This is a genomic window from Micromonospora sp. NPDC049048 (genome assembly GCF_043197615.1).
Taxonomy (GTDB): domain Bacteria; phylum Actinomycetota; class Actinomycetes; order Mycobacteriales; family Micromonosporaceae; genus Micromonospora.
Genome location: NZ_JBICTM010000009.1, coordinates 225957 through 283627, shown reverse-complemented (window position 1 = coordinate 283627; position 57671 = coordinate 225957). Strand labels below are relative to the sequence as shown.

The following is a 57671-nucleotide window of genomic DNA, read 5'->3' as shown; positions in this document are numbered from 1 at the left end:
CGATGACGTCGTCGACGAGGCGGCCGAGCACCCAGGGTGCGACGAGCCCGGTCGCGGCGGCGGCGACCAGCAACGTGCTCGCGGCGACGCTGAGCCCGGGCAGCCGGGCGAACTCGGCCCGCAGGGCGGCCCAGGTCTGGCAGGCGGTGGCCGTGGGCAGCAGGTGCCTGGTTCCGTCGCCGCGCGTGGTCGACCCGTCGGTCATCGCAGGACCTCCTCCCGGTAGCGGGCGTCGCCGGCGAGCAGCTGCTCGTGCGGGCCCTCGGCGACGACCCGCCCGCCGTCGATGACGGCCACGCGGTGCGTGACCCGCAGCAGGGCCGGGCTGTTGGTGATCAGCACGGTGCCGCGGGCCGCCGCCGCGCGGGCGCCGGCCAGCCCCTCGGCGAGCAGCGCCTCGGTCACCGCGTCGACCGCCGTGGTGGGGTTGTGCAGCACCAGTACGGGCGGGTCGGCGACGAGCGCCCTGGCCAGCCCGACCCGCTGCCGCTGACCGCCGGAGAGGTTCGCCCCCCGCTCGATGAGCAGCCGGTCGATGCCGTGCGGGTGCGCGGCGAGCACGTCCTCGGCAGCCGCGGCCCGTACGGCGGCACGCAGGACCGCCTCGTCGGCGGCGGTGCCGGCGGCGATGTTGGCGCGCAGCGTCCCCTCGAACAACGCCACGTCGTGTGGTTCGACCAGCAGGATGCTCCGTGCGGCGTCGACGTGCAGCTCCTCGACGGGCACGCCGTCGAGGTACAGCGTGCCCCGGTAGTCCTCGCGGGGCACGCGCCCGGACAGCAGCGCCACCAGCGCCTCGGCGTCGCTCGGGTCGTGGGCGAGCACGCCGAGGACCTCCCCGGCGTCGACCCGCAGGCACAGCCCGTCGAGCCCGGCGTGCCCGATCGTGTCGAGGACGAGCCGCGCCGGGGCCGGGGCCGGCGGCCCGGCGGTGCCCGGGCGGGTGAGCGGCTCGGCGCCGAGCACCCGGGCGACCCGCCCGGCGGAGGCGCGGGCCATGGCGAGAATCTGCACGCAGTACCCGAGGGTCTGCACGGGCTCGGCGACGAACTGGGCCAGCCCGACGACGGCGACGAGTTCGCCGATCGTGAGCCGGCCCTGGATCGCGAGCCAGCCGGCGACGCCGGCGACCGCTGCGAGGAAGAGGCCGTTCACGGCGGTGGTGAGCCCGAGGTGCAGGCCCTTGGTGTTGGCGGCGCGCAGGGTGACGTCGAGGGCGTGGCGGCTGGCGCGGGCGTACCGGCGTGCGGCGTGGTCCTGGGCGCCGATGCCGCGCAGCACGCGCAGGCCGGTGACGAGGTCGACGGCGAGCGCGGTCGTGGCGGCGAGGGTCTCCTGTTGCGAGGCGCTGCGCCGGCTGAGCAGCGGGGCCATCCGTTGCAGGGCGACCACCACCAGCGGTACGCCGACGAGCACCCCGAGCCCGAGCGGAACGTCGACGACGAGCAGCGCGGCGGCCGCGACCACGACGGCGGTGAGCGCGGCGGCGCCGAGCCCCGCGACCCGCACGACGAGCGCGGCCAACTCGGCGTCGGAGGCGGTGACGGAGAGCAGTTCGCCGTCGCGCAGGCCCGAGCGGTTCCCGCGCGGGTCGAGGGCGCTCCTGGCGATCTCGACCCGCAGGAGGTGGGCCTCCTGCTCCAGGGCGCCGTACGCGAGGCGGGCGCCGGTGCGGTAGGCGAAGGCGAGGACGGTGAACAGGACGGCGAGGCCGGCGAGGGAGAGCAGCAGCGCCCGTACGTCCCCGGTGGCGACCGCGCGGTCGATGATCACGCCGATCGCGACCGGGACGAGGGCCTCGGTGGCCTGGTGGGTGCAGAGCAGCACGGTGCCGGCCACCACGCGACCGCGCTGGCGGCGCAGGGCGCGGCGCAGGATGGTCCCACCGCTGATCTTGTCGGCTGCCACGGGCGTCAGGACCGGGCGGGCGCGGCGGGGGCGCCGCACCGCCGGCCGGTGGACGGGACGCCGGGGCCGGTGCCGTCGGCCCCGATGTGGGTCAGGATCCGCACTCCGGGGCCGACGGCGACCCGGAGGCACGAGGATGTGTACACGAGCTGCGCCCTCCCAGCGATCGAGGGCCAGGTTAGCCTCACCTAATGGCCCTGGTGAACGCAGGCTCGGCAACCGGCGGTGACGCCCGCCCGGGCCGGGGCCCGGGCGGGCGTCACCGGGGGCGCTGGCCGAGGCCGTCGACCCGACGCGCCGACGGTGGCGCCGGGCCCACCGGCCGGCCGACCCGGGCCACGTGCAGCAGGCGCTGCGGCGCCACGCCCAGCAACGAGCCCAGGGCGGCGCGGGTGGCGGGCGCGTCGATGAGCTGGCTCAGCGGGTGCGCGGCCAGCCCGGCCGCGTGCAGGGTCAGCCACGTGCGCGCGAGCACCCGGCCGAACTCGACCTGGCTCGCGTCGTCCATGCCGGGCGGCCCGACGAGGACGAGCGCGGCGCCGCCGAGGGCGAGCGGGCTGCCGGACGCCGCCGCGAGCAGCCGGGGCAGCCCGAGCCGGCGCAGCACCGGGTACGCGGCCAGCGCCGCCCGCAACGCCGTCGCCTCGCGCCCGGACAGGCCGAGGCACCGGTCGGTGAGCCCGTCGGTGTGGTAGTCCGGGTGCGCCGGGGTGAGCCGCAGCCACGACCGCAACTCGCCGACCACAGCCGCATCGGCGTACGTCCACCGGTCGGCGTCCCGCAGCAGGCGGGCCAGCAGGGTGGCGTCCGGTACGGCCCGCACCGTCCCGCCCGCGATCCGCGCGACGGCGTCGACGGCCGCCAGCGCCTCGGCGTCCGGGCCGGCCGAGAACCGGCCCCGGTGGGTACGACGGGTGAGCACCTGCGCGGCGCTGAACGGGGTGTCGTAGCGGTGCGGGGCGGCACGCAGCCAGCCCACCCGACGGTCCGCGCGGCAGTGGTCCCCGACGAACGTCATCCGCAGGCCCGCGTCGGCGGCGACGATCAGGCAGGTCTCGACGAAGGCACCCAGGGACAGCCGCAGGTCGCGGCCGGAGGGGTCGGCCGCCGGCAGCTCGTACGCCCGGTCCCAGCCCACCAGGATCGCCTCGGGCCGGTGGTCGAGCCGCCACGGCTGGGTGTTGTGCGCGCTCGGCGCCCGCCAGCAGAGCGGCTCCAGCTCGCGGAACGTCGCCAGCCGCATCACAGCGCCTTCTCGTAGAAGGTGTACCCGTGCAGCGGCCGGCCGCCCAGCGCCCGGTACTGCGCGGCCGACGCCGGATTGTCCCGGCCGACGTAGGTGCTGCGCAGCGTCGTGTACCCGCCGGCGTGCAGGTTGCGCCGCAGCGCGGCGGAGAGCAGGCGCTGGTAGCCGCGCCCCTGGTACCCGGGCAGCACACCCTTGACGATCAGCACCGCCTCCCGCCGGTAGCGGCGGCGCATCGCCAGCAGCCGGACCTGGTTGAGCAGGTGCAGGTCGCCGCGGACCCGTACCACGAACTCGCTGATGTCCGGCACGCACAGCACGAACGCCACGGGCTGCCCGGCCCTGGTCAGGTAGAGCAGCAGCGACTCGTCCAGCAGGTACGCCAGCCCGTCGGTCTGCCGGCTCAGCTGCGCGGCCGAGATCTCGGTGTAGTAGCCGAGCTGGGCGAAGGACGCGTTCAGCAGCCCCCGCAGCAGGTCGAGCTGCTCGGCGAGGCGCCGGACGTCGCCCCGGTGCACCGTCAGCTCCGCGCCGTCGTCGTCGGTGCCCGGTGGGGCGTCGTCGCCGGCGGAGACGGGGCAGATCCAGGTGTCCGACTCGAACCGCCGGTGGAACCCGTACGACTCGTACGCGCTCACGTACCGGGGTGGGTTCCAGGCGCTGTCGATGAAGCCGCGATCGGCGTACCCGGAGGTGATGACGCCGCCCGACTGGTTGGGCAGCAACGCGACCGGCCCGAAGAGCGCGTCACGGTCGCTGGCGGCGCGGGCGGCGGCGGTGACCGCCTCGAACAGCGGTCGCGCCGCCGCCTCGGTGAACTCGGTGAGCCCGAAGAGCTGACACCGGCGGCCGAGCTTCGCGTCGAGGGCGGCGTCGGTGTGCAGGGTGGTCCGGCCGACGACCGCACCGGTGGCGCCGTCACGCAGCACGTACATCGGCACGCCCTCGCGCCACCAGCGCCGCACCTGCTGGCGCGTCGGCGGCACGAAGCGCGGCTCGCCGGCGTACACCCGGTCGGTGAGCGCCAGGAACTCGCGCAGGCCGCGCCGGTCGACGACGCGTTCCAGGGCGTGCGGGGCGGTCATCGCCGCACCGCCGGTCCGACCGTCTCGGAGCCCAGCGGCGTGAAGGTCGGGATGTGCCCCATCTCGGTGGACTCGGCCCGCCACACCCCGTTGGAGTAGCCGTCGGGTTCGGCGGTGAAGATCCGGATGTAGCCGGCGGTCGCGTGGCGGTCGCCGTCGGTCAGCCAGATCATCAGCTTGCGGTGGTGCCGGGACCGGGCGAAGCGCAGCAGGGCCTCGCGGTCGCTGAAGAACGCGATCGTGCCGAGGGTGAACGGGAACTCCCAGTAGATCCGGTGCCAGCGGTAGCCGGACATGCGGCGCATGTCGCGGACCATCCGCCGCCAGGCCGGCAGGAGCCGCAGGATCGCCAGCGGGCTCCGGTAGCGGGTGGCGCCGAAGAACATGGCGCCGGCCTGGGCGCGCGCCGGGGCGCGGGAGAAGTCACGGGTACGCATCACTCAGCCCACCAGGTAGACGTTCTTGATCTTCTGTTGTCCGGCGAACGGGCCGGCTCCCGGTTCGTGCAGCTCGACGCGGATGTCACCGGCGGCCGGGTCCTCGGTCAGCGACTGTGCGAAGTCGCGGGAGACGGCCGCCAGGTGGGCGCGTACGCCGCTGCGGCAGGCGGCGGCGAGGGCCTCGCGCTCCGCCGCGCGCAGCGGTCGCCGCAGTTCGAGGTGGACCACCGGCCGGGTCTCCAGCGTCTCGTCCTCGGCCAGCGCCAGGCAGAACCGGCTGATCTCGGCGGCGTACGGGTTGTCGGCGTAGAGGCCGTACTCCACGTCCTGCGGGTAGAGGTTGGCGCCCAGGTAGGACACCGTCGAGTCGCGCCGGCCGAACAGCAGCAGCACCGGCAGGGTCATCCGCTCGCTGGCCGTGGCCTCGCGGCACTCGGCCCAGCGCTGCGCGTCGCCCCGCACCAGGTCGAGGATCCGCCGGAAGTCGACGAGCAGCGCCTCGTCGCCGACGTTGTACCGCAGCCGTGGTTGCAGGACGTCGGGACCGGTCATCGTGCAGAGCAGTTCGCGGCGCTCGTTGGTCTCCAGGTAGGTGGCCAGCGGGTTGTACTGGAACACCATCGGCAGGCGCTGCTCGTCGGCGCCCAGCAGCGCCGCCCGCAGCTCGGGATCGTCGCGCAGGCGCCGCCGCAACCACACGGTGAACCGCGTCTCCGCACCGATGCCGATGGTCAGGTCCGAGGCGCCGTACGCGGACCTGACCCGCAGGAACCGCTCCTCCAGGTAGCCGCGCAACGCCTCCGTCATCCCCTCTCCCCCGCAGCTGGCGAAGACGCGGTGGCGCGACCAGTCGAACCCCTCGGCGTCGAGCCGGTCCCGCAGGTGCTTCAGGAAGGGCGGGTACGCGGTCACCAGGTAGTCGAAGTCCGGGCCGAACTCGCGGAGCGTGTCGACGATCTTGCCGAGGTCCGGGCCGGTGTTCTTGACCACCGCGATCCGGGCCATCGCGGCGCCGGTCGTCGTGCCGGTCGCCCAGGCGCCCATCGAGTAGGCGTTGATGACGAACGGGCGGCGCATCGGGAAGACCAGGCTGGTGTAGCCGACGATGTCGCGGTGCACCGCGCGCAGTTCCCGCTCGCCCCGGGGCCAGTTGAAGGGCCGGCCGGACGAGCCGGCGGACTCGTCGACCACCACGCCCCGATCGGGCAGTCGCCCACCCCGGCAGCGTCGGGCGGAGTCGAAAGGCACGACGTAGCTCACCTTGTCGGTCTCCGGGAAGTCCCGCAGCCGTCGGCGGGCCCCGGCCGGTCGGGCGCGCAGGAAGGCGCGGTACGCCGGGACCTCCAGCGCGGCGAGCGCGCACCCCGCACGCGCGTTCGCCGCCGCGAGCCGCTCCAGTACCGGGTGGTGCCGCCTGGCCGACCACCGCCACGACGCGGGATGGCGGGCGGCCAGGCGCACCGTCGCCCCGAGCACCTGACCGAAGACCGTCAGGCGTGCCCGCCGCCAGCGTTCGCCGGCCGTCAGACGGGTCGACGCGAGGGGTGTCGGATCGGAATATCGACGCAGCGTCTCGGTCATGGGTGAATCCTCGGCGGATCCGGTCGGGGACGCCTGAGCTGTCGCACCGGTCCGGCGCTGAGTATCCGCACCTACCCCCGGCCGGCCCGCCGTACCGTGGGCCGGCCGACCTTCTCACCCGGCCAGTCGCTGCGCGACCCAGTCGGCCGCCCGCTCGACCGCCCGCCGGGACTCGTCGGTGTGGTCCAGCATGTCGAACCCGTGCTGCCCGCCCGGTACGTCGACCACCTCCACCCGTACGCCGGCGGTGTCCGCCGCGTCGAGGAACGCCGCGACGGTCTCGGCCAGCTCCTTCCGTTCGCGGCCGACCCGGGTCAGCAGCAGCGGGGGTACGGGCCCACCCGGCTCGCCGAGCGCCGCGCCCGGCTCGAAGCGCGGGTCGACGCCCCAGTCCGGCAGCGGCGCGAGGAGCGGATACGTCAGCGCCACCGCGCGCAGCCAGGACGGCCGCTCCCGCAGCCAGTCCGTGCTCAGCAGTCCCCCGCCGGAGAAGAACCAGAGCGCGATCCGTCCGCTGTCGACGCGCGGGTCGGCGCGTACCCGGTCCACGGCCGAGGCGACGTCGAGGGCGGCCGTCGCGCAGTCGGTGGCGGGACCCTGCGGACCGGCGACGACGCGCATCCGGTGCTCCACGGTGACGGCCAGGAGACCGAGGTCGGCGAGGAGGCAGCCGTAGCCGCGGTAGACCGGCCAGTCACGAGGACCCGGGTGCAGGTCGGGCGGTAGCGGTCCCCCGTGGACGAGGACCACGGCGGGATGCGGGGCGGCGCCCTCCGGCACGTACCAGTCGAGGTTCGCCTCCCGCTCGTGCTGGCGGGCGGTCGGCGTCAGTACGAACGGGCGAAGGAAGTTCGGCGTCTCGTCCATGATCACAGTCTGGCACGGTCCGGCCACTCTGTGGAGCCACGGTCGGGCGTCGCCCGTCTGCCGTCGGGGTGCGCGTGCCCACCAGGGACCGTCCGGTGCTGGTCGCCCGGGGCGATTGCCGCCGACCATGCGGCCGGTCGTTCGCGTGGGGCTCAGGTCCCCGTGGCGGGCGGCTCGGACGACGGCAGCGGCAGCTCGACGGCGGCCGTCTCCGCGACCCGCGCGGCCGAATGCGCCGGGGGCGGCATGTCGGCTCGCGGCGAGCGGCTGTGCACCCGGCCCCGGCCGGTCGGGTCCATCCGCCTGCTGACCTCGCAGGCCACCATCGCGATCGGCGCGGGCGGCGGGGTCAGCCGTCCGGCACCCCAGCGCACCCAGAGCGGGATCCGCCCCGCCTCGGCCTCGGCGAGCAGCTTCTCCCAGGTGCGCCGACGCGTACCGTGATCGATCTCGACGACGACCGGCGGCCCGGCCGGGCGGGCACAGGCCACGTCGAGCACCGACTGCTGCGCGGACATCGGTGGCGGCAGCGGCAGCACGCTCGCCGCCCGCCGATAGACCCGCCAGCCCCGCGCCGCCGCCCAGTCGACCACCGCGTCGATCAGCCGGGCCGTGACCTCGTCGGTGGTCAGGTCGGTGAACGTGACCGTGTCGAGCCGGTCGGCCAGCGACGCCGCCAGCCGCTCCCCGTCCGTTTCGGCCATCACCGCGGCAGGGTAGCCCGGCCGACCGACCGGCCCGGTGCGCGGGTGCGTCTGCTCCGTCGGGGTGGGCCGCTAGCGCGGGTCGACGGACGCCGGCGAGCTGAGCGGGCCCTCGTTGCCGGAGCGGTCCACACCGGACACGCAGTAGGTCAGCGGACGGTCGGCCGGGGCGGCGCGGTCCACCCAGCCGGTGCCGCGGGTCGTGCCGACGAGCCGGGCCGCGTCGCCGTCGACGCGGTAGACGGCGAAGCTCGTGGCGCCGTCCCCGCGCCAGGTCAGCGTCACGCCGTCGGCGTTCCCGCGCCGCGCGCCGGTGACCGTGGGGGCGGCCGGCGACGCCGACGGAAGGTGCGCCATCGTGGGCACCAGCGCCGGACCGGAGTAGTGGGTCCGGCTGTACCGGTCGACCGCCCCGAGCCGGTCGGCGCGCACCTGCCGGGCGCTGAAGTGCACGCTGCCGTCGACGCCGTGTCGGCGGTTGAGGGCGAGCTGGCGGTCCAGCTCCGCCGGGTCGCGCCAGGCGCCGCGTTCGCCCACCCGGTAGTCTGCCTGACCGATGTAGAGCTGCACCCTCGTGCCCCGCACCGTGGCCGCCCACCACGGCAGCAGCTTGGCGTAGTCGGCCTTGCCGAACCCGATGTGCCAGTAGAGCTGCGGTACGACGTAGTCCAGCCACTGCCGCCGTACCCAGAGTCGGGTGTCGGCGTAGATGTCGTCGTAGCTCTGCAACCCGGCGGTCGCCGAACCGGCCGGGTCGCTGCGCGCGTTGCGCCAGATGCCGAACGGGCTGATGCCGAACTTCACCCACGGCTTGATCGCCTTGATCCGCTCGCTCATCTCGCGGACCAGGGTGTTCACGTTGTCGCGGCGCCAGGCGTGCTTGTCCGCGAATCCCCGGCCGTACCGGGCGAACGTCGCGTCGTCCGGGAAGTCCTGCCCGGCCTCCGGGTACGGGTAGAAGAAGTCGTCGAAGTGCACGCCGTCGACGTCGTAGCGCTGGACCGCCTCCAGCATCGCGTCCTCGACGAACCTGCGGGCCTCGGGGATGCCCGGGTTGAAGTAGAGGCGGCTGCCGGGCCGGTCGGCGCTGGGATAGGTCACCACCCAGTCGCGGTGCCGCCGCAGCGGGTGCGTCGGCGCGAGCTGGTCCAGTTTCGGCCCGGGCCCGCCGACGGTGGCCGGCTGCCCGCCCCGGTAGGGGTTGAACCAGGCGTGGAACTCCAGGTTGCGGGCGTGCGCCTCGGCGACCATGAACTCCATCGGGTCCCAGCCCGGGTCGCGGCCGTCGCGTCGCCCGGTCAGCCACTCCGACCACGGCGCGTACGCCGACGGCCAGAGCGCGTCCCCGCTCGGGCGCACGTGCACGAAGACCGCGTTGTGGTTGCGCCGCACCGCCAGGTCCAGCCAGCCCCGGAACTCGGCCCGGGCCTTCTCGGCCGGCAGCCCTCGCCGGCTCGGCCAGTCGATGTTGTTCACCGTCGTGATCCACATGCCCCGCAGCTCGCGGGGCGCCCGGGTCGACCGGCCGGCGCAGACGACGGTGCCGTCCGCCGCGACGGCGCCGGACGGCGCAGCGGAGACGGTGGCCTGCTGCGGTGGGGTGTCCGCGCTGCCGAACCGGCCCCGCAGCGCCCACGCGCCGAGCGCGAGAGTCATGGCGAGCGCGACGACCGCCGCGACGAGCGTGTGGGTGCGACGGCGGAGGGCGGGCGAGTCGGTGGTGGGCACCGTCCCAGTCTGCACCGCCCGGCGTGTCACCGGGCGGCGGACGGTCCGTCCGCCGCGACCGGCACGGGGATCGTCCGGAGATCAGGTGACGCGGGACGCCCGTGGCTGGTCCCGGCCAGTCTCGTCGGCAGACGCGAAGGGGCTCCGCATCCGGGTCATGGCGCCCGCGCTGACGTCCACTGCCCGAGCGCCGTCGCGGTCGGGGTGCCCGTCCCCCGGCAAGCCGAAGGGATTCAGGGCGGGTGGCGTCAGGTCTGCCAAGACGTGCTCCAAGGTGTCACAGGGCAGCGCGCGACGAAACTGACTGGCGGCTGCTAGCCAAGAAGAGCGGGTGGACGGGCGTACCGGGCCGTCGCGTACCCGCCCCGACAGCCTACCGCTCCCAAGCCCGCGCCGCAGACACCGAGCCCCGCTCCGGTCGTTCCGTGGACGGGTCGCCTGTCCGCCGCCGGATGGTCCACCCGGGGTCCCGGGCGTTGTTCATCGACGCCAGGTGCAGACCCTTTTCGGCGTGTAGTTCGGCGATGGTGATCTGCTGGAACCTCTCCATCGCCTTGCGCACGCCGGCCTTGACCGACTTTTCGATGACGTCGAAGCGCTGCCAGAAGGTGTTGGCGAAGGCGAACTGCGGCACGAAGTATCTCCAACGGGTGGCGCACGGTGACAGCGGCGGAGGCGAAGGACAGTGCGAGCGTCAGACCTCCGTTCTTGCGACCGACAACCAGGCTCCCGTTGCTCCCTCGGACAGATCCAGACAGCCAACCAGACCTGCGAGGCGCACCCCGCATGAGTCGGAAAGGCGACCCCGATCACGAGCGTCGCGGCCGGTAGTATCAGCGATCCATTCACGTTCTTCGCGCGGGAGGCGACCGGTGTCCCTGCGACGTACGTTCAGCGGGACCGCCACGGTCACCACGTTCGTCGTCGGCACCGCGCTCGGCCTCGCTACCTTCGCCTTTCAGACGACTCAGGAATGGGTCGATGAGGGTGGGCACGAGGGTGTGTACCGCTGGCTTCTTCCCGCCGCCGTGGCGGTGGTGGTGCTCGCGATCGGCGTCGTTCTCGACGTCGCCTACCTGCTGACGCGACGGCCCGCCGGCCGCGATGTGCGCGATGCCTACCAGCAGTACGCCGCAGGTGTCATCGCCTACGGCAAGGTCCTGCACGAGCAACAGCGGGACCCGGCGGTGCTGCGGCTCCGGGAGAACTCCTCGCTCACCCTGCACGTCCTCGGCTTTCACGAACAACGCGTCCAACTCGGCGAGTGGGCTCTGGAGTCCGCGCAGTTCGTCGATGACAAGCTGGCAATCATCTCGATCCTCATCGACGACCTCGGCTGGGCCAACTACCTCCTCGGCCGCAATACCGCCGTGGTCAACATCGAGCGTGCGATCCGGTACGGCGAACAACTGCCCACCGGCTTCGGTGAACCTCGACGAAGCCTCCTACTGGCCAAGGCGCACCGGCATCTCGGCGTGATCAGGACGACGCGGGACGGCGAGCCACCCGAGCAGAACTTCGACCGGGCCGGGCAACTGCTCACCGACGTCGCCGCACTGGCTCCCCACGAGGTGCGGGTGGACCTCGCCCATGTCGACTACGCGCGGTCGTTAGCCATCGCTACGAGGCTGGGAGTAAACACCGGTGGTGCCATTGAGCCGAGCGACGCTCGTGGAACCGCCTCACTCCGTGAGGCGCTTGCTCTCGTCCGACAGGCCAAGGCAGGGTTCCAGGCCGAATCGGATCAGGGACGGTACGCGAAATCCCTTGTGCTGGAGATACGGATTCTCCAGGCGATGCACGAAGATGTGGAGGCGGAACAGTTGGCGCCGCTACGCGATCGGGCGGTGGCAGCTTCGGTCTGGGCCCGGCCAGCGGGCGCCGCATTCATCACGGGAAGGTGAGCACATGGGATCAGAGCAGATCGACATCTACAACGCCAACCTCGAGCCTCTCGGGAGCATGGAGCGCATCCAGGCTCACCGTCAGGGTGAATGGCATCGGACGTTCCACTGCTGGATCGTCTCGAACGAGGACGACGGCGCGCTGTTGCTTCAAAAGCGAGCGGACACCATGCGCAACTTTCCAGGGCTGCTGGATGTGAGCGCCGCTGGCCACCTGGAAGCCGGCGAGCCGATCATGGCCGGGCTGCGCGAGGTCGCCGAGGAACTCGGCCTGACCGTCGAACCGGAGAACCTGCACCACCTCGGCGAACGGGTCGAGGTCGCCGACCAGTCGAACGGTCAACGAAACCGGGAATACCAATCGGTCTTCCTCTACCGCTGCGACCGCGACCTGGCGGACTACCGGCCGGCCGTCGATGAGGTCGCCGCGCTCGTCTGGCTACCCGTCACGGCGGGAATGGACCTTTTCACGGAAAAGACCGACCACCTCGTCCTACATGGTCACACCTTTGAGAGGTCAGGCGGAGCACGGTGGGAGGAGTTCAGCCTGCCCGTCACTCGTGACTCCTTCCTGCCGCGGATCCAGCGCTACTACCTGACGACGTTGATCATGGCTGAACGGCTCCTGTCGAACGCCGGCCCACTGGCCATCTCGTAACGGAAGGCAACGGATGGCAGCCGTCATCGTCCTTGCCCGGCACGTGGAGACCGAAAAGAACCTCCGGGACATCCACGGCACCTCCGACCTGGCGACGCCCACCGCTCAGGGACAGCAGCAGGCAGTCCGCCTTGCCCGCGCGATCCGCGCGGACGCGGGCGGCGTGACGGCCGTCGTCGCCACCCCCACCGCGCAGGCGGTCGCATCGGCTCACCTGATCGCGGCCGAACTCGGAGTTCCGTACGAGGGGGAGATCAGTCTGCCGGCGATCGATCTCGGCGTGGCCGCCGGCCTGTCGACGGCGCAGCTGCGCAACACGCACCCAGAGGCGCACCGGTCGCTCGACCGATTCCGAGCCCGGGCGATCAGCGCCGCCGACCTGGTCATCCCCGGTGGCGAAACTGCCTGCGATCTTGAGCGACGACTGGTCGCGTGGTGGCAGCAGGGGGGCCTGGACCGGTGCCGCAACCGCTTGGTAGTGGGCAGCAACTCGACGGTGCTGATGCTCGCCCACCTGCTCAACGGCATCCTGCCCACCGATTCTCGATACCGCTACCTGGCCACCCCCAACGGGACAGCTCGGATGTGGCACGGTGACGGCGACGCGTGGTCAGCCGTCCCCGCCTTTCCGCGCGACTCCTGGCCCGACGTCGACCAGCTCCGGATCACGTCGCCGGACGGTGCCGTCGCGGTGACCAGGCACGCGCCGAGCTGGGCGCCGAGCCGCCGGAGCATCATCGTCGTTCCCGGCTACTTCGGCAGTTCCCGACACGGTCCTTACGGGCTCTACAACCGACTGGCCCGCCACTGGGCGTGGCAGGGCTTCGAGACCTTGACGATCGACCCGCTCGGCTCAGGCGATTCGACGCCGGTCTACCGCGACTTCACCTCCGAGGTGCGCTCGGTCGAGATCGTCGCGGAATGGGCCAGTCCACACTCGTCGTCGCTGCTGCTGGTGGGGCACTCCATGGGTGGGGCGACCGCATTGCGGGCCCGGGAACGGGCCGGCGGCCAGAACTGGCTGGTCTGGTGCCTCGCGCCGTTGTGCCGGCTGGTCGACTTGGCTCGGGTGTTCCTGCCGGAATGGCAGCTCGACGAGTTAGCGCGCACCGGGCGAACGTTCCGGCACGGGCTCGAACTACGCCGCGAGATGATCGATGAATCAGGTGCTGCCTGGGAGGCCCTCAGTACAGGTGTCGACCGGGTATGGCTCGCCGGGGACGACCAGTACACCGCGGGCATGGACCTGACGCCGATCCCGCCCGAGAGGAGACAGGTCATCGAGGGCGCCGACCACAACTTCTCGACGAACGGCTGCCTACCCCGACTGTTGGAGTCGACCGGCGCGGCTCTCAGCGACCTGGTCGGATCAATGCCGACGGCAGAAGGCTGACCGCCGATGGATGAACGCCTGCATGCCGTGTGGACCGGGCGGTTCCAGCCCCCGCACGTCGGGCATCTCGCGGTGCTGCGACACAGCCTGGCTGCCCTGCCGCTCCCCCACGTCGTGGTGCTGACGACCCACTTCGGTTGGCGATCGACCGACGAGTACGGCGGCCTCGCCGCTGAGGCGTACGACCCGGCCCGCAATCCGCTGACGATCTGGGAACGCTTCGCTCTGATGCGCCTGCTGTTGGCCGGCGAGGGTCTTTCCGAACAGGTGGCACTGCTGCTCGCGCCCCGCCACGACCTCGACTGGCCGTCCGTGGCCCAGATCTACCCGCCCCGGCGGCTGATCTGCCTGACCGCGAAGGACCAGTTCGAGGCCGCGAAGAAGGCCCTGTGGCGTTCCCGGGGCGAGCGGGTGCGTGTCTTCGACGACCTGGCGACCGACGTGCTCACCACGACCGCCATCAGGGCGAAGGTGGCGGCGGGTACGGACTGGAGGAGGTTCATCCCGCTTCCGTGTCACTCCTTCTTCGCTGAGATCAACGGACCACGCCGGGTATTTGCGGTGAGGTCGTGAGCTGAGCGCAGGGTCTCGATCACGGACTGTTGCTCTGGGTCGACGAGCGCCCGTTGTTCTCAGACTCGTAGTCGTGGTGGAGTGGCCGTACGCGTCGTTGGCGTAGCACCGGACGTTGGTGTGGTCGGCGTCGACGCGGTTGCTGCTGGAGTTGGCGAACCGGGAGTACGCGCTGACCTTGACGCCGCCGGTCCGGTACGGCAGGAGCCCTCGTGGCCGTACTGCTCCAGGTCGATGACTCCCTGCAGCATGTAGGCCGAAGGGGACGGGGTGCCGCCACCGGGCGGGGGCGGCAGCGGCTCTCCGCAGTCGGGCGTGGCGTCGGCGCTGGCTTCGACGATGATCGGGTACTCGGGCAGGATCGCCTGGGCGGGAGTGATCGCCATCGTGCTGGCGCCAAGGCCCAGGGCCAACGCGACGTCGGAGGGGTCGGAAGCCCGCGAGATCGTCGACCATCTCGCGAAGGCGTGGGCTTCGAGCGGAGGGGCACCGCGGCTCCCGCGCGGGCGCGCGGCCGGGTCGGCGGCACCCTTCCGGGGGCGGGAGGCAGGATGGGCGGGTGACTGCCCCCACCCGCCCGCCGTCGGCCGTGTTGGACGCGGTGCTCGAACGGTTGACGTACGTCAACGAGGAGACCGGCTACACCGTCGCCCGGGTGGCCACCGACCGGGGCAGCGACCTGCTCACCGTGGTCGGCGCGCTGCTGGGCGCCCAGCCCGGCGAGAGCCTGCGCCTGTCCGGACGCTGGTCGTCGCACCCGCAGTACGGCCGGCAGTTCGAGGTGCACTCGTACACCACCGTGCTGCCGGCCACGATTCAGGGCATCCGCCGCTACCTCGGTTCCGGGCTGGTCAAGGGCATCGGTCCGGTGTTCGCCGAGCGGATCGTCGCCCACTTCGGTCTCGACACCCTGCGCGTCATCGAGGAGGAGCCCGCCCGCCTGGTCGAGGTGCCCGGCCTGGGGCCGAAGCGCACCGCGAAGATCACCGCCGCGTGGGAGGAGCAGAAGGCCATCAAGGAGGTGATGGTCTTCCTCCAGGGCGTCGGCGTGTCCACCTCCCTGGCCGTACGGATCTTCAAGCAGTACGGCGACGCCGCCATCACCGTGGTCCGCGAGGAGCCGTACCGGCTGGCGGCCGACGTGTGGGGCATCGGGTTCAAGACCGCCGACACGATCGCCCAGGCGGTCGGGATCCCGCACGACAGCCCGCAACGGGTCAAGGCCGGCCTGCAACACACCCTGTCCGAGGCCACCGACGACGGGCACTGCTACCTGCCCCGCCCGCGGCTCGTCGACGACGCGATCAAGATCCTCAACGTACCCGCCGACCTCGTCAGCGACTGCCTCGACGAACTCGTCGCCGAGGAGGGCGTGGTCCGCGAGACGCTGCCCGGGCCGGACGGCGAGCCCACCGCAGCGGTGTACCTGGTGCCGTTCCACCGCGCCGAGCAGTCCCTCGCCGGATCCCTGCTGCGGCTGCTGCGCGACCGCGCCGACCGGCTGCCCCACTTCACGGGCGTCGACTGGGGCAGGGCGCTGGCCTGGCTGAAGGCCCGCACCGGCACCGAACTGGCCCCCGAGCAGGAACAGGCCGTACGCCTCGCCCTCACCTCCCGGGTCGCCGTGCTGACCGGCGGGCCCGGCTGCGGCAAGAGCTTCACGGTCCGCTCGATCGTCGAACTCGCCGCCGCGAAGAAGGCCAAGGTCACCCTCGTCGCGCCGACGGGCCGCGCCGCGAAGCGCCTGTCGGAGCTGACCGGGCATCCGGCGGCCACCGTGCACCGGCTGCTGCAGCTACGCCCCGGCGGGGAGGCCAGCCACGACCGGGACAATCCCCTCGACGTCGACCTCCTCGTCGTCGACGAGGCGTCCATGCTCGACCTCATCCTGGCCAACAAGCTCGTCAAGGCCGTACCGCCCGGCGCGCACCTGCTGCTCGTCGGCGACGTCGACCAGCTTCCCTCCGTCGGCGCCGGCGAGGTGCTGCGGGACCTGCTCGCCGCCGAGGCCATCCCCCGGGTCCGCCTGACCCAGGTCTTCCGCCAGGCCGCGCAGTCCGGCGTCGTCACCAACGCCCACCGCATCAACGCCGGCAAGCCACCCCTGGTGCAGGGCCTCAGCGACTTCTTCCTGTTCGTCAACGAGGACACCGAGGCCACCGCCGCCCTGACCGTCGACGTCGCCTGCACCCGGATCCCCGCCCGCTTCGGCCTCGACCCGCGCCGCGACGTCCAGGTCCTCACCCCGATGCACCGCGGCCCCGCCGGCGCGGCGGCCCTGAACACGCTGCTCCAGCAGCGCCTCACCCCGGCGCGCGAGGGACAGCCCGAACGCCGCCTGGGCGGCCGGGTGTTCCGCGTCGGCGACAAGGTCACCCAGATCCGCAACAACTACGACAAGGGCCAGGCCGGCGTCTTCAACGGCACCCTCGGCATCGTCACCGCCCTGAGCACCGAGGAACAGACCCTGACGGTACGCACCGACGAGGACGAGAGCATCGACTACGACTTCGACGAGCTGGACGAACTCGTCCACGCGTACGCCATGACCATCCACCGCTCGCAGGGCTCCGAGTACCCCGCCGTGGTCATCCCGCTGACCACCAGCGCCTGGATGATGCTGCAACGCAACCTGCTCTACACCGCCGTCACCCGGGCCAGGAAGCTCGTCGTCCTCGTCGGCTCCCGTCGCGCGCTCGCCGCCGCCGTACGCACCGTCGGCGCCGGGCGCCGGCACACCGCCCTCGACCACCGCCTCGCCTGAGCGGCCCGTCCCCGCGCCGCCGTCCCCCGCTCCCCGCCCGCCGACTCGGGGCCCGCCCGTCCCGCCCGCCGGCTCGGGGCCCGCCCGTCCCGTCCGGCGGCGGTCACCGGACGGGACGGGGACGCCGCGCGGCGTCACGCCGGACGGGACGCGGCCGTCACGCCGGGCCGGGCGCGGACGCCGCGCGGTTCAGCGCCGCGAGCTGGATCTGCAACGCCAGCCGCGTACGCGGCGACTCGAGATCGACGGCGGCGACCTCGGTGAGGCGGCGCATCCGGTACCGCAGCGTGTTGGGATGCACGTGCAGCTGCCGGGCGGCCCGCTTCGGGTCGCCCTGCTGGTCGAGCCAGGCGGCGACCGTGGCGACGTAGTCGGTGCCGTGCTCCCGGTCGTGGGCGACGAGGTCGGGCAGCGGCCCGCCCACCAGCAGGTCGACGCCCGGCACCGCGCCGACCACCCGGTGCACGACCACCTCGGCCCAGTGCTCCTCGAACCGCAGCACCGGGTCCCGTCGTCCCGCCGGGCCGCGCAACGCGAGCAGCTCGGCCGCCTCGGCGCGCGATCGCGGCAGGTCCGTCAGGCCTGCGGCGACACCGCCGGACGCCGCGTACAGCCCCGGGTCGTGCACGGCGACGTCGTGGATCAGCTTCTCCATCCACCGCCGCGAGCCGGGCGAGGCGCCCCCGTCGACCAGGACGGCGAACAGGACGTCTCCGACGTCCGCCAGCAGCGGCTGACGCCAGCCGTGCCGGCGGGTGATGGACTCCCACAGGGCGAGGCTGTCGACCATCTCGCCCGTCCCGCCGTGCGCGCCGAGCGCGAAGACCCGCCACGGTCCCTCGGGCAGGGCCAGTTCCTCGCGCCCCATCCGACCGGGGGCCCGCAGGACGGCCCGCAGCCGGTCGGCCGACACCCGACGCGCGACGTCGGCCTGCACACGCAGGCGCAACAGGTGCAGGGCCAGCACGGACGCCGTGCCCTGGAGGTCGCGCAGCCGCCCCTGCGGCACCGGACCCTCGACGACGGCCCAGATCGAGCCGAGCAGCTCGCCTCCGGCGCGGATCGGGATGATGAGGCGGGGCAGCGTCCCGTCCGGACCCTGCGGTACGAAGATCAGCTCACTGCCCGTCATGAGTTTGCGGAACACGCCCCGGGAGCGGAAGTGGGCGATCACGTCCCCGGGTGCCCGGCGGCCGACGATCGTCGACACCCGGGCGGGGTCGGTGCGGTCCTGGCGCGACGAGTAGGCGAGCACCCGGGACTGGGCGTCCTCGATCGTCACCGGCGCGTCGACGACGGCGGCGGTGGCGTCGGCGAGGGCGAACAGCTCGTCGTAGACGCCGGGCTCCCCGGTCTCCGGCGAGCCGGGCGCCACGGCCCGGTCGATCACCCCGCGAAGCAGCCAGACGAGCTGGGCCCAGGAGCCGTGGCGCTGCAACTCGACCAGGGTCAGGCGCCGCCCGGCGGCCGCCGACGTCACGTCGGGGTGCGCGGCCAGCGGAGGCTTGAGGACGAGGCCGGCCGCCCCGGCGTCGGCGCAGCGGGCGACGAGGGCGAGCGCCTGCTCCGGGCTCGCGATGCCGGCGCCGAGGACGATGTCCCCGCTCTGGCCGGTCGTGGCGTCGTCGAGTTCGGCGAGGGTCACGTCGCGTACCTCCGTCTCGTCCGCGGGGACGACGATCTTGAGCAGTGCCGCGCCCGCCGCGTCCACCACGCCAGCCACCGTGAGCATGCCGCGATTGTGCCCCGCTCTTGTGCGAAAGGGCCAACGACCTGGGCAATCCTTGGCCGGTACGGACAATGATCTCTCGGCCCGGCAGGGACAGGATTGGCCGCGATCCCGGTAGCGCCTGAAGGAGAGAAACGACATGTCCCCCGTCGAGTCAGTGCCCGCGCCCCAACACGTCGCCGTCGTCGGCGCGGGGATGGTCGGGCTGGCCACCGCCTGGTTCCTGCAGGAGCGGGGGGTCCGGGTCACCGTGCTGGACCGTACGGGTGTGGCGGCGGGCGCGTCGTGGGGCAACGCGGGCTGGCTCACGCCCGGCATCACCACTCCCCTGCCGGAGCCGGCCGTGCTGCGCTACGGGCTACGCGCCGTGCTGAGCCCGTCCTCGCCGGTCTACGTGCCGCCGCGCGCGGACGTCCGGCTGCTGCGCTTCCTCGCCGGCTTCGCGCGGCACAGCACGCCGTCGAAATGGCGCAGCGCGATGCGCGCCTTCATCCCGATGAACCGGCGGGCGCTGGCGGCGTTCGACGCGCTGACGGCCGGCGGCGTCACCGCGCCGACGCACGAGGCGAAGTCGTTCCTCGCGGCGTACCGGACCGAGGCCGAGCGCTCGGTCCTGCTCGACGAGCTGGCGCACATCCACTCCGCGGGGCAGGGGATCGAGTTCGACGTGCTGACCGGAGCCGAGGCGCGGGAGGTGGAGCCCGCCCTGTCGGACGCGGTCGGCGCCGCCATCCGCCTGCACGACCAGCGCTACGTCAACCCGGGCCAGTACGTGCACGCGCTGGCCGACTCCGTCCGCGCCCGGGGCGGGACGATCGAGGACGGGGTGGACGTCGTGGACGTCCGCGACGAGGCGGGCGGGGTCCGGGTGGTGACCTCCGCCGGCACCGACGAGCGCTACGACGCGGTGGTGCTGGCGACCGGCACCTGGCTCGGCCAGCTCGCCCGCCGCTTCGGCGTACGCACCGTCGTGCAGGCCGGCCGCGGCTACAGCTTCAGCGTCGCGATCGAGCACCTGCCGGCCGGGCCGGTCTACTTCCCCGCGCAGCGGGTGGCCTGCACGCCGCTGGGCGACCGGCTGCGCGTCGCCGGGATGATGGAGTTCCGCAGCGCCGAGGCGCCACTGGACCGGCGCCGCATCTCGGCCATCGCCGAGGCCGCCCGGCCACTGCTGCGCGGCGCCGACCTGGACGCCCGTACCGACGAGTGGGTCGGCTCGCGACCCTGCACCCCGGACGGGCTGCCCCTGATCGGCCGGACCCGGTCGCCGCGCGTCTTCGCCGCCGGCGGTCACGGCATGTGGGGCATCACCCTCGGCCCGCTCACCGGTGAGCTGCTCGCCGAGCAGATCACCGGCGGCGGCCAGCCCGTAGAACTGCGCCCCTTCGATCCGCTGCGCTGACGGGCGTCGTCGGAGCCCTCGACCGTAGGTAGGGCTCCGACGCGCGTGTCGCAGGGGTGGTGCGCTCGGCCGGTTTTCCGGCCAGGCCAGCCCGGCTGTCGCCGCCGGATGGCGCCGATGACGTTTCGTACGCAGCTCCGTGACAGTTGTATGAAGAAGCTGTGGAAGGGACCGGGAGTGGTTTCGCCACCCTTCCGGCGGGGGCAACACGCAGCTCGACGACAACTCTCCGGAAGGACGGCTCCACGTGGAAGTCACCGGTTTCTTTACCGCCATCATCATCGGCCTGATCATCGGGGCGTTGGGCCGCCTGGTCGTCCCGGGCAAGCAGAACATCCCGATCTGGCTCACGCTGCTCATCGGTGTGGTGGCGGCAATCCTCGGCACCCTCGTCGCCGGGGCCCTGGGCGTGGACGACACAAGGGGGATCGACTGGATCGAGCTGGCCCTCCAGGTCGTCTTCGCCGCGATCGGTGTCGCCATCGCCGCCGGCGCCTACGGTCGCCGACGCATCCGCTGACCTGCACGTCCTACGGCGCCGGCCACCCTCGCGGCGGCCGGCGCCGTCGTGTCCGCTGGACTACCTGTTCGGCACGGCGGCGCTCGCCGAGCGGGTGCGGGACCGCCGCGGTGTGGGAACCGACCGCGACGCCAGTGCCCCCTTGAAGGAGCGCGTTGCCGTAGAAGTGACGCCCTCTATCGGCGGCAGTCGCCACCGACGCGGCCGTGGGCGGTCCGCCGGTGCGGCTCGGGCTGACAGGTGGCGCAGAGCCGGGTCGACGGGCGGTGCGCCAGCTCTTCGATCGGGATGTCGCGGTCGCATCCTCCGCAGGTGCCGTACCGGCCCTGTTCCAGGTAGTGCAGGGCGCGGGCGATGTCACCCAGGGCCCGCCGCGTGGCGGCGGTCAACGCGGAAGCCGTCTCGACACCGGTACCGTCGGCGCGCATCCGTCGGGCCTGCCGGTCCAGCAACGCCAGCTGGATGCTGTGCCGCTCGTACTGCTCCGCCAGGACGATCCGGAGCACCCCCAGCTCGGCCTGCCTGTTCACGACGTACACGATCGGTCCTTCTTCCTGCTCGCAACGAAAGAACGGGCGGAGCGCTGATGCGCTCCGCCCGCCGGTGCCGGTCCTGTGGATCCGGGACGGGCGGCGGCGGGCGGCGCTGGCGAGGCGCCCGCCGGGTCGGCGGCGCGACGGTGCCCCGACGGACGCGGGCGACCGACGGCACGATGAGGTGGCGGGTGACCGCGCCCGCGGTGAGGTGAGTCCGCGGCCCGGTCGTCGCGATCGTGCGCGACGGGGCGGGAAACTCCTGGTACGCGGCGGTGCGGGGCTGCCAGGAGGGGGCGGGGGCGGTCACGGCGTCACCATAGACCGAACGCCTGCGTACCGGCCCGCCGCCCGGCGGCTCGGGCCTCGGCGTGGGGTTGCCGGATCGGCCCGGAAGGCCGTGACCCGTCGGACCGGCCCGTAATTCACGTGCGCCGGACGGGCCGACGCCCTACGTTGCCGCCGTGACCCTGGACATCGTGAGCCTGGCGGACCGCCCCGACCTCGCCCGTGCGCTCGACGAGGACTTCGACGGGGCGTGGCCACCGTTCATGCTGTGGGACCCGATGGGCGCCGTGTACTACGCCGTCGCCCACGCCCTGTACCCCGAGTTCGTGTTCGCCGCCGTCGACCCCGCCGACCCCGCCCGCGTGATCGCCCGGGCGTACGCCGCGCCGTTCCGCTGGACGGAGCCCGAGCTTCCCGACGGCGGCTGGGACCGGGTGATCCAGCGCTGCACCGTCGGCCGTCTCACCCACGCCGAGACGAACATCGTCTCCGCGTTGGAGATCTGCATCCGGCCCGACCACCGTGGCACCGGGCTCTCGGCGGTGATGCTCGCCGCCATGCGGGAGGCCGTCGCGGAACTGGGCTACGACACGCTGGTCGCGCCCGTGCGACCGAGCGGCAAGCACACCCGGCCCGACCTGCCGATGGTGGAGTACGCGGCGCAGGTCCGCGAGGACGGCCTGCCGGTCGACCCGTGGCTGCGGGTGCACGTGCGCGCGGGCGGGCGCATCGAGCGCGTCGCCACCCGGTCGATGACGATCGCCGGGTCGCTCGACGACTGGCGTCGTTGGACGGGCCTGCCGTTCGACACCAGCGGGCCGGTCCACGTGCCCGGTGCCCTCGTGCCCGTGCACTGCGACGTGACGCACGACCACGCCGTCTACGTCGAGCCCAACGTCTGGGTCCGGCACCGGCTCGGGGCGGCTGCGGAAGCGTCAGGGCGCGGGCCAGTTCCGCAGCAGGGCGTCGAGGGCGTCGAGGACGCGTGACCAGGTCTCCTGCGTGTCGGGAGCGCTGTGGCTGAAGCCGCCGCCCATCTCCAGGCTGACGTAACCGTGGAAGACGCTGCCCAGCAGCCGCACCGCGTGCGTCTGGTCCGGTTCCGCCAGGTCGTAGCCGCGCAGCAGCGCCCGGGTCAGCTGGGCGTGCCTGCGGCCGGCGCTGGCGGCCGCCGTCCGCGGATCGAGCCTGAGCTGGGCCGCGGCGTAGCGGCCGGGATGCTCCCGGGCGTAGTCGCGGTAGACGTTGGCTAGTGCGGTCAGCGCGTCCTTGCCGGCGCGCCCGGCCAACGCGTCGGCTGCCCGGTCGGCCAGTTCCTCGAGGGCGAGCAGCGCGATCCTGGTCCTGAGGTCCTGGGAGCTCCTCAGGTGCGAGTAGAGGCTGGCGACCTTGACGTCGAACCGCCTGGCGACCGCCGAGACCGTCACCTGGTCGAAACCGACCTCGTCGGCCAGTTCCGCCCCGGCCAGGGTGAGCCGTTCCGTGGTCAGTCCTGCGCGTGCCATACCCCTCCGCCCGCTCGGCATAACTCATTTTGCATTTGCCTAAAGCTTTTAGGCAAATTAACCTGCGCCGCATGAAGCCGCTGACCGAGCAGGAGATCCGCACCGCGTTCGTCAACTGCACCAAGGGCGAGGCCAGACGCCTGTCCGTCCCGCGCGACCTGGCCGACCGCCCCTGGGACGACCTGGACTACCTGGGCTGGCGGGATCCACGCTCACCCGGCCGCGCCTACCTCGTCATCGAGCTGGACGACCGCCCCCGGGGCCTCGTGCTGCGCTGCCCGAGCCCCACCAACACACAGTCACGGCGTGGCATGTGCGCGATGTGTCTGACCTCCCCCACCGGCGGCGTCTCGCTGATGGTCGCGCCGAAGGCGGGCAGGGCCGGCCAGCAGGGCAACACGGTCGGCACCTACCTGTGCAGCGACCTCGCCTGCTCCCTGTACGTGCGGGGCAAAAAGGACGCGGGCGCCGGCGCGCGGCTACCGGAGTCACTCACCCTGGAGGAGAAGATCCAGCGGACCGTGGCGAACGTCGCCGCGTTCGTCGCCAACGTGACCTCGTGATCCGAGCGGACACGCCGCCGCATCTAGTCATGCTCATCGATGTCTGATAGAAATCCTGCAAGGTCGGCCTTCTCATCGCAGGAATCCCCCACGCGAACGGGAGAGCCATGTCGTCCACCCGATCCACCCTGCGCCGCCGCCTGCTCACGTTCCTCGTCGCCATCACCGCCGCGACCGGAGTCACGCTCGGCCTCGCCAGTCCGGCCTTCGCCATCAGCCACTCCAGCGCCACCTCGCAGCTGAGCGCCGCCGGCATCTCCTGGACCTCCAGCGGCAACTGCAGCGACCGCAACGTCGCGACCTGCACCTCGTTCGACGGCGTCCGGCAGGCGACCATCGACGGGATCATCACCTTCAAACGCGCCAGCGGGTGCGCCGTGACGATCACCGCCGGCACCGAGGTCGGGCACGCCGGAGGCACCTACAGCCACTGGAACGGCTACAAGCTCGACATCGCGCTGAGCACCTGCATCCAGAACTACATCTCGGCCAACTACACCTACGTCGGCTACATCTCCGGCTTCGGTTACCAGTACCGGGCGGCCTCCGGCAACCTCTACACCAGGGAAGGAAGCCACTGGGACATCCTCTTCTACACCTGCGGCGGCTGCTGACGCTCCGCTGCCCGCCGCCCGCCGGCACGACCAGCGGCCCGCGCTAGCCGGACCGGTCCTCCCCGGGCACCGCCAGGTGCAGCAGGACGGGGACCCGACCGGACGTCAGGTAGCCGCGCCCGGGCGGTCCGGTGAAGTACTGGTCCGGTTCGAGCGCCATGTGGTGCGCGAGCGCCGCCGCCCGGTTCTCGGGAGTCAGCACCAGCCGGACGCCCGTGCTCATGACCGTGTTGATCAGCCGGGCGAGTGGACCGGGAAAGCCTGTGAGCGCGGGTGCGGCGTCTCCGGTCAGGACCAGGGCCTGAGCGCCACGGGCGGCGGGCTGGGCGATCTCCTCCAGCAGGGTGGGCGCGCTGGCGAACCCCTGCTCGGTGGGGAGCACCGAGACATGGTCGGCGTCGTCGACGATCACGGCGAACGGAGCGTCGGCGAAGGCCGCGGCGGCGCTGCGCAACTCGGTGTCCGCGATGGCCGCCCCGGTGAGTACCCGGACACCCGGGTCGTGCGGAAGCAGCCCCGGCAGGGGCGACCGGGGCGACACGACCGCGAGCACGCCGAGGCCCCGCCGGCGTAGGCCGTGGGCCACGACGGCGGCGGCGGTCGTACGACCGGCTCCCGGCGGCCCCGAGACCAGCAGCAGGTGGGGTCCGGCCGCGAAGAGGTCGATGCCGACGGTGGTGTTGTCCGGCGCCCCGACGCCGAGGGGGATCCAGGTGGCGCCGGGTAGCGCGGCGGGCGGGCGCAGCGCGTCGAGGGTGATGCGGGTGGGCAGCGCGGGGAACCGGCGGGGTAGCCGGGCGGGGTCGACGCCCCGGGCGGCAGCGGCGGCGTCGGCCACGAGCCGCGTGGCGGACGCGGCCACGGACCCGGGGCTGGCGGCGTCGCTGCCGATGGGCTGGCAGAGCTGGACGTGCCGGCCGGTGCCGGCGTCGACGGCGCGGCCGGGCAGCGCGGGTGGGCTGGTCATCGCGGAGGTCAGGTGCGCGCGCCGGGTGTCCTCCTTCGGGAACGGCAGGAGCAGCCGCCGGTTGTACAGGCCCGGCAGCTTGTGGTTGAGCATGTCCTGCCCGCCGAGCGGGACGACGTGCACGCCGAGGGGGGCGCCTGCGGTCACGACCCCGCGCAGCGTCGCGAGCAGCGAGGTCTCCACGAAGTCGGGGTCGCTGTGGTCCTCGAAGTGTTCCCAGCCGTCGACGACGACCACGACGTGGGGGCGGGGAGCGTCATCCGGGTCCGGCGTGCCGGCCGCGCGCCGCCGGGTCTCCTGGTCGAGCCAGGCGACCAGGCGGCGGATCCGGTCGGGGTCCGCCGGTGTGAACACCCCACCGCAGTGCGGCAGGTCGGCGTAGTCGGCAAGGCCGCCGGGTCGTCGCTCGACGAGGTAGAGGTGTGCCCGGTCGGGCGGGAACCGGGTGACGAGGCTCGTGACCAGGGTCCGGACGAACGTCGTACGACCCGACTGCGGACCGCCGGCGACCAGCAGCCGGTCGCCGGCGGCGAGGTCGAGGAACTCCGCCGGCTGCGCCTGCAACCCGGGCTCGTCCGCCAGGCCGAGCGGGATGGCCGTGTCCGGCGGGGCGGCGGTCTGCCGGCGGCGCAGTTCGTCGAGGGTGAGGACCGCCGGCAGCGGGGGCAGGAGCGGCCGGAACGGGGCGGTGAGCCCGGCTCTGCCGGCGGCCTCCTCGACGGCCGCGATCGCCAGCTCCTGATCCGTCGCGGCGTCGCCGGTGCGGCTGTCGCCAGCGACGCGCGGCATGCCCAGGTCGGCCCATTCGAGGGTACGGACGGAGGCCGCGACGGCACCGGAGGGCGGTGGATCGCCGAGGTAGCCGGACTGGAACTCGTGCGGCACCCGGGTCTCGGCCGTGGTGCAGAAGATCATCGCTCGCCCGCGCAGGGAACCGGGGATCGCGGCGGCGTCGGGCACACCGAGCACCTCGGTGCTGTCGGCGGCCTCGTTCTGACGCAGGCTGATGCGCAGCGACACGTTGTTCTTCAGCTCCGGCGACAGCTTGCCCTGCAACGACTGGGTGGCCAGGACGAGGTGCATGCCCAGGGACCGTCCCTTGGCGGCGACGTTCACCAGTTCGCGGACGAAGTCCGGGGTGGCGTCGAGCACCCGCGCGAACTCGTCGAAGACCATGACGAGTCGGGGCAACGGCGGCAGTCGCCGCTGCGTGCGGCGCTTCTCCCAGTACCGCTCGATCTCCCCCTCGTAGCGAGCCAGCAGGGACTCGCGCCGGCTCACCTCCGCGCGTATCGACGACAGGACGCGAGCCGCGGCGGCGTCGTCGAAGACGTCGGCGACGGTCTCCCCCGTGGAACGGATGAGCGCGACGACGTGGGGGCAGCGTTCGAAGGGCAGGAACGCGCTGCCGCCCTTGAAGTCCACCAGCACCATGTTCAGCTCGTCCGGCCGGTTCGCCAGCAGCAGCGCGGCGACCAGGGTCTGCAACAGGACGCTCTTGCCCGCGCCGGTGGCGCCGCCGAGGATCATGTGCGGGCCCTGGCCGGCAAGGTCGACGTGCACCGGCCCGTTGGCGTCCGCGCCGAGCACCACCCGGGTGCGGGGCCCCCGGTCCTCCCCCCACAGGGCGAGCACGTCGTCGGCCGTCGGCGTGCCGAGGCCCAGCAGGTCCAGCAGTCGTACGCGGTCGGGGACGGCGTGGTGGGCGGCGGCCCGGGTCGCCCGGTCGCGCATCGGCGCCAACGCCCGGGCCAGCCGCTCGGCGGTCGCCGCGTCGAGGGCGTCCGGTCGGCCGTGGACGGGTGGTTCCTCGGCACTGCGGGTCAACCGCACCGAGTCCGGACCCACCTCGCACAGCCCCCGCGCCTCGGTCGTGCCGTGCCGGTCGGCGCAGATGGCGTAGACCCCGACCGCCGGCCCGTCGCGCAGGATCTCGTCCGTACCGGGCAGTTCGCGCAGGGCGAGCGCGCCGTACAGGACGACAACGATGTCCCCGCCGGCCCGGCCGGGCGCACCGGTGCTCTCCTCGGCCCGCCGCGCCGCGACGAGTCGGCGCAGTTCCCCCAGTCGGTCGGCACGCGTCTGCGGGGTGTTGCCGATCCGGCAGGGCACCCCCGCCCCGCCGTCGAGGTGTGGCAGCCACCGGGTCCACGCCAGGTCGTCGCCGTCCCCGGCGGTCAGCACCACCAGGCGCAGGTCGTCGGGGCCGCGCAGGGTCGCCAACTGGACCAGCAGCCAGCGCACCAGGTCGCCCACCTGCTGGGTCGCGCCGGCGATGCCGAGCACGCCGGTGGACCGCAGGTCGACGGTCAGCGGAGCGGCCCGCAGCACCGGTGCCGTGAAGCCGGACCACGGCTCGCCGCGTACCGTCACCGCGGCGGGCAGGTCGGTGGTGCCGACGCGTACGGTCAGGCCGTGCGGCGCGGCCGGCCGGCGCGCCCACAAGTCGACCCGCTCCCCCAGGGCCGTCTCGGTGACCTCGGTCGGCCCCGGGGCGAGCAGGTGGCGGACCCTGCGTTCCTCCCGCGCCTGCGCGTCGACCTTCTCCTCCACCGCCTTCTTCGCCTCGGCGAAGCTCCGTTCCCGCTGCTTCGTCTGCTTCTCCTCCGCCGAGCTCATCACCTGGTAGGCGATCATCGCCCCAACCGCGCCCAGCCACAGCATCGGCTGTTGGAAGAGGAAGGCCGCCGCCGCTGCCATCCCCGCCCCGAGCAGGGCCATCGTCGCCGTGCCGCCCGCCGCCGGCTGCTGCTGCACGGGCATGGTCACCTCGACGCTCGGCACCACCGGGGCCGGCACGAAGGCCCGGTCGAACTCGAGCCGCCCGTCCGGGGCGCGGGCCACCCGCAGCGCACCGGCCGCTGCCGGTCGCCACCGCAGTTCGTCGGCGCCGACCCGCAGTCTGCTGCGGCGGGTCAGCCTGGTCCGCCTGCTGATCCGCACCCCGTCGACGAAGGTGCCGTTGCTGGAACCGGTGTCGACCACGTCGGCGCTGCCGTCGGCGTGGACGCGGATCTCGGCGTGGCCGCCCCGGGACACGTCGGAGTCGCGCAGCGGCACCGACGCCCGGGAGTTACGCGCCAGGGCGTGCCGGCCCGCGGTCAGCGTCACCGCGAGGCCGGCGTCGGGGCCGCGTACCACCTCCAGCATGCCGCGGGCGTCGGTGTCGACGGGGCGACCGGGCGGGCCCGGCGCGCCCACACTGATCACCGATCCCGGCACCAGCGGGCTCTGCGCCACGGTGGCCGCCGGGTCGAGCCGGGTGCTGCCGACGAAACAGGCCCGCCCGCCGACGGGCACCGGCAGCTCCGCCAGCAGCGCACCGACACCCGTGGCCGGCTCGGCGGTCACCTCGACGTCCCGGGACGTTCCCGTCTCGGCGTCGCGGACCGTCATCCGCAGGATCATCGGGGTCGCTCCGCCCCGAGGGTCCACACCCGGATGCCGTCGGTGCCGCCGCACGCCAGGGCCGTGCCCTGCGCGTCGAACGCCAGGGAGTCGCAGTCCGGCACGCCGATGTCGGTGAGTCCCAGGCCTTTGGAGTGCACCGTGCGGCCGGTCGTGGTCCGCCACACCCTCAGGTCGTCCCAGGTGCTCGTGGCGAACAGGTCGCCGGGCCCGAAGGCGGTCGCCCGCACCTCGGCGGCACCGCCGCGCAGGGTGGTCACGATCTCGTCCGATCCGGCGTCCCGGATGACGACGGAGTTGTCGGGTCGCACGTTCGCCATCGGGCCGAAGCTGCCGGCAGGGCCGACCCTGGCGCCGGTGCTCGTCCGCCAGAACCACCGCGTGTTCTTCTTCTCGTCGACACCGAGCAGGAGACCGCCGTCCGCACTGAACCGGACGAGGCTGACGTCGATGTCGTCGGCGTCGATCGGGATCGACCGGACGCGGCCGGTCACGCTCCACAACCGGACGCCACCGGTGGTGGCCGCGACGAGCATGGACCGGTCAGGGCTGAACCGCAGGGACTCGACCCAGGGGTCGTCGTCGCCGCCGAGGGTGGCCGCGACGCGCTGGGCCGCGACGTCCCACACCTTGATGGTGCCCTCCTGGGTGCCGCTGGCCAGCAGCCTCCCGTCGTGGCTGACGTCGAGCGCCGTGACCGGGTCGGTGTGGCCGTCGAGGACGGCGGTGGCCTGTCCGGTGGTGGTGTCCCAGATGGTGATCGTGCCGTCGCGCCCACCGCTGAAAAGCCGGTGTTCCGGCCCGTACGCCAGCACCGACACCGACTCCTTCGTGAGGACCCTGATGTCCGCGCTCTCGTGCCGGTAGTAGAGCGTCGCCCCCAGCAGGAGCACGACCACCACGATCCAGCTGACCAGGATGGCCCGGCGTGGGACGACCTGCCGGTCGGGCGCGGCGCGGCGCGAGGTCACGACGGGGCACCGGCCCGGGACGACGCCCTCCATCGCCTCGGCCAACTCCTCGCTGCCGGCCCTGATGTCGCCCACGACCAGCACCGGGCCGCTGCCGGGCCGCGAGTTCAGGAACGCGCGGAGCGGCGGCACCATGACCGGGGCGGCGGCCTGCGGGGCGGCGACTCCGAGGAACAGCCGGGTCCGGTGCGGGTGCCGGGTGGCGACGAGCGCGAGGACGTCCAGGTCGTCCCACGCCAGCGCCGCGTCCCGCCCCGCCTGCTTCGGCGTGCTCGGTCCACGGAGCACCAGCGCGTCGTCGGTGATCTCCAACCGGGCGGACCACGGAGCCTGAATGCCGATCGTGCCGACCAGCCACAACACGACCGCGGCGGCGACGGTGAGGTACGACGGGACACCCAGCGTCTTGTGCAGCAGGAGCCAGCCGAGCCAGCCGGCCAGGGCCGGCACGAGCACGTACGCCACCAGGTTCGTACGCCGGATCGCGGGTGGCGGCACGACCTGGTAGCCCTCGTCCGGGTCGGACCGCCCGGTCCCGTCGGCCCGGATCGTCGCGTGCGTGGTGGTGGGTGCCGACTCCCAGTCGCCTGCGGCGCCCGAGGCGCTCCCGCCGGAGTCGGCGGGCGCAACGGGACCGGCTTCCCCGGCCGGGCCGTGGGTCACGGCCACGCCGGCGTCCGTCGTCTCGCCGGTGAGCAGCGTGCGGGCCCGGTCGAGCGTCATCCGGTGCTCCGGGTCGCGCACGAGGAGCCCGGCGATCACGACGGACAACGGCGGCGCACAGCGTACGGGCGGCGGATCGTCGTGCAGGACGGCGTGGATGGTCGCCGCCGTGGAGGCGCGGTCGAACGGGGCCACCCCGTCCACCGCCTCCAGCAGGGTCACGCCCAGCGCCCACAGGTCCGCCGCCGGGCCGGGCTCGGCACCGTGGAACAGCTCCGGGGCCAGGTAGCCCGTGGAGCCCATCACACCCGTGTGGGTCAGCCGGGAGTCGCCGTCGGCCCGGGCGATGCCGAAGTCGACGAGCTTCACCCGGTCGCCGTCGAGCACCAGGATGTTGCCGGGCTTGACGTCGCGGTGGACCACCCCCGCCGCGTGCGCCGCGGCCAGCGCGTCCAGGACGCGTACGGCGAGCGTGCCGACCCGGGCCGGCGGCAGCGCCCCGCCCCGCTTCAGGACCTCGGCGAGGCTCGGAGCCGCGACCAGTTCGGACACGATGTAGAGCGCCTCGTCGTCGCCCGTTGGCGGCACCACGTCGTGGACGGCGATCACGGCCGGATGACTGATCCGTCCCGCCGTACGCGCCTCGCGCAGCGCCCGCTGACCGAACAGCGCGCGATCCTGCGCGGGCAGGCCCGGGTCGGCACGGATCTCCTTGACCGCGACCTGGCGCCCGATGAGTTCGTCGGTCGCCCGCCAGACCACGCCCATGCCCCCGCGACCGACCACCTCGTCGAGCCGGTAGCGCCCCGCCACGAGCCGGGACTCCTGCACACCCAACTCCTTGCCACGAACCGGAGAGTCATTGTGGACAGTACCGGCGCGGCAGGGGCGGCAGGTGCCCGGAAAGTGTCGCCGTCGCGTACTCCGGCCGGGCGACGGCCGCTGCGGTGCCACCGACTGCGACTGCCCCGGGGCCCCTGCGCCGGACGCAGCAGACCTCGGGGCAGTCAGCGGCCCGGCGCGGAGCCGGACCCGTCGTCGCTACGGGCCGGTCAGCACCAACCGTTGACGGGGCCGTTCACACCGGACCACAGGTAGGCGTCGGAGACCCAACTGCCGTCGCTGAGCCGGTTCCACAGCGCGGTGGTGCCGTACCGCCCGGTGTGGCTGGTGCCGTTGGCGGAGCAGGAGACGGTCACCGTGGCACCGTCGCTCAACGAGCCCAACGCGGCGTAGCCGCTGCCGGGGCCGGACCGCCTGGTCAGGGTGCCGCCGCCGTTGGCGTCGACCACCGCCTGGTTGAAGCCCAGCGCGCCGTAGTTGTAGAGCGCACCGCCGGCGCCCCGCCAGGTCGAGCCGTGCCGCGCGCCACCCTGGTACGCCGAGGCGCCGTTCTCGAACGCCCACTTGCCGATGCCGTGGCCGGCGATCGGCACGTACGCGCTGTTCTGCCGCAGCCCGAAGTGGACGTGCCGGCCGGACGCCGACCCGCCGCAGGTGACGTCGGTGCCCGTGTAGCCCAGGTACGCGCCCTGGGCGACGGCGGCGCCGTTGACCGAGATGCTGCTCCACAGGTGGTAGTAGTCGGTGGAGTAGCCCCGGTCGTGGATGACCCGGATCCACCCGGTGCACATCGTGTACGCCGTGCCGGCCCGTGCCGCGCGGACCACCTGGTCGCCGCCGGCGAGGTCGATCGAGCTGTACGGCGACTCGTAGCCGCCCCAGCCGTGCGGGCCGCTAGTCAGCGTCCACGTCTGGCCGACGGCGAAGGGCAGGGCCATCCCGGTCCGGAAGTCGCCGCCCGCCTGCATGGTGCCCGGCGTACGCGCGAAGACCGCCTTCTCCTGCTTGTTCACCAGGGGCGACTCCGCGGCGAGTTCGCTGAACCCGGCTTCGCCGTCGAAGTTCACCCGCCACGTCCCGGCCTCGGCGCGGGCGATGAAGACGGCGCCGGTCGGGTGGACGTCCTTGTCGTGGGAGGTGACGGCGACGGCGGTGCCGAAGGCCCACCGGCCGTTCTCGCGGGTGACGGTGACGCGGGTCTCGGGGCTGTCGGCGTGCCCCGCCGCCATGGCCTGGGCCTGCCCGCGCAGCTTGGCGGCCACGGCGTCCTCGACGCTCACGCGGATCGGGTCGGGGGTGGGCGCGGCGGCGTGCGCGGCGGTGCCCGCGACCAGGACCTCCGTCGCCAGGAGGGCCGCGGCGATGCCGACCCATCGTCTCTTGTGCACCATTGATGACCTCTTTCACATCGAGGGGCATCGCTAAGTGGTGCTGACGATAGACAAAACATGGAAGGTTGTCTACGTCACCCCCGTCGGCGGTGAAGGTATGTTTCGGGCCGGGCGGCTTCCGCTCAGAACAGCGTGGACGGCCCGACCGGCGCCGGCTCGGGCAGCGCCGCGACGCCGGGCAGCCGTGCCCGGACCTCGTCGTGGAAGCGGCGCGCGAGCTCGGGCGCGTCGGCGTTGTCCGGGGTGTGCACGAACACGGTCGGCGAGCGGCCCTCGCGCAGCCAGCCGGTCACCACGTCGAGCCACGGTTGCCAGCCCTCGACCGTGCGGGCGGGGTCGTCGCGACCGAGATAGCGGACGATCGGCCGGTCGGTCAGCGCGCGGGTACGCAGCGGGGTGCGCGGCTTCCTCGTCCACGCCTCCCGTTCCGCGTCGCTGGTCGGCGGGGAGCGGAAGAACGCGGTCGTGTCGAAGGGCACCCACTCCGCGCCGACCGTGGCGAGCGCCTCCTCCAGCGCCCGCGCCGCCCGCGGCTCGTCGAAGAACGCGGGGTGGCGGACCTCCACGGCGTACCGGTGGGCGGCGGGCAGCCCGCGCAGGAAACGGGCCAGCGCGGGCACGTCGGTGGGGCCGAACGAGCCCGGTAGCTGGATCCACAGGGCATGGGCCCGTGGGCCGAGGGGCTCGACGGCGTCGAGGAAGGCGCGAAGTTCCCCGTCGGCGCCGGCGAGCCGGCGTTCGTGCGTGACGACCTTCGGCAGCTTCAACACGAACCGGAAGTCCGGGTCGGTCTGCCGCGCCCAGGACGCGACGGTCTCCGGGGTGGGGGTCGCGTAGAAGGTGGTGTTCCCCTCGACCGCCGTGCACCAGCCGGCGTACGCGCGCAGCCGCTCGTGGGCCGGCAACGGGTGCGCCAGGAAGCGCCCCTGCCACGACTTGTGCGTCCACATCGCGCACCCCACGTGCAGGCGCATCAGGCCCTCCCACCGCTCGACGGTCCGACGCCGGGACACCCCGCGCCGCGGGTACGGTATCCGCCCGCGCCGGCGCTCAGCCACGCCGCCGGGTCAACCACGCGGGCACGCAGCCACGCCGCCGGGTCAACTACGCGGGCGCAACCCCGCCGCCGGGTCCACCGCGCCGGGCCGCGCCGCCGCCACGTGCGGCACGGGGGCCTACCGCGCCGCGGGGCAGCAGACCGTCAGCGCGCCGGGCACCACCTTCACCTTGAGCCGGGTGGTCTCGCCGCGCGCGCCGCCGTCCAGCTCGTACGTGCGCGGAGCGGCGAGGCGCACCTTGATCCTGCGGCCCCGCGTGATCCGTACGAACGGCGACTCCTCCGAGCGGCCAGCGGCCATCCGGCCCAGCGTGCGCGCCCAGTCCACCGCGCCGTCGGCCGTGGCGACGCCGATCTCCAGGCAGCCGTCGTCGGGGCGGGCGTCGTCGAACGCCGGGATGCCGCCGGTGATCGTGCCGACGTTGCCGAACAGCACGCAGCTCGCGTCGCCGTCGAACCACTCCGCGCCGTCGACCGTGATCCGGGTGCCGACCAGCTCGCCGCGCACGTGCCGCAGCCCCGTCCACATGTAGGCCAGCCGCCCGAGCCTGCCCTTGAGCCGGCGGTCGGCCTCGCGGATGAGGTCGCCGTCGAAGCCGGCGCCCGCCATCACGGCGAAGTGTTCGCCGTTGATCCTGCCCAGGTCGAGGTCGCGGCGCCGGCCGTGCAGGCCGATGCGGACGGCCTCGGGCAGATCCTGCGGGATGCCCAGGTTGGCGGCGAACAGGTTGGCGGTGCCGGCGGGCACGATGGCCATGGCGGTGCCGGAGCCCGCGAGGGCGTCGGCGCAGCGCTGCACCATGCCGTCGCCGCCCCACACGAAGATCAGCTCGGCGCCCCGCTTCAGTGCCTTGCGGACCTTCTTCGGCGCCTTCCGGCTCTTCGGCACCTCGTACCAGATGAGGTGCTCGACCCCGGTGCCGGCCAGCTCGGCGCGCAACTCGTCGAGGCCGCCGCCGAGGGTCTTCCTGCGGTGGGCGACGACCGCGACCGTGCCCGTCCGGGCCGTGGTCGCCGGTTCGTCGCCCACCGTGCTGCTCGCGCTCATGGTTGCCGGGAGTACCCGGTCGGCGCGGATTCCACGCCCGCCGCCGGCCGTCGATCAGCGCGCCGACCAGGCGCCGGGCGGCTCGGCCCGCACCGTCAGGCCGGCCGCCGGCCCCGGGTCGACACGAACTGGTACGACATCACGGCGAACCCGGGGTCCCGCAGCAGCCGGCGGAACGCCTCCAGTTGGCCGGGCGACACGCCCGCCTCGATCAGCTCCGGCTCCAGCTGGCGGGAGTTCGTCTCGTACAGCGACGCGCCGAGCGAGCCACCGGGCCAGCTCTCGGAGTGGGTGATCGTGTCGATCTCGACCAGTCCCGCCGACGCGAAATGGGCGTGCACGTCCTGCGCCCAGGCCAGGTCCGCGCCGTGGCTCTGCAGGATCCCGAGCATCGCGTCCGTCACCTGGGCGAAGAGCTTCGCCGCGTCGTCGCTCGGCGCGGTCAGCACGCGCAGCGGGGCGGTGCAGTCGAACTCCTCGACCACCAGCCAGCCGCCCGGGGCCAGCGCGTCGGTCAGCGAGGCCAGCACCCGCCGCCGCTCCGGCAGGTGCAACAGCACCAGCCGGGCGTGGATCAGGTCGAACGTGTCGCCGGGCGGCGGCTCGCTGCGCACGTCGTGCCGGAGCACGTCGAGATTGGCCGTGGGCACGAGATGCGCGGTGTCGATGTCGGTCGCCAGCACGCGTCCCGCCGGGCCGACCGCCTGGGCCAGGCCCCGGGCCACCGAGCCGCCACCGGCACCGATCTCCCAGCAGACGCCGCCCGGGGCGAGCACCGGCGCGCCGACGCGGGCCGCGGTGATCGGGTCCAGGAAGGACTCCAGCGCCCGCAACTGGGGCACCGCCTCCGGGGAGCCGTTGTCGAAGGTGTACTCGGTGTCACGGATGTCTGTCGGCATCGTCGCTCAATCCTGTCGAAGGTGGTCGGGTCAGGTACGCGGAACCGACCCAGAGCCCGGGGACCGGCCGGGACTCCGGCAGCTCCGCGACCGCGGCGACGCTGAGCATCGCCGCCAGGCGGCCCGGTTCGGCCCGGGCCTCACCCGCCGGGCGGTCGTAGACCACCCGGCCGTACTCGAGCACCGCGATCCGGTCCGCGACCTCGACGGCGTGCTCGAGCTGCTGCTCGACGAGGAGCACCGCCAGCCCGGTGCCGGCCAGCGTGCCGACGAGGTCGCGTACGCGGGCGGCCAGGGCGGGGGCCAGCCCTTCGCACGGCTCGTCGAGCAGCAGCACCCGGGGCTGGCCGAGCAGGGCCCGGGCGATCGCCAGCATCTGCTGCTCGCCCCCGGAGAGCTGGTCGCCGCGATGGCGCAGCCGGGCCGCCAGCCGGGGCAGCAGCTCCAGGATCCGGGCGACGGTCCACCCCTCGCCCCCGGGGGTCGCGGCGCGCCACGGCACCGCCGCCAGGGCGAGGTGCTCGGCCACGGTCAACCTGGAGAAGACCCGCCGGCCCTGCGGGACGAGACCGACCCCGCTGCGGGCGACGCGGTGCGGCTGCCAGCCGGCGATCTGCACCCCGCCGACCTCGATCCGCCCACCGCAGGGCCGCACCAGCCCGGCGACGGTGTGCACCAGGGTGCTCTTGCCGGCGCCGTTGCGGCCCACCACCGCCTGCACGGTGCCGGCCGCCACGTCGAGGGTGACCTCGTGCAGCACGATCCCGCCGGCGTAGCCGGCGCAGAGCCGCTCCGTACGCAGCATCACGACACCGCCTCCGCGTAGGCCTGCCGGACCGGACCGGAGGCGCGGATCTCGGCCGGCGTGCCGGTGGCCACCGTCCGGCCGTCGCGGAGCACGCTCACCTGGTCGCAGAGCGCGTAGACCAGGTCCAGCCGGTGCTCGACGAGCAGCACCGCGACGGCGCGCGGCAGGGCCCGCAGGAACTCCACCAGCCGGGCGACCTCGACGCCGGACAGCCCGGCGGCCGGCTCGTCGAGCAGCAGCAGCCGCGGCCGGCCCGCCAGGGCCATGGCGATCTCGAGTTGCCGGCGCTGCCCGTGGGCGAGTTGGCCGGCGGGGGTCGCGCCGACCTCACCCAGACCCATCCGTTCCAGCCACACGCCCGCCGTCCGCTCGGCGGCACACCGCCTCGCCCCCGGCCGCCACCGGCCGGGCCGCACCGCGTGGGGCAGCGCGGCGACCACCACGTTCTCGGTCGCGCTCAGGGTCGCCCACACGGCGGGACGCTGGTGGATCCGGCCGATGCCCCGGCGCGCCCGGGCGGCGGGGCCGAGGCGGGTGACGTCCCGGCCGGCGAGCAGCACCCGACCGCCGCCCGCCGGGACCGCGCCGCCGAGCACGTCGAGCAGGGTCGTCTTGCCGGCGCCGTTGGGCCCGATCAGGGCGTGCCGCTGGCCGTGGTCGATCCGCAGGTCGACGCCGTCGAGCGCGGCGAGCGACCCGTACCGGACCGTGACGTCCCGGGCGGACAGCAGCGGCGTCATGCCCGTACCCCCGTCGGCGTCGGCCGCTCCGGGGCGGAGGCACGTGCCCGCGGTCCCGGGAGCAGCCGGCCCCGCACGCCCGACGGCCGGTGCCCGTCGCCGGGCAGCAGGTAGACGGTGACCACGAACGCCACTCCCAGCACCAGCGGCGCGTGCCCCGGCAGCACGCCGAACAGCCAGTCCCGGGCGGCCACGACGATCGCGGCGCCGACCAGGGCGCCGCCCACCGACGCGACCCCGCCGACCACCACCCCGAGCAGCAGCAGGGCGGAGGTGTCGAACCCGAAGTCGGCCGGCGAGATGAACTGCTGCGCCACCACCAGCAGGGAGCCCGCCGCGCCCGCGACCGCCCCCGCGGCGACGTGCACGGCCGCCACGTGCGCCGACACCCGGTGGCCGCTGGCCCGCAGCCGCGCCTCGTCGTCGCGCCCGGCCCGCAGCACCAGGCCGGCCCGGGTGCGCAGGATGAGCAGCACGAAGCCGACCAGCACGGCGACGACCACCAGGGCGTACAGGTAGCGCGCCCGGTCGGTGGCGAGCACCGGCAGCCCCCACAGGGGACGCACCGGCGGGACCCCGGCGAGCCCGTCGGTGCCGCCGGTCACCGAACGCCACCGCCCGACGACGGTCACCGCGAGCTCGCCGATCGCCAGCGTGATCATCAGGACGATCACGCCGCGCGCGTACACCACGAGCGGGACGGTCGCGGCGGCCAGCGCCGCCCCGGCCGCCGCCGCGACGGCCAGGTGCACCACCGCCACGTCGGAGAGGCCGCTGCCGACGACCGCGCTGGCGTACGCTCCCGCCGCGTAGGGCGCGGTCTGCCCGAGGGTGGGCAGCCCCGCGACGCCGGTGAGCAGGGCGACGCTCACCCCCACCAGGCCCAGCGCGAGGGTACGCGCCAGCAGCGCCACGGTGTAGTCGTCGACCGTCCACGGCGCCAGCAGCAGCCCGGCCAGGACGAGCACGGCGACTCCCCGGCGCAGCGCGCGCACCGCCTCGTGCCTCACGACGCCCGCCGGGCCGTGGCCAGTCCCCGCGCCCGCACCGCGAGGACGGCGGCCATGGCGGCGAAGAGCAGGAACGGGGCGGCCGACGGGGCGAGCGCCACACCGAGGGTCTGGATCTGCCCGACGGCCAGGGCCGCGAGCAGGGTGCCGGTCATCGAGCCGAGGCCGCCGAGGACGACGACCACCAGCGACAGCAGCAGCACCGAGTCGGCGGTGTCCGGGCCGGGACCGATGATCGGCGCGCCGAGCACGCCCGCGGCGCCGGCCAGCGCCCCGGCGGTGGCGAGCACGCCGACGCGGATCCAGGCGGGGTTCACGCCGAGGGTGGCCACCATCTCGGCGTCGTCGACGGCCGCGCGGACCAGCATCCCGGCCCGGGTGCGACGCACCGCGACGTGGAGCAGACCGGCGAGCACGGCGGCGACGATGATGAAGACCAGGCGGTACGCCGCGTAGCGGTGCCCGGCCACCACCACCGACCCGTCCAGCGCCGCCGGCACCCGCACCGGTGGGTCGTCCGGCCCGAACACCCCCGCGAGCAGGCTCCCCCCGGCCAGCGCCACCCCGAAGGTGAGCAGCGCCTGGGTGAGGTGACTGCGTGCGGCGACCCGGGTGAGCAGCCCGGCGACCAGCACGCCGGCCGCGGTGGCGGCGACGATCCCGACGGCCAGCGCCAGCACCAGGCTCACCCAGCCGCCGTCCAGCAGCGCGGCGGCGGTGTACCCGCCGATCGCGTACAGGGTGCCGTGCGCCAGGTTCAGGATGCCGGCGACGCCGAAGCAGAGCACCAGCCCCGCCGCGGCGACGAAGACCAGCAACCCGTAGGCCACCCCGTCCAGGGCCGGGACCAGGTACGGGTCGATCCGGATGTCGACCGCCACGGCGCTCATCCGCCGACGGTGGCGAGGTCACCCACGACGGTGTTGGACAGCGCCCGGCCGTCCTGGCGTACCTGGCGCAGGTACCACTTCTGCACGGGTGCGTGGGTGGTCGGCGAGAACTGCCAGGTGCCGCGCGGGCTGGCGATCTGGCCGAGCTGGGCGATGGCCGCGTTGACGCTCTCCGGCGACGGGTCGTCCCCGGCCGCCGCGATGGCCCGGTCCAGCACGGCAGCGGCGTCGTAGGAGGCCATGGCGTACGTGGTCGGGGAGCCGTCGTTCTTCGCCTTCCAGGCGGCCACGAAGGCGCGGTTCTCCGCGTTGTCCAGGTCGGGCGAGTAGTTCAGCACCGAGTAGACGTCCCGGGCGGCCTCGCCCTGGGCGTCGAGCACCCCGCCCTCGGTCAGGAAGCCGGCGGCGTAGAGCGGCAGGTCGCTGATCTCCGACTGCGCGTACTGCTTGACGAAGTCGACGGCCGCGCTGCCCGCGTAGAACGTGTAGACGGCGTCCGCGCCGGAGGCCTTGATCCGGGCGAAGTACGGCGTGAAGTTGGTGGTCGACGGGAACGGGGTGAAGGTGGTCTTGCCGTTGGGGTTGGCCAGCGTGCCGCCGGCGGCGACGAACGCGTCGGTGAAGCCGCGCAGCTCGTCCCAGCCGCCCTGGTAGTCCGGACCGATGGCGTAGACGCTGCCGTCGACGTTGTCGCGCACGTGCCGGGCGATCGCCTCCCCCGGCTCGTCGGAGAGGTACGAGGTGTGCCAGATCCGGGACACGTCCTTGAGTTCCGGGCGGCCGTTCGAGCCGACGAACGGCACCTTCGTCTCGTTGAGCAGCGGGTAGACCGCGGCCACCGAGCCACCGCCGACGATCCCGGTGAGCGCGACCACGCGGTCCTGCTTGAGCAGTTTCGTCGCGGCGGGCACCGCGGTCGCGGCGCCGTTGCCCTCGTCGGCGACGACGAGTTCCACCTGTCGGCCGCCGAGCTTTCCGTCGTGGGTCGCCAGGTAGAGCTCGAAGCCGGCGCGGAGGTCCTTGCCGACCGCCTGGTAGGTGCCGGACAGCGACGCCAGCAGGCCGATCTTGATCGATCCGGCGGCGCCGCCGCCGCGCCCACCGTCGGCGCACGCGCTCGCGACGAGCAGGACGAGGGCGAGCAGGGCCGCGGTGCGGGCACGGCTACGCCGGGGCATGGTCAGAGGCATGTCTTCTCCAGGAGGGATGGGGGTCCGGCGTGGATGCCGGGGTGTCAGCGGCTGCGGCTCAGTGCCGCCCGCGCCGCCGGGGTCAGCGCGTCGCCGATGCGGTTCGCCAGCTCGGTCATCTCGTAGGAGACCTTGCCGACGTCGCACTGCGGGTCGGCGAGCACGAGCAGGGACGCGCCGTCGTTGAACGCCATTGAGAACATGAAGCCGCCTTCGAGCTGCGTGACGTTGGAGATCACCGCGCCGGCGTCGAAGAAGGCCGCGGCGCCGCGGAGCAGGCTCACCAGGCCGCTGCCGGTCGCCGCCAACTGGTCCGCCCGGTCCGGCGGGAGTCCCCTGGTGGCGGCCACCATCAGGCCGTCGCTGGAGATCGCGATCGCATGGCTGACCTCGGTGGCGCGCGCGGCGAAGGCGTCCAGCAACCAGCCGAGATCCTGTTGGTCGGTCACGTGCTCTCCCTGTCGGGTCAGTTGTTGATCAGGTTGGACCGGCGCCCGGCGACGCCCCGCGCGTACGCGGCCATCGCGGTGGCCACCTGGGCCGGGTCGCGGTGCGCGGAGCGCTGCTGCGGCACGGTCACCCCGCCCGGGACGAGGTGCTGCTGCGGCTGGCGCCGCGGCAGGCCGGACGTGGTGGTGGCGACGACCTCGGGCGCTTCGGCCCGGGCGGCGGTCCGCCAGGCGTCGTCGGCGGGGCTGGCCCAGGGCCTCTCGTCCGTGCCGTCGTGACTGGCCTGGAACCAGTGGTTGACCTGGTCGAAGATGACGAGTTCCTCGGTGGGCTGGTCGCCTCGGCCGGCTGGCGCCGGTGCGGGCCGGAACACCGGCGCCACCGGCAGGGCCCGCTCGGCCGCCGGCGTTCCGGCCCACGGCTCCGGCGGCCTCCCGGCCCACGGCTCCGGCGGGCTGGCGGCCCACGGCTCCGGTGCGGTTCCGTTCGCCGCCGCCGTTGCGTACGCCGGTGGCACGGCGGCGGTCCGCGCCGCGCGCCGGGACGGCCGGGTGGGCGTGAGCAGGAACTCCTCCGGCGGCAGCGACCGGATGATCGCGCCCGGGAGCGCCGCCTCGGCGATGGTGCCCCGGCGGGGGCCGGGACGCAGCTGCACGGCCACGCCCAGCCGGGCGGCGAGCTGCCCCACCACGACCAGCCCCATCGCCCGTACGGCCGCGACGTCGATGGCCGGCGGGTGGGCCAGCAGTTCGTTGAGCTGTTGACGCCGCTGCGGCGACAGCCCCACGCCCTCGTCGCTGACCTGGACGATCACCCGGTCGCCGAGGCTGCGACCGGTCACCCACGCCTCGGTGCCCGGCGGGGAGTAGCCGGTGGCGTTGTCCATCAGCTCGGCCAGCAGGTGCACGACCTCGTCGACGGCCTCGGCCGCGACGGCGACGTCACCGTCGACCATGCCGAGGCGGATCCTGGCGTAGTGCTCGATCTGGCTCTGCGCGGCCTGGAGCACCTGTTGCAGGGGTACGTCGTGCTGGCGTACCCGCCCGACCCCCACCCCGCCGAGCACCAGCAGGCTGGCGTTGATCCGCCCCATCCGGGTGGCCAGGTTGTCCAGCGTGTAGAGCTGGTCGAGCCGTTCGGGGTCGGTCTCGTCCCGCTCGACCTTGTCGACCTGTGCCAGCACCGCGTCGACCAGGCGCTGCTCCCGCCGACTGAGGTGGATGAAGATGTCGGCGGTGTTGGCCCGCATGACCGCCTGCTCGGCCGCGGTACGCACCGCCGCCCGGTGCACGGCGGCGAACGCCTCCCCCACCTCGCCGATCTCGTCACCGGTCGACGGCTCCAGGGCGTCCGCGCTCTGCCGGCGGGCCAGCTCGTCCGGGTCCACCGAGGAGTTGTCCGGATGTTGGAGCCGGGCCACCACCTGCGGCAGCCGTTCGAACGCGACGGCGTTCGCGGCGTCCCGCAGCCGACGCAGCCGGCGCGTGATCTGCCGGGCCACCACCCAGGTGACCAGTGCCGTGAGCAGCAGCGCCACCACCACGGCGGCCGCCTGCACGGCGGTGCGCCGCCGCTGGTCGGCCTGGGCCGAGCGGATGTCGTCGAGCACCGCCGCGTCGACCCGTTGGCGCAGCTCGGCCAGGCGGGCGGACCACTGTTGGGTCGCGGCGACCCAGGCGCCCGGATCCAGGCGCAGGCGGCTGCCCGCACGGGTCCTCGACACCTCGTCCTGCAACCGTTGGAGCAGCAGGGCGTCCGCGCCGCTGCCCGCCTGCTCCCACCAGCCCCGCCAGGCGGGCCGGGCGAGCGCCAGGAAGGACAGGCTGGACTCGGTGAAGCCGGAGCGGGCGGCGGTGATGTCCTGCTGCATGGCCGGGGTCAGCTGGTCGGCGGTGACCGCGCGCAGGACGGCCACCTGCTGCTGGCCGGCCGCCTCGGCCGCCTTGGACAGCGCCGCCGAGGCCCGCATGCCGTCCGTGATCCGGGCGTTGACCGCCCCGAGGGTGACGCTCTCACGCAGCGTGAGCAGGTCGGCGATCACGATCCGGTAGCTGAAGGTCATCGCCGACACCGAGGCGCGCGCCGCCGTCCGGACCTGCGCGCGCAACGGCGGCAGGCCCTCCAGCGCCAGGTCGATCCGTGCTAGCGCGGGCTGACCGGCGGCGGGCCCGGAAGGCACCAGTGCCCGCTGCCGGCGGTAGCGGGCGACCGCGTCGTCGGTGCTCCTGGTGGCCTCGACGAAGGCGTCCTGCTGCTCGGCCGCGCCCCGGCTCAACAGGTCGGCGGCGACGACGCGCTCGCGTTGCAGTTGGTGCGCCAGGTCGCCCGCGTCGGCGGCCAGGTGCGCCAGGGATCCGAGGTCGCTCGCGCGGGTCGTCTGGCGGACGCTCTCGGTCAGGGCGAGGCCGGCGAAGCCCATCACGGCGACCAGGGGAGCCGCGACGATGAGGCGCATCCGGGTGGCGATCTTCCAGCTGCGGCGGCCGGTCGGGTAGGGTCGGGCCGCGTGGGACCTCGTGCTCGACGCCAAGATTGACTCCCGCGACTCATCCAAGACGGCCTATGCGCACCTTGCCATTTGCACGTCTCATTCGGCCGGAACCCGCGCGCTCAGACCAGACCTGGCAGTGGTACAAACGGCCCGTACCCGCATCTGTACCCAGCGTCAGCAGCGCGTGACCGCCCCCGCGGCCCTGGCCACCCGCAGGTCAGGGGCGCCCGGATCGACCGCCCGACGGAGGGGGCGGTAGGTCGGCCTCCGGCTGCCCGCCGAGCACCTGGCCGATCAGCTCCCGCAACTCGTCGATCGCGGCCACGACCGCCTCCGGGTCGCGCGCGTCCCGCCGCACGACGGCCGTCGTGAGGGCCGGCTCCAGCCCGGCCATCTTCCCGAACCGAGGCCCACGGCGACCGTCCGCGGCCAACTGCTCCGCGGCGACCTGCGGCCACAACGCGGCCAGGCAGCCGCCGGTGCCGAGCACCTCGTCGCAGCGGACCGCGAACTCGTGGCTGCCGTACCGGCGACCGGACTCGACGGCGGCGACCGTCTCGCGGCTGAACCGCACCCGCTCCGCGAGCGCCCGCTGGGTCAGTCCCTGCCGGGTACGCCAGGTGCGCAACTCGGAGCGGAACCGGTGGATGGCACCGGCGCCACTGGCGCTCGACGGAGGCGTGCGATCCATGTGTTCACCTTCACGACGCCGATCTACCGTATCGGCATCGGCGTCAATCGACATTGGGCGACGAATGGGTATTCGCAGGGGACAATTCTTAACCCATCACAGGACGGGTGTGAAGACGCAACTTCGGAGGGTAGTCGCCGCGCGTGGACCGCGGGGCCCGGCGCAGCCGCCCCGGGGAGTGGGCCGCCGCGCCGCGCCGCCGCCGGTCACCCGGCTACGGGCGCGGCAGCGCCACCGGAGGGCACCGCCGCCTCGACGAGCACCGGCAGGCTCCGGTGCGCCCGGAATGCGACATTGGGCTTGTACGCACGGCGATGCCCGGCGGCCAGCCGCAGGCCGGGAATTGCCCGGCCGAGCCGGGTCAGCGCCGTCTGCGCCTCCAGCCGGGCCAGCGCCGCGCCGATGCAGAAATGCGGCCCGTGGCCGAACGACAGATGTCCGTCCGCGTCGCTCCGGTGCGGATCGAATTGTTCGGGGCGGACGAAAACGGCCGGGTCCCGATTCGCGGCACCGATCAGCAGCAGACAGCGCGCACCCGCCGGAATGGTCACGCCGTCCAGGGAGACGGGCCGGCGGGTGACCCGCAACCAACCGTCGATGGCGGGCGCGAAGCGCAGCGTCTCGGTCAGGAACGCGGGAATCCGTTCGGGGTGCTCGCCGAGTTCCCGCCACCGGCCGGGGCTCGACAGCGCCTGGTCCACCGCGTGGGCGAGCAGCCCGGCCGTGGTCTCGTGGCCGGCGACCAGGAGGTTGAACACGATGCTCGACACCTCGGCCACCGTGAGCACCTCGTCGTCACCGTCGCGGTACGCCAGCAGTTGGCTGACGTAGTCGTCGCCGTGCGGGCCGGCGGCGAGCCGGGCGCGTACCGACTCCTCGCAGTAGCGCCAGAACTCCCACAGACCCCGCGCGAGCCGCACCTGTTCGGCCGGCTCCGGCCGCCCCCAGATCAACGCCAGCTGACCGTCGCCCCAGGCCCGGATCCGCGGAACGTCCTCCTCCGGCACGCCGAGGATGTCGAGGAGGACCAGCAGGGGAAGTTCGGCGGTGAACTCGCCGACGAGGTCCACCCGCCCGCCGGCGCGGGCGACGAGCCGGGACACCAGTTCGTCGACCCGGCGTCGGACGATCGCGCCGTACCGCTGCTCGACGCGTTCCGGCGTGTTGGCGAAGGTCGCCCGCAGGGCCCGGCGGGTGCGGGGGTGCACCGGTGGGTCGGCCGCGGCCGTGGTGGGCGGCGCGTCGATGCGCGCGATGATCTCCATCGCCTCGGGGCAGACATCGTAGATCGGGGCGAGGGTGAGGGCGTTGCCGAAGGCCCCGACGTCACTCAACGCCCGGCGGACGTCGGCGTGCCGGGTGATCAGCCACAGCCCCAGGTCCGGATCGTGGTGCACCCGGTCGGGATCGTCGAGAAGCCGCCGCCACACCCGTGCCGGATCGGCGAGATACACCCCCACGAACGGATCCAATCGCATGACCGCCTCCTGGAGCGCCATGGCCACGAACGGAATCGCCGAACGGCTCCCGGGGATCCGGTTTCAGCCGCGCTCCTTCACGGTGCGCCCATTCCGAGACCAAGTCAATATCAGCGCACTTCAATGTCTTGGCGCGCAATTCACCGCCCTCGGGGCGCACTCGCAGCACGTCGTTCTGCAAGTTGCGATTTGTTCCTTGCCCGCCGGCAGCGACGACGACCAGGGTAAACGACGCCGCGACGGGCATCACGCACCGTCGCACGCCACTGCCCGCGTGTCCCGGTCGGCCCCGGGAAATGTGGTGCACCACCGGCCGGGTTCTGACCGGAACTGATTGACCGACGCTCGGCACCCGCATCGGAAAAAGGGCCGACGATGCCGCCCGCGCCCGACGAGAAGGGTCGCCCTTCCGTGGTCGACGGGGCGATCGGTCGGGGCCTGGCGTGGCAGGTGGGCCGGCCGGCGACACCACGCCGGCCGGCCCGTGCGCCACGCCTAGAGGGTACGCGCGAGGCGGTCGGCGAGGATGCGGGTGAACCGGGAGGGATCGGCCAGCTCCCCGCCCTCGGCCAGCAGCGCCAGGCCGTAGAGCAGCTCGGCGGTCTCCTTCAGCGGCTCCTCCGTGCCGCCCTGCTCGTGTGCCTTGCGCAGGCCGGTGACCAGCGGGTGCCCGGGGTTGAGCTCCAGGATCCGCTTGACCGCCGGCACCTCGTGGCCCATCGCCCGGTACATCTTCTCCAGCGTCGGGGTGATGTCGTGGGCGTCGCCGACGACGCAGGCGGGCGAGGTCGTCAGCCGGGAGGAGAGGCGGACCTCCTTGACGGAGTCGGCGAGGGTGGCGCCCATCCAGGTGAGCAGGTCGGCGAAGTCCTTGCGCTGCTGCTCGCGCTCGGCCTCGGCCTCCTTCTTCTCCTCCTCGGTGTCCAGGTCCACCTGGCCCTTGGCGATGGAACGCAGCGTCCGGCCGTCGTACTGGCCGACGCGCTCGATCCACACCTCGTCGACCGGGTCGGTGAGCAGCAGCACCTCGTAGCCCTTGGCGCGGAACGCCTCCATGTGCGGCGAATTCTCGATCATGGTGCGCGAGTCGCCGGTGGCGTAGTAGATGTCGCTCTGCCCCTCCTTCATCCGACCGACGTAGCCGGCGAGGTCGGTGGGCTCGGCCGCGTCGTGGGTGGAGGCGACCGACAGGATCTCCAGGAGGACGTCCCGGTTCTCCGTGTCGTCGATGAGGCCCTCCTTGACGGCGGCCCCGAACTCGGTCCAGAAGGTCCGGTAGCGCTCGGCGTGGTTGGCCTTCATGTCCTTGACGGTGGCCAGGATCTTCTTGACCAGTCGGCGACGGACGACCTGGATCTGCCGGTCCTGCTGGAGGATCTCCCGGGAGATGTTCAGTGACAGGTCGTGCGCGTCCACGACGCCCTTGACGAAGCGCAGGTAGTTCGGCATGAGCGCTTCGCAGTCGTCCATGATGAAGACGCGCTTGACGTAGAGCTGCACGCCGCGGCGGCCCTGCGGGGAGAACAGGTCCAGCGGCGCGTGCGACGGGATGAACAGCAGGGCCTCGTACTCGAAGGTGCCCTCGCCCCGCATGTGCACGATGTCCAGCGGGTCGGCCCAGTCGTGGCTGACGTGCTTGTAGAACTCCTTGTACTCGGCCTCGTCGACCTCGTCGCGGGAGCGGGCCCAGAGCGCCTTCATCGAGTTGAGCGTCTGGGTCTCGGTGGTGCTCTGGTCGCCCTCGCCGGGCCGCTCGACGGTCATCCGGATCGGCCAGGCGATGAAGTCCGAGTACCGCTTGACGATCTCGCGGATCGTCCACTCGGCGGTGTAGTCGTGCAGGTTGTCCTCGTCGTCGGCCGGCTTGAGGTGCAGGGTCACCGAGGTGCCCTGCGGTGCCTGCTCGACCGACTCGACGGAGTACGTGCCCTCGCCGGCCGACTCCCAGCGCGTACCGCCGCTCTCCCCCGCCCTGCGGGTCACCAGCTCCACCCGGTCGGCGACCATGAACGCCGCGTAGAAGCCCACGCCGAACTGGCCGATCAGCTCCTGCCGCGCCCCGGCGTCGGAGGACTCCCGCAGCTTGCGCAGCAGCTCGGCGGTCCCGGACTTGGCGATCGTGCCGATCACCTGGACCACCTCGTCGCGGGACATGCCGATGCCGTTGTCCCGGACGGTCAGCGTGCGCGCCGCCTTGTCGACCTCGATCTCGATGTGCAGGTCGGAGGTGTCGACCTCCAGCTCCTTGTCGACCATCGACGCCAGGCGCAGCTTGTCCAGCGCGTCCGAGGCGTTCGAGATCAGTTCGCGCAGGAAGACGTCCTTGTTCGAATAGATGGAGTGGACCATCAGCTGGAGCAGCTGACGCGCCTCGGCCTGGAACTCCAACGTCTCGGCCCGGTTGCTCACACCGTGTCCTTTCATGCTCGAAAGCCCACCGAAGGTTCGCGGAAAGGATACGAGTCGTCGCCGACGGCGAGACGACGGGACGGCGGCGCGTCGGGAGGCGGCGCGGAGCCCCGGGTCAGCCCCGGTCAGGCGGCGCCCGCCGGCCCTCGGGGCGTCACCGCCGCGCCGCACGGTCCGCGCCATCGACGCCCTGCCGTCGTAACGGTCGCAGCTTCCGCGCAGGTACGTCCAGGTGTCAGGACCCCGGCGGCGGGGTACAGAGACGCGCTGGGGTGCCGGCGGACGTGCAGCTGAGGCCGGGTGCCAGGATGTACGGGTAACACCAGCAAGGGTCGTCGGGGCCCGGAAGTGAGGGCTGCGATGAGGTGCGACCGAGGGTGACGCGACCCACGGGGAGCCTGTTCGCCGACGGCGGGGAGACCGGGCGGCTGATGGCGCGCCTGGACTGGGCCGCCACCCCACTCGGCCCCGTCGACGGCTGGCCGCAGAGCCTGCGCGCCGCCGTACGGCTGGTCCTCTCCTCCCGCTACCCGATGCTGCTGCTGTGGGGCGAACACCTCACCCAGCTCTACAACGACGCGTACTCGGCGCTGATCGGCGACAAGCACCCCGACGCGCTCGGCGGTGACGTGCGGGTCACCCTGGCCGAGGGTTGGGACGTGTTGGGCCCGCTCATCGACGAGGCGATGGCGACCGGCGTCGCCAGCTGGGTGCCGGCGCTGCGGCTGCTGCTCGATCGGGCCGGCTACCGCGAGGAGGCGTACTTCAGCGTCTCGCACGCCCCCGCCCGCGACGACGAGGGACGCACGGTGGGGGTGCTCACCGTGTGCAGCGAGGTCACCGAGCAGGTCGTCGGCGAGCGCCGGCTGCGCCTGCTGCGCGACCTGCCCGTCGGGGGCGACGGGCGGACCGTCGACGTCGGGAGCACCTGTGCCCGCCTCGCCCAGGCCATCGGCGGGCATCCGCTGGATGTCCCGTTCGCCGCGATCTACCTGCGCGAGGGCGCGCTGCTGCGCCGTGCCGCCCACGTCGGCGGAGCGGCCGTGGCCGCCGCCCTGCCCGGCACGCTGCCGGCGGGCGAGGGCCACGAGTGGGGGCTGGGTGCCGCCGCCGGCGGCACGACGACCGAGGTGTCCGGCGTCGACGGGCGGCTCGTCCTGCCGGCCGGGCCGTGGGGTGACCCGCTGCGAACCGCCCGGGCCCTGCCGCTGCCCTCCGCCGAAGCGGGCCAGCCGCTCGGGGTGCTGCTGGTCGGGGTCAGCCCGAGCCGTGGGCTGGACGAGGCGTACCGGGCGTTCCAGGCGCTGCTGGCCCAGCAGGTGGCCGTCGCCGTGCGTAACGCGCAGGCGTACGAGGAGGAGCGCCGGCGGGCCGAGGCGCTCGCCGAGCTGGACCGGGTCAAGACCGACTTCTTCACCAACGTCAGCCACGAGTTCCGGACCCCGCTGACGCTGATGCTCGGCCCGCTGGCCGACGCCCTCAACGACAACGAGCATCCTCTGCCCGCGAGGCAGCGGGAGCGGGTCGACACCGCCTGGCGCAACGCCACCCGGCTGCTCACCCTGGTCAACAGCCTGCTCACCTTCTCCAGCCTGGAGGCCGGGCAGGCGCACAGCCAGGCCCGCGAGGTCGACCTGGCCGGGCTCACGACCGAGCTGTCGAGCGTCTTCCGGGCGGCCGTCGAACGCGCCGGGCTGCGCCTGGAGGTCGACTGCCCGCCGCTGCCGCGCCCGGTCGCCGTCGACCCGGTCAACTGGGAACGCATCGTCACCAATCTGCTGTCCAACGCGCTGAAGTACACCTTCGTCGGGCGGATCCGGGTCGCGCTCACCGCCGACGACGAGGAGATCCGGCTGACCGTCGCCGACACGGGCATCGGCATCGCCGAGGAGGACCTGCCGAAGCTCTTCGCGCGTTTCCACCGGGTACGGGGCGCCCGGTCACGCAGCCACGAGGGCACCGGCATCGGGCTCGCCCTGGTCCGCGAGCTGGCCCGTCTGGAGGGCGGCGACGTGCGGGTGGAGAGCCGGATCGGCACGGGGACGACGTTCACCGTGGCGCTGCCGTGGTCCGCCACGCAGCGGGCCACCGGGCCGGCCCCCGTCGGGGTCGGCGACGCGGCCCGGGCCGCCGCCCAGGAGGCGGCCGGTTGGCTGGCCGATCCGGCGCAGGCGGGGGCGTCCGCACCGGCCGGGCCGCCGGTGCCGGCGTACGGCGGCGTGGACGCGTTGCGGCACGCACGGATCCTGGTCGCCGACGACAACGCCGACATGCGCGCGTACCTGGCCCGGTTGCTGGGCGAGCAGGGCTGGCGGGTGGAGACGGTCGGCAACGGCCGGCAGGCCCTGGAGGCGATCCACCGGGCTCCGCCCGACCTGGTGCTCACCGACGTGATGATGCCCGAGATCAACGGCTTCGAGTTGGTGCGGCGGCTGCGTGGGCAGGCCGGCACCCGCATGCTGCCGGTGGTGGTGCTCTCCGCACGCGCCGGCGGGGAGGCCGGCGTGGAGGGGCTCGGCCTGGGCGCCGACGACTACATCGTCAAACCCTTCGCCGCGGCCGACCTGGTCGCCCGGATCCGGGCCACCCTGCGGGGTGCCCACAGCCGCCGCCTCGGCGACGCGGCACCCGACGCGGGCGGCGTCCCGGGCGCGCGGGGCACCCCGGCCGGCCCACCGGCCCCCGGTGCTCCGTCGGACCGTCCGGCCGTCGCGCCGCCCGCGAGCGGGAACGGGGGGTACGCGCACGGCGGGGGGTCGGTCCCCGAACGCCCGGCCGTGCTGGACGCGGGCTGGACGTACCCGTCGCAGCCCACGTCGGCCGCCGCCATGCGGCGGGACGTGCGGGCCTCGCTGGAGGGGCTGGACCTCGATCCGGACACCGTCGCCGATCTCCTGCTGGCCGCCTCGGAGGCGGTCAACAACGCCGTCGAGCACGCCCAACGCCCGACCCGTCCCGAGGTGCGTGTTCGGCTACGGGTGTCCGACGGCACCGTCCGGATCACGGTGCGCGACTTCGGCACCTGGCGGGACCGTCGCCCGGCCATGGACCGGGGACGCGGCGCCACCCTGATGAACGCGTACGGGGACGTGCGTCTGGTGTCCACCGCCGAGGGGACCACCGTCACCATCGAACGTCGCCTGCCCCCGGCTCCCTGACCCGGATCCCGCCCCCGATCGGCGGGCTGGGCGATTGCGTGTCGTCTGTCTGGTTTGTGGTGGCGGTCGTCACCAGCCCGGCGGGCATGGCCCGGGGCCCCGGGTCGTTGTAACCACCGTGAGCGCGTGACCCCCCGAGCTAGCTCGACGGCCGGGGCGAGCCGGTCGGAATGCCGGCCGGGCCCGCGTCGTTACATCCCCCCGGAACGCGCACCGCCCTCGCACCCGAGGGCGCGCACCTGGTTCGACCTTTCCCTCAGCCCGCGACCACACCCACCCCCTGGGTTGTGTCGCGTACCCCGATCGAAAGGTGCCCCCATCATGCGTACCGACATCTTCCGCACCAGCGCCCTGACCGTTGCCGGGCTCGCCTTCGCCGGCGGCGCCATCGCCGGCCCGATCACCGCCGCACACGCCGCCTCCCCCACCGACACCCGACCCGCCACCACCGGCAAGGACCGCAAGCACAGCGAACGCGAACTCGGTGTGCGCTACGAGGCCCAGCCCAACTTCTACTACTGCGGCCCCGCCGCCGCCCGCAACGCCCTCAGCGTGCAGGGCAAGAACATCGACGTGCACGGCATGGCCCAACGCATGGGCACCACCGAAGCCGGCACCAACTCCATCAACGACATCACCCCCGTCCTGAACAAGGAAACCGGCAAGGACGCCTACCAGTCGGTCGAGATCCCCGAGCCCAAGGCCGACGACAAGCAGACCGACAAGCTACGCACCGACATCGTCACCGCCATCGACGAAGGCCACGCCATCGTCGCCAACATCGCCGGCACCGCCACCGACACCGACGGCACCACCCACTCCTTCGAAGGCGGCCACTACATCAGCGTCGTCGGCTACCGCGACAACGGCAACACCGTCACCATCGCCGACTCCGCCAACCCCAACCAGGCCTCCTACCGCATGAACATCGACAACCTCGCCGACTGGATCGCCACCCGCGGCTACACCTCCTGACCCACACCACGAACGAACGAAAGGGCCGGCCCCCGACCACGGGGACCGGCCCTTTCGGCACGCACAGGATGCGCAAACCGACCTCCGCCCCTGCTCCCCCGGTTGTCGTGTCGCCTTGCGGGCTCAGGACCGGCGCCCGCGCCGCCCGCCCTGGCTCAGGACCGGCGGTTGCGCTCCTGACTGAGCCGCTCGTCGAGCCGGCCGAGCTCGTAGATCGCGTTCAGGTCCGTCGGCAGGTGGGTCACGTTGTCGAGCACGGGTTCGTCGTCCGGGTCCGGATCGGGGGCGGGGGTCGGCGGGCTGACCGGTCCGGCCGAACCGGTAGCCGCGACGGCGGGCCGGCGCCGCCGGTGCAGGACGAAGAGGACCGGCACCGCCAGGACGCCCAGCACGAGGCCGTAGACGAGCCACCGGTCCGTTGCCCCGTCGTCCCCGCGCGGCGGGGCCGCGACGGTCGAGGGGGCGTCGGAGGCGGACTCCCGTTCCTCCGGGGCCGGCGCCTCGGCCTCCCGCCCGGCGGGCCGGTCGCCGGCGGGTGCGAGGGCCGACGCGCCCCCGCGCGCGGGCGCGGAGGGGGCCGGCGCCGCCGGGACAGCCGGTGCGACCGACGGGTCGGCCGGGGTCGGGGCGGGGGCCGTGGAGCCGGTCGGAACCGGCGTCGGAGAGGCGCCCGGGGTGGCCCTGCCGCCCTTGAGCAGGTCGTCGACGACCCGGCCCACGCCGCCGAGCAGGTCACCGACCGGCCCACCGGAGGCCGTCGGCGTCGGCGCGGGAGCAAGCGCCAGGGTCAGGGCGAGCGCGGCCACGACACGCATGAATCACCTCAGAGGGGATCGATGTCCAGGCACCGTACCGCACTCCGGGTGGTCGCCGCGTGACAGCCCGGCGGCCGGCCGGGGCGACGGTGTACGGGGGACGCCGCTCGTGCGGCGTCCCCCGTACCGGGGTGGGGTCAGACTGGCAGGCCGCCGACCTGGGTGTTGATCCAGGTGCGGATGGACGGCAGGTCCACGTAGATGGACGGGCCGGTGGCGCAGGTGGAGTTGTTGTTGCCGGCCCGGCTGGTGGCGCCGATCAGGGCCCACGCCCCGTTGATCTGGCGCACCTGCGGGCCGCCCGAGTCGCCGTAGCAGGCGCCCGCGTTGCCGTTGGTGTTGTTGGTGCAGATCTCGTACGGGCCGTTGATGCCGAGGCAGCGGCTGTCCGCCACGATCGAGGTGTCCAGCTCGTTCGCGATGACCGGGGCGCTACCGCAGCCGCGGGGGGCACAGGTCTGGCCCCAGCCGATGATGCGGGTGGCGGTGCCGACCGCGCCGGAGGTGGTCGGGATCGGCGCCGGGGCGTAGCTGACCGAGCTGGACAGCTGCAGCAGCTTGACGTCGACGCTCGGGTGGCTCACCGCCCGGGTCACCGAGACGACGGTGCCGCCGCTGGTGCGGTTGATGCTGCCGACCCGCACCGAGGAGGGGGTCCCGCAGTGCTTGGCGGTGACCGCCCAGTTGGCCTTGATCAGCGTGCCGGTGCAGCCGGAGACGTACACCATCCACGGGTAGTTCTCGCTCGCCGGCCGGCCGTTGACCACCTGCGGCGAGATGTCGTCGGTGTCGTTCCACGAGAACGTGCCGGTGGGCACCTCCGACGCGGCCAGGCCGCCGGCGAAGAGCTGGTTCACCCGGGACGCCTCGGTGGCGCTCGGGTAGGCGTTGGTGCAGGAGACCGGCGCGCTGCTGCCGGACATCAGGTCGGAGCAGAGGCCGGTACGCAGGTCGGGCAGGCCGAGGATGTGGCCGAGCTCGTGGGTGGCGATGCGGGTGCGGTTGTACCCCTGGTTGACGGCGGTCCAGCCCATCCAGACCCGGCCGGCGCCGAGGCTGGTGACCTGGGCGCGGGGCCAGCCGCTGTCGACGTAGATGGTGACGTTGCCCGGCGTACGGGCGACCAGCTGGACGTTGCTGACCCGGCTGTTCCAGATGGCCGCGGCCTGGTCGAAGTTGGTGCGGAACTCACCGGCGCGGCTCGCGTCGTAGTAGACGGTGCGGGCGGCGGCGGACGCGTCCGTGTCGGTCGCGACCTGCATTCCGGTTGCGGCCAGCACCGCCGCCAGCGCGGCGGTCGCCGCGCGCAGCAGTTGTCGTCGGAACATACACGCACTCCCTGCGGTCGTCCGGCGGCGTGCCACCGCCGGCATAGATGTGCATGAATGCTATAGGGGAGGGCGTCGATATGCGGCATAACGGAACCGTCATACCGGCACCCGGACGCAGGCGGGCACAGGGCCGCGCAGCCGCAGCCAGGGCGGCCCCGGGACCGGGCCCCGTCCCGGCCGGCGCCGGAACTCATCCGGCCGACGGTGTGGCCCTCCGCCGCGCCGGGTCGACGGCTCGGCGGACGTCGCCGGTCGCCAGCGCGAACAGGGCGAGCGCGCCGGCGAGAGCCGCGTCCACCCCGATCACGAATCCCCGCTCCGACCCGGCCGGCGCCACGGCCACGCCGACGACGAGCGCCACCGCCGCCGCGAGCGCCATGCCCAGCCGGGCTGACGTCTCCCACCGTACGGCCGCCCGCTCCCTCGACGCCCGGCCCGCCGCGAGGCCGCCGCGCAGCCGCCAGGCGGCGGCGGCGATGAGCAACGCGCCGAGCGCACCGGCCGCCCCGATCACCAGCCACGGCACGGCGAACGCCCCCGCGCGCCGGGCGGGCGATGCCACGCCGGCCACCGCGAGCAGCGTGAACGCGACCGACATCGCGACGTGGACGAGGACCAGCCGCGACAGGCGGCGGCGCAGTTCGTCCGACTCAGGGACGGGCATCGACACGTTTGCCTCCCTCGCTCCACCTCGCATCGTGACACGTCCCGGCCCGCCCATCCAGCGGCTGGCGGCCGAGCCAGTCGACGCGCCGCTGGCGGTCACGCCCCTCGCGGTCGCCCGCAAGCGCGACCGCGGGGAACGCCCCGTGGTTGCCAGCCCGCCGGAGTCGAGGGCGGACTCGACCGCGTCACGGTCGTCGGGCGACCTCGGTGGGGGCGGCGGTCTCCCGCAGCCGGCCGTCGGCGAGCCGTAGCCAGCGGTCCACACCGATCGCCGCGAGGAACCGTTCGTCGTGGCTGACCACCACGAACGCGCCCTCGTACGCGTCCAGCGCGCTCTCCAACTGGGCGACGCTGACCAGGTCCAGGTTGTTGGTCGGCTCGTCGAGCAGCAGCAACTGCGGCGCCGGTTCGGCGAACAGCACGCAGGCCAGGGTGGCGCGCAGCCGCTCGCCGCCGGAGAGCGCCCCGACCGGCAGGTGGGCGCGGGGCCCCCGGAACAGGAAGCGGGCGAGCAGGGTCATCCGCTGCGACTCCGGCGTCGTGGGCGCGTACGCGGCCAGGTTCTCCGCCACCGTCCGGTCGAGGTCCAGCAGGTCCAGCCGCTGCGACAGGTACGCGATCCGGCCGTCGGCCCGCCTGGTGTGGCCGCCCTCCGGCTGCACGTCGCCGCTGACCAGGCGCAGCAGGGTGGACTTGCCGGCGCCGTTCGGGCCGGTCAGCGCGATCCGTTCGGGCCCCCGGATCGTCAGGTCGACGCCGTCGCCGGCGAACAGCGCGACCTCGCCGTAGCGGACCTGCATCCGCTCGCCGAGGAAGACCGTGCGCCCGGCCGGGAGGTTGGTGCCGGGCAGTTCCAGCGTGATCCGCTGCTCCTCGCGCAGGGCCCGGCCCGCCTCGTCGAGCCGGGCCTGGGCGTCGCCGACCCGCGCGGCGTGCGTGTCGTTCGACCGGCCCGCCGACTCCTGGGCGCTGCGCTTCATCCCACCGGCGACGATCCTCGGCAGGCCGGCGCTCTTCAGGTTGCGGGCGGCGTTGCCGGCCCGGCGCTCGGCCCGCTCGCGGGCCTGCTGCATCTCCCGCTTCTCCCGCTTGACCTCCTGCTCGGCGTGGCGGACGTTCTTCTGCGCGACCTCCCGCTCGGCGCGCACCGCCTCCTCGTAGGCGGTGAAGTTCCCGCCGTGGGAGCGCACCTCGCCGCGGTCGAGTTCGAGGATGCGGTCCATCCGGTCCAGCAGCGCACGGTCGTGACTGACCAGCAGCAGGCAACCGGTCCAGTCCGCCAGCACGGCGTGCAGGGTGCGACGGGCGTCGAGGTCCAGGTTGTTGGTGGGCTCGTCGAGGAGCAGGACGTCGGGACGCCGCAGCAGTTGCGCCGCCAGACCGAGGGAGACGACCTGACCGCCGCTGAGGGTGCGTAGGGGCCGATCGAGCGACACGTCGCCGAGGCCGAGCCGGTCCAGTTGGGCGCGCGTACGCTCCTCGATGTCCCAGTCATCGCCGATCGTGGTGAAGTGCTTCTCGTCGGCGTCGCCGGACTCGACGGCGTGCAGCGCCCTGAGCACCGGCGCGATCCCCAGCACCTCGGCCACGGTCAGGTCGCCGGCCAGCGGGAGGCTCTGCGGCAGGTAGCCGAGCACCCCGTCGACGGTCACGGAGCCGGCGGTGGGCCGGAGTTCGCCGGCGATCAGCCGGAGCAGCGTGGTCTTGCCGGCGCCGTTCGGCGCGACGAGGCCGGTGCGGCCGGTGCCCACGGTGAACGACAGGCCCTCGAAGACCGGGGTGTCGTCCGGCCAGGAGAAGGAGAGGTGCGAACAGGTGACGAATGCCTCGGACATGCGGAAACCCTTGGAGTGACGTGGGCGCGCCGGGCGCCCCGGGGACGGGATTCGGGAACGACGGCCCGTGGCCACGACGGCGGCGTTCGGACGCCTGCCGCTGGCCGGGCACTTCCGGTGTCACCCGGAGATGTCGTCGTCACCCGCCACGTCTGGTCTCCCTTTCCGGTCACTCCCGCCCACCCTAACAGCGCACCGCCCGACGCGAGGGGTACGCCCGGGCGGGCGATGGCGGCAGGGAACCGGTGCGAGCCGGCGTCAGAGCCCCGCGCAGGGGGCGTCGCCCAGCACGCAGTCCTCGGGCGCCCTGGTGAGCGGGTCGACGTCCCGGACGGCGAAGGTGAACGTCCGCGAGCGCCCGGCCGGCACGGCCGCGCCGGTGAAGGTGACGACCTGCCCCTCCTGCTGCCAGTCGGCCCCGCTGACGTCGGTGAGCGACCCGCCCTCGGCCAGCGTGACGACCACCTTCCAGCCGTTGACCGCCGCGCCACCCGGGTTGGCGACGACCACCTCGCCCGTGAAGCCGAGGAGCCGCGTCGCCACGGTCTCGTAGCGGGCGGTCAGTGCGGGGGGCGACGGGGTGCCCGAGGTGGGCGTACGGGACGGCGTCGCCGAAGGGCTCGCCGAGGGCGTCCGGCTCGGGCGGGACGGCGACGGCGTGGCGCTGCGCGTGGGACGGGCGGAGAGCGTGCCCTGCGGCGTACGACTCGGAGCGGCCGTGGCGGTCGGCGACGGTGCCGCGCCCGGGGCGGCGACCTGCTCCGGCTCGCCGGGCAGGACCGCCCACACCGCCGCCCCGGCGACCAGCACCGCGCCGGCCATCCCCGCGACCAGCAACGCCCCCCGGCGGCCGGCCGGCGCCGGCTCGTCGCCGACCCCCTCGACCATCGGCATCTCGACGGTCATCGCGGCCTGCCCCCGACGCAGGTCGACCTGCCGGAAGGCCAGCCAGTCGAGGATCGCCGGCAGCCGCCCCGTCAACGCCTGCCGGTAGGAGTCCTCGCGGCGCTCACGCTGCTCGTCGGGCCAGCCGCCGTGCTCCAGCGCCTCGCGGACCGACAGTCGGCAGCCCTCGGCCGTGGGGGCGACGGTACAGGTCAACCGGCTGCGCCGGCCCCCCTCGAGGCAGCGCAACCCGATCAGCTCCGGTTTCCGCCGGTCGATCACCTGCGCGTCGACGGCGGCGTCGAACCCGGGCAGGCCGGCCGTGAACAGCAGCAGCCGGCCGGGTGTCCCGGCCATCGGCTCGACCTCGGTGAACCACCGGGCGAGCAGGGCACGATCCGTCAATGCGTGCCACACCCGGTGCGCAGGATGGAACAGGTCGACCTGCACGTCGATCTCGGTCACGGCGAGACTCTACGGGTATCGATCGCGGGCCGGCCCGCACGGGGGGATCCCCGCCGGCCCGGGGACGGGCCGCCCCCGGGACCGGCGGCCGGCGCCCACCCCTCCCGGGGCACCGGCCGGCGGTCACCCCTT

General features: G+C 73.7%; 47 protein-coding genes (2 of these 47 cut by a window edge). 12 read left to right on the top strand and 35 right to left on the bottom strand.

The window, feature by feature from the left end; translation table 11 throughout:
* From ACGFIG_RS26500 to ACGFIG_RS26455, 10 genes are all read right to left on the bottom strand, one after another.
* On the bottom strand, window positions 1–205 hold the start of the coding sequence (locus ACGFIG_RS26500) for an ABC transporter ATP-binding protein (protein ID WP_393007295.1). 1769 nt of this gene lie to the left of the window's left edge; the window shows 205 of its 1974 coding nt (coding positions 1–205); its start codon is at window positions 203–205; the stop codon falls past the left edge of the window.
* Entirely contained in the window at window positions 202–1908 is a 1707-nt protein-coding gene (locus ACGFIG_RS26495) for an ABC transporter transmembrane domain-containing protein (RefSeq protein ID WP_393007293.1), read from the bottom strand. Before ACGFIG_RS26495 ends, ACGFIG_RS26500 begins: the two co-directional genes overlap by 4 nt.
* Window positions 1909–2167: 259 nt before the next feature.
* Entirely contained in the window at window positions 2168–3151 is a 984-nt protein-coding gene (locus tag ACGFIG_RS26490; protein WP_393007291.1) for a nitroreductase, read from the bottom strand.
* Window positions 3151–4239 (bottom strand): GNAT family N-acetyltransferase, encoded by a 1089-nt coding sequence (locus ACGFIG_RS26485; protein WP_393007289.1) that lies wholly within the window; start codon window positions 4237–4239, stop codon window positions 3151–3153. The genes ACGFIG_RS26490 and ACGFIG_RS26485 overlap by 1 nt, the downstream gene beginning before the upstream one ends.
* Window positions 4236–4676: a DUF4188 domain-containing protein gene (locus ACGFIG_RS26480; protein WP_393007424.1), complete on the bottom strand. Its 441-nt coding sequence runs from the start codon at window positions 4674–4676 to the stop codon at window positions 4236–4238. The genes ACGFIG_RS26485 and ACGFIG_RS26480 overlap by 4 nt, the downstream gene beginning before the upstream one ends.
* A gap of 3 nt (window positions 4677–4679) precedes the next feature.
* On the bottom strand, window positions 4680–6260 hold the full coding sequence (locus tag ACGFIG_RS26475; RefSeq protein WP_393007287.1) for a phenylacetate--CoA ligase family protein: 1581 nt from the start codon (window positions 6258–6260) through the stop codon (window positions 4680–4682).
* A 114-nt stretch (window positions 6261–6374) separates the two neighbouring features.
* Complete coding sequence (locus ACGFIG_RS26470) at window positions 6375–7127, bottom strand: alpha/beta hydrolase (RefSeq protein WP_393007285.1); 753 nt, start codon at window positions 7125–7127, stop codon at window positions 6375–6377.
* Window positions 7128–7279: 152 nt separating this feature from the next.
* Window positions 7280–7831, bottom strand: coding sequence for a hypothetical protein (locus ACGFIG_RS26465; protein ID WP_393007422.1), 552 nt, complete (start codon window positions 7829–7831; stop codon window positions 7280–7282).
* 72 nt (window positions 7832–7903) lie between these two features.
* Window positions 7904–9487, bottom strand: coding sequence for a glycoside hydrolase family 10 protein (locus tag ACGFIG_RS26460; protein WP_393007420.1), 1584 nt, complete (start codon window positions 9485–9487; stop codon window positions 7904–7906).
* A gap of 445 nt (window positions 9488–9932) precedes the next feature.
* A complete protein-coding gene (locus ACGFIG_RS26455; protein WP_393007283.1) occupies window positions 9933–10193 on the bottom strand; it encodes a hypothetical protein in 261 nt (86 codons plus the stop codon).
* A gap of 238 nt (window positions 10194–10431) precedes the next feature.
* On the opposite strand from ACGFIG_RS26455, the gene ACGFIG_RS26450 reads away from it, so the two are divergent.
* The 5 genes from ACGFIG_RS26450 (at window position 10432) to ACGFIG_RS26430 (ending at window position 16851) form a co-directional block, all read left to right on the top strand.
* Window positions 10432–11463: a hypothetical protein gene (locus ACGFIG_RS26450; RefSeq protein ID WP_393007281.1), complete on the top strand. Its 1032-nt coding sequence runs from the start codon at window positions 10432–10434 to the stop codon at window positions 11461–11463.
* Window positions 11464–11467: 4 nt separating this feature from the next.
* Window positions 11468–12121 (top strand): NUDIX domain-containing protein, encoded by a 654-nt coding sequence (locus ACGFIG_RS26445; RefSeq protein WP_393007279.1) that lies wholly within the window; start codon window positions 11468–11470, stop codon window positions 12119–12121.
* A gap of 13 nt (window positions 12122–12134) precedes the next feature.
* The gene (locus ACGFIG_RS26440; RefSeq protein ID WP_393007277.1) at window positions 12135–13514 is read left to right on the top strand and encodes an alpha/beta fold hydrolase; all 1380 of its coding nucleotides are present in this window, start codon (window positions 12135–12137) and stop codon (window positions 13512–13514) included.
* Between the two features lie 6 nt (window positions 13515–13520).
* A complete protein-coding gene (locus ACGFIG_RS26435) occupies window positions 13521–14087 on the top strand; it encodes a hypothetical protein (RefSeq protein WP_393007275.1) in 567 nt (188 codons plus the stop codon).
* A 559-nt stretch (window positions 14088–14646) separates the two neighbouring features.
* Window positions 14647–16851, top strand: a complete 2205-nt coding sequence (locus tag ACGFIG_RS26430) for an ATP-dependent RecD-like DNA helicase (protein WP_393007273.1) — start codon at window positions 14647–14649, stop codon at window positions 16849–16851.
* A gap of 157 nt (window positions 16852–17008) precedes the next feature.
* On the opposite strand, the gene ACGFIG_RS26425 is transcribed toward ACGFIG_RS26430, so the two are convergent.
* Window positions 17009–18583, bottom strand: a complete 1575-nt coding sequence (locus ACGFIG_RS26425) for a helix-turn-helix domain-containing protein (protein ID WP_393007271.1) — start codon at window positions 18581–18583, stop codon at window positions 17009–17011.
* A 136-nt stretch (window positions 18584–18719) separates the two neighbouring features.
* Between ACGFIG_RS26425 and ACGFIG_RS26420 the strand changes: the two genes are divergently transcribed.
* Both ACGFIG_RS26420 and ACGFIG_RS26415 read left to right on the top strand, forming a co-directional pair.
* Window positions 18720–19982, top strand: a complete 1263-nt coding sequence (locus tag ACGFIG_RS26420; protein ID WP_393007269.1) for an NAD(P)/FAD-dependent oxidoreductase — start codon at window positions 18720–18722, stop codon at window positions 19980–19982.
* A gap of 247 nt (window positions 19983–20229) precedes the next feature.
* A complete protein-coding gene (locus ACGFIG_RS26415) occupies window positions 20230–20502 on the top strand; it encodes a GlsB/YeaQ/YmgE family stress response membrane protein (protein WP_121398573.1) in 273 nt (90 codons plus the stop codon).
* Window positions 20503–20678: 176 nt separating this feature from the next.
* On the opposite strand, the gene ACGFIG_RS26410 is transcribed toward ACGFIG_RS26415, so the two are convergent.
* The gene (locus ACGFIG_RS26410) at window positions 20679–21041 is read right to left on the bottom strand and encodes a TraR/DksA family transcriptional regulator (protein WP_393007267.1); all 363 of its coding nucleotides are present in this window, start codon (window positions 21039–21041) and stop codon (window positions 20679–20681) included.
* Window positions 21042–21499: 458 nt separating this feature from the next.
* Here ACGFIG_RS26410 and ACGFIG_RS26405 point away from each other — a divergent pair, with 458 nt between their 5' ends.
* A complete protein-coding gene (locus tag ACGFIG_RS26405) occupies window positions 21500–22312 on the top strand; it encodes an N-acetyltransferase (protein WP_393007266.1) in 813 nt (270 codons plus the stop codon).
* Here the strand turns inward: ACGFIG_RS26405 and ACGFIG_RS26400 are convergent.
* Window positions 22259–22828 (bottom strand): TetR/AcrR family transcriptional regulator, encoded by a 570-nt coding sequence (locus ACGFIG_RS26400; protein WP_393007264.1) that lies wholly within the window; start codon window positions 22826–22828, stop codon window positions 22259–22261. The genes ACGFIG_RS26405 and ACGFIG_RS26400 overlap by 54 nt on opposite strands.
* 71 nt (window positions 22829–22899) lie before the next feature.
* Between ACGFIG_RS26400 and ACGFIG_RS26395 the strand changes: the two genes are divergently transcribed.
* Both ACGFIG_RS26395 and ACGFIG_RS26390 read left to right on the top strand, forming a co-directional pair.
* Complete coding sequence (locus ACGFIG_RS26395; RefSeq protein WP_393007262.1) at window positions 22900–23391, top strand: FBP domain-containing protein; 492 nt, start codon at window positions 22900–22902, stop codon at window positions 23389–23391.
* Window positions 23392–23498: 107 nt separating this feature from the next.
* Window positions 23499–24005 carry a hypothetical protein gene (locus tag ACGFIG_RS26390; protein ID WP_393007260.1) on the top strand — a complete coding sequence of 169 codons (507 nt, stop codon included), beginning with the start codon at window positions 23499–23501 and terminating at the stop codon, window positions 24003–24005.
* Window positions 24006–24048: 43 nt separating this feature from the next.
* Here ACGFIG_RS26390 and ACGFIG_RS26385 read toward each other — a convergent pair whose 3' ends face one another.
* The 16 genes from ACGFIG_RS26385 to htpG all read right to left on the bottom strand — a co-directional run bounded on the left by ACGFIG_RS26385 (window position 24049) and on the right by htpG (window position 47424).
* A complete protein-coding gene (locus ACGFIG_RS26385; protein ID WP_393007259.1) occupies window positions 24049–28380 on the bottom strand; it encodes an FtsK/SpoIIIE domain-containing protein in 4332 nt (1443 codons plus the stop codon).
* Entirely contained in the window at window positions 28377–30845 is a 2469-nt protein-coding gene (locus ACGFIG_RS26380) for a protein kinase (protein ID WP_393007256.1), read from the bottom strand. The genes ACGFIG_RS26385 and ACGFIG_RS26380 overlap by 4 nt, the downstream gene beginning before the upstream one ends.
* Window positions 30846–31066: 221 nt before the next feature.
* Window positions 31067–32248 carry a peptidoglycan DD-metalloendopeptidase family protein gene (locus ACGFIG_RS26375; protein WP_393007254.1) on the bottom strand — a complete coding sequence of 394 codons (1182 nt, stop codon included), beginning with the start codon at window positions 32246–32248 and terminating at the stop codon, window positions 31067–31069.
* Between the two features lie 122 nt (window positions 32249–32370).
* Complete coding sequence (locus ACGFIG_RS26370) at window positions 32371–33198, bottom strand: DUF72 domain-containing protein (RefSeq protein ID WP_393007419.1); 828 nt, start codon at window positions 33196–33198, stop codon at window positions 32371–32373.
* Window positions 33199–33423: 225 nt separating this feature from the next.
* Entirely contained in the window at window positions 33424–34353 is a 930-nt protein-coding gene (locus ACGFIG_RS26365; protein WP_393007252.1) for a diacylglycerol/lipid kinase family protein, read from the bottom strand.
* Window positions 34354–34448: 95 nt separating this feature from the next.
* Window positions 34449–35252 carry a class I SAM-dependent methyltransferase gene (locus ACGFIG_RS26360; protein WP_393007250.1) on the bottom strand — a complete coding sequence of 268 codons (804 nt, stop codon included), beginning with the start codon at window positions 35250–35252 and terminating at the stop codon, window positions 34449–34451.
* On the bottom strand, window positions 35233–36057 hold the full coding sequence (locus tag ACGFIG_RS26355; RefSeq protein ID WP_393007417.1) for an ABC transporter ATP-binding protein: 825 nt from the start codon (window positions 36055–36057) through the stop codon (window positions 35233–35235). The genes ACGFIG_RS26360 and ACGFIG_RS26355 overlap by 20 nt, the downstream gene beginning before the upstream one ends.
* On the bottom strand, window positions 36057–36800 hold the full coding sequence (locus ACGFIG_RS26350) for an ABC transporter ATP-binding protein (RefSeq protein WP_393007248.1): 744 nt from the start codon (window positions 36798–36800) through the stop codon (window positions 36057–36059). Before ACGFIG_RS26350 ends, ACGFIG_RS26355 begins: the two co-directional genes overlap by 1 nt.
* Window positions 36797–37810 carry a branched-chain amino acid ABC transporter permease gene (locus tag ACGFIG_RS26345; RefSeq protein WP_393007246.1) on the bottom strand — a complete coding sequence of 338 codons (1014 nt, stop codon included), beginning with the start codon at window positions 37808–37810 and terminating at the stop codon, window positions 36797–36799. The genes ACGFIG_RS26350 and ACGFIG_RS26345 overlap by 4 nt, the downstream gene beginning before the upstream one ends.
* A complete protein-coding gene (locus tag ACGFIG_RS26340) occupies window positions 37807–38700 on the bottom strand; it encodes a branched-chain amino acid ABC transporter permease (RefSeq protein ID WP_393007244.1) in 894 nt (297 codons plus the stop codon). Before ACGFIG_RS26340 ends, ACGFIG_RS26345 begins: the two co-directional genes overlap by 4 nt.
* Window positions 38697–39890, bottom strand: a complete 1194-nt coding sequence (locus tag ACGFIG_RS26335; protein WP_393007242.1) for an ABC transporter substrate-binding protein — start codon at window positions 39888–39890, stop codon at window positions 38697–38699. Before ACGFIG_RS26335 ends, ACGFIG_RS26340 begins: the two co-directional genes overlap by 4 nt.
* A gap of 44 nt (window positions 39891–39934) precedes the next feature.
* On the bottom strand, window positions 39935–40339 hold the full coding sequence (locus tag ACGFIG_RS26330) for a roadblock/LC7 domain-containing protein (protein ID WP_393007240.1): 405 nt from the start codon (window positions 40337–40339) through the stop codon (window positions 39935–39937).
* A gap of 17 nt (window positions 40340–40356) precedes the next feature.
* Entirely contained in the window at window positions 40357–42870 is a 2514-nt protein-coding gene (locus ACGFIG_RS26325; protein ID WP_393007238.1) for a nitrate- and nitrite sensing domain-containing protein, read from the bottom strand.
* Window positions 42871–43048: 178 nt separating this feature from the next.
* Window positions 43049–43522, bottom strand: coding sequence for a helix-turn-helix transcriptional regulator (locus ACGFIG_RS26320; protein ID WP_393007236.1), 474 nt, complete (start codon window positions 43520–43522; stop codon window positions 43049–43051).
* A gap of 206 nt (window positions 43523–43728) precedes the next feature.
* Window positions 43729–45000: a cytochrome P450 gene (locus ACGFIG_RS26315; protein WP_393007234.1), complete on the bottom strand. Its 1272-nt coding sequence runs from the start codon at window positions 44998–45000 to the stop codon at window positions 43729–43731.
* Window positions 45001–45495: 495 nt separating this feature from the next.
* Window positions 45496–47424, bottom strand: coding sequence for a molecular chaperone HtpG (htpG, locus tag ACGFIG_RS26310; RefSeq protein ID WP_393007232.1), 1929 nt, complete (start codon window positions 47422–47424; stop codon window positions 45496–45498).
* A gap of 362 nt (window positions 47425–47786) precedes the next feature.
* Between htpG and ACGFIG_RS26305 the strand changes: the two genes are divergently transcribed.
* A complete protein-coding gene (locus ACGFIG_RS26305) occupies window positions 47787–50567 on the top strand; it encodes an ATP-binding protein (RefSeq protein ID WP_393007230.1) in 2781 nt (926 codons plus the stop codon).
* A 321-nt stretch (window positions 50568–50888) separates the two neighbouring features.
* Complete coding sequence (locus ACGFIG_RS26300; protein ID WP_393007228.1) at window positions 50889–51542, top strand: C39 family peptidase; 654 nt, start codon at window positions 50889–50891, stop codon at window positions 51540–51542.
* Window positions 51543–51697: 155 nt separating this feature from the next.
* Here ACGFIG_RS26300 and ACGFIG_RS26295 read toward each other — a convergent pair whose 3' ends face one another.
* The 6 genes from ACGFIG_RS26295 to ACGFIG_RS26270 form a co-directional block, all read right to left on the bottom strand.
* A complete protein-coding gene (locus ACGFIG_RS26295) occupies window positions 51698–52357 on the bottom strand; it encodes a hypothetical protein (protein WP_393007226.1) in 660 nt (219 codons plus the stop codon).
* 137 nt (window positions 52358–52494) lie between these two features.
* Complete coding sequence (locus ACGFIG_RS26290; RefSeq protein ID WP_393007415.1) at window positions 52495–53619, bottom strand: snapalysin family zinc-dependent metalloprotease; 1125 nt, start codon at window positions 53617–53619, stop codon at window positions 52495–52497.
* A 259-nt stretch (window positions 53620–53878) separates the two neighbouring features.
* Complete coding sequence (locus tag ACGFIG_RS26285) at window positions 53879–54358, bottom strand: hypothetical protein (RefSeq protein ID WP_393007224.1); 480 nt, start codon at window positions 54356–54358, stop codon at window positions 53879–53881.
* 181 nt (window positions 54359–54539) lie between these two features.
* The gene (gene abc-f / locus ACGFIG_RS26280; protein ID WP_393007222.1) at window positions 54540–56189 is read right to left on the bottom strand and encodes a ribosomal protection-like ABC-F family protein; all 1650 of its coding nucleotides are present in this window, start codon (window positions 56187–56189) and stop codon (window positions 54540–54542) included.
* 258 nt (window positions 56190–56447) lie between these two features.
* Window positions 56448–57539, bottom strand: a complete 1092-nt coding sequence (locus tag ACGFIG_RS26275; RefSeq protein ID WP_393007220.1) for an SRPBCC family protein — start codon at window positions 57537–57539, stop codon at window positions 56448–56450.
* Window positions 57540–57662: 123 nt separating this feature from the next.
* Window positions 57663–57671: the 3' portion of an RtcB family protein gene (locus ACGFIG_RS26270; RefSeq protein ID WP_393007218.1), read on the bottom strand. The gene runs 1191 nt beyond the window's last position; the window shows 9 of its 1200 coding nt (coding positions 1192–1200); the start codon falls outside the window, past its right edge; its stop codon occupies window positions 57663–57665.

Excerpts from the sequence above, each read along its gene's own strand:
- ACGFIG_RS26490 (WP_393007291.1), bottom strand. The coding sequence starts at position 3,151 with ATGCGGCTGGCGACGTTCCGCGAGCTGGAGCCGCTCTGCTGGCGGGCG.
- ACGFIG_RS26485 (WP_393007289.1), bottom strand. The coding sequence starts at position 4,239 with ATGACCGCCCCGCACGCCCTGGAACGCGTCGTCGACCGGCGCGGCCTG.
- ACGFIG_RS26480 (WP_393007424.1), bottom strand. The coding sequence starts at position 4,676 with ATGCGTACCCGTGACTTCTCCCGCGCCCCGGCGCGCGCCCAGGCCGGC.
- ACGFIG_RS26475 (WP_393007287.1), bottom strand. The coding sequence starts at position 6,260 with ATGACCGAGACGCTGCGTCGATATTCCGATCCGACACCCCTCGCGTCG.
- ACGFIG_RS26470 (WP_393007285.1), bottom strand. The coding sequence starts at position 7,127 with ATGGACGAGACGCCGAACTTCCTTCGCCCGTTCGTACTGACGCCGACC.
- ACGFIG_RS26465 (WP_393007422.1), bottom strand. The coding sequence starts at position 7,831 with ATGGCCGAAACGGACGGGGAGCGGCTGGCGGCGTCGCTGGCCGACCGG.
- ACGFIG_RS26460 (WP_393007420.1), bottom strand. The coding sequence starts at position 9,487 with ATGACTCTCGCGCTCGGCGCGTGGGCGCTGCGGGGCCGGTTCGGCAGC.
- ACGFIG_RS26445 (WP_393007279.1), top strand. The coding sequence starts at position 11,468 with ATGGGATCAGAGCAGATCGACATCTACAACGCCAACCTCGAGCCTCTC.
- ACGFIG_RS26440 (WP_393007277.1), top strand. The coding sequence starts at position 12,135 with ATGGCAGCCGTCATCGTCCTTGCCCGGCACGTGGAGACCGAAAAGAAC.
- ACGFIG_RS26435 (WP_393007275.1), top strand. The coding sequence starts at position 13,521 with ATGGATGAACGCCTGCATGCCGTGTGGACCGGGCGGTTCCAGCCCCCG.
- ACGFIG_RS26425 (WP_393007271.1), bottom strand. The coding sequence starts at position 18,583 with ATGCTCACGGTGGCTGGCGTGGTGGACGCGGCGGGCGCGGCACTGCTC.
- ACGFIG_RS26420 (WP_393007269.1), top strand. The coding sequence starts at position 18,720 with ATGTCCCCCGTCGAGTCAGTGCCCGCGCCCCAACACGTCGCCGTCGTC.
- ACGFIG_RS26400 (WP_393007264.1), bottom strand. The coding sequence starts at position 22,828 with ATGGCACGCGCAGGACTGACCACGGAACGGCTCACCCTGGCCGGGGCG.
- ACGFIG_RS26395 (WP_393007262.1), top strand. The coding sequence starts at position 22,900 with ATGAAGCCGCTGACCGAGCAGGAGATCCGCACCGCGTTCGTCAACTGC.
- ACGFIG_RS26390 (WP_393007260.1), top strand. The coding sequence starts at position 23,499 with ATGTCGTCCACCCGATCCACCCTGCGCCGCCGCCTGCTCACGTTCCTC.
- ACGFIG_RS26385 (WP_393007259.1), bottom strand. The coding sequence starts at position 28,380 with ATGATCCTGCGGATGACGGTCCGCGACGCCGAGACGGGAACGTCCCGG.
- ACGFIG_RS26375 (WP_393007254.1), bottom strand. The coding sequence starts at position 32,248 with ATGGTGCACAAGAGACGATGGGTCGGCATCGCCGCGGCCCTCCTGGCG.
- ACGFIG_RS26370 (WP_393007419.1), bottom strand. The coding sequence starts at position 33,198 with ATGTGGACGCACAAGTCGTGGCAGGGGCGCTTCCTGGCGCACCCGTTG.
- ACGFIG_RS26365 (WP_393007252.1), bottom strand. The coding sequence starts at position 34,353 with ATGAGCGCGAGCAGCACGGTGGGCGACGAACCGGCGACCACGGCCCGG.
- ACGFIG_RS26360 (WP_393007250.1), bottom strand. The coding sequence starts at position 35,252 with ATGCCGACAGACATCCGTGACACCGAGTACACCTTCGACAACGGCTCC.
- ACGFIG_RS26355 (WP_393007417.1), bottom strand. The coding sequence starts at position 36,057 with ATGCTGCGTACGGAGCGGCTCTGCGCCGGCTACGCCGGCGGGATCGTG.
- ACGFIG_RS26350 (WP_393007248.1), bottom strand. The coding sequence starts at position 36,800 with ATGACGCCGCTGCTGTCCGCCCGGGACGTCACGGTCCGGTACGGGTCG.
- ACGFIG_RS26340 (WP_393007244.1), bottom strand. The coding sequence starts at position 38,700 with ATGAGCGCCGTGGCGGTCGACATCCGGATCGACCCGTACCTGGTCCCG.
- ACGFIG_RS26335 (WP_393007242.1), bottom strand. The coding sequence starts at position 39,890 with ATGCCTCTGACCATGCCCCGGCGTAGCCGTGCCCGCACCGCGGCCCTG.
- ACGFIG_RS26320 (WP_393007236.1), bottom strand. The coding sequence starts at position 43,522 with ATGGATCGCACGCCTCCGTCGAGCGCCAGTGGCGCCGGTGCCATCCAC.
- ACGFIG_RS26315 (WP_393007234.1), bottom strand. The coding sequence starts at position 45,000 with ATGCGATTGGATCCGTTCGTGGGGGTGTATCTCGCCGATCCGGCACGG.
- htpG (WP_393007232.1), bottom strand. The coding sequence starts at position 47,424 with ATGAAAGGACACGGTGTGAGCAACCGGGCCGAGACGTTGGAGTTCCAG.
- ACGFIG_RS26300 (WP_393007228.1), top strand. The coding sequence starts at position 50,889 with ATGCGTACCGACATCTTCCGCACCAGCGCCCTGACCGTTGCCGGGCTC.
- ACGFIG_RS26295 (WP_393007226.1), bottom strand. The coding sequence starts at position 52,357 with ATGCGTGTCGTGGCCGCGCTCGCCCTGACCCTGGCGCTTGCTCCCGCG.
- ACGFIG_RS26290 (WP_393007415.1), bottom strand. The coding sequence starts at position 53,619 with ATGCAGGTCGCGACCGACACGGACGCGTCCGCCGCCGCCCGCACCGTC.
- abc-f (WP_393007222.1), bottom strand. The coding sequence starts at position 56,189 with ATGTCCGAGGCATTCGTCACCTGTTCGCACCTCTCCTTCTCCTGGCCG.